62 protein-coding genes and 1 riboswitch (1 of these 63 running past the window's edge) are annotated in these 53717 nt (G+C 69.6%); of the genes, 21 read left to right on the forward strand and 41 right to left on the reverse strand.

Going from position 1 to position 53717, the window contains the following annotated elements; genetic code table 11:
- Positions 1-58, reverse strand: a riboswitch (glycine riboswitch); it reaches 94 nt to the left of the window's first position.
- 294 nt (positions 59-352) lie between these two features.
- The 6 genes from ASD69_RS01420 (at position 353) to ASD69_RS01445 (ending at position 6250) form a co-directional block, all read left to right on the forward strand.
- Entirely contained in the window at positions 353-1201 is an 849-nt protein-coding gene (locus ASD69_RS01420) for a hypothetical protein (RefSeq protein ID WP_056173015.1), read from the forward strand.
- 115 nt (positions 1202-1316) lie between these two features.
- Positions 1317-1754: a VOC family protein gene (locus ASD69_RS01425; protein ID WP_056173019.1), complete on the forward strand. Its 438-nt coding sequence runs from the start codon at positions 1317-1319 to the stop codon at positions 1752-1754.
- Positions 1754-3016 (forward strand): multidrug effflux MFS transporter, encoded by a 1263-nt coding sequence (locus ASD69_RS01430; RefSeq protein WP_056173023.1) that lies wholly within the window; start codon positions 1754-1756, stop codon positions 3014-3016. Before ASD69_RS01425 ends, ASD69_RS01430 begins: the two co-directional genes overlap by 1 nt.
- Positions 3017-3032: 16 nt before the next feature.
- The gene (locus ASD69_RS01435; RefSeq protein WP_056173026.1) at positions 3033-4235 is read left to right on the forward strand and encodes a DegT/DnrJ/EryC1/StrS family aminotransferase; all 1203 of its coding nucleotides are present in this window, start codon (positions 3033-3035) and stop codon (positions 4233-4235) included.
- Positions 4236-4410: 175 nt separating this feature from the next.
- Complete coding sequence (locus tag ASD69_RS01440) at positions 4411-5691, forward strand: M1 family metallopeptidase (protein ID WP_162250597.1); 1281 nt, start codon at positions 4411-4413, stop codon at positions 5689-5691.
- Between the two features lie 163 nt (positions 5692-5854).
- Complete coding sequence (locus tag ASD69_RS01445) at positions 5855-6250, forward strand: lysozyme inhibitor LprI family protein (RefSeq protein WP_200943924.1); 396 nt, start codon at positions 5855-5857, stop codon at positions 6248-6250.
- Between the two features lie 83 nt (positions 6251-6333).
- On the opposite strand, the gene ASD69_RS01450 is transcribed toward ASD69_RS01445, so the two are convergent.
- From ASD69_RS01450 to ASD69_RS01495, 10 genes are all read right to left on the reverse strand, one after another.
- Positions 6334-7620 (reverse strand): amino acid permease, encoded by a 1287-nt coding sequence (locus tag ASD69_RS01450; RefSeq protein ID WP_056173030.1) that lies wholly within the window; start codon positions 7618-7620, stop codon positions 6334-6336.
- A complete protein-coding gene (locus tag ASD69_RS01455) occupies positions 7617-8717 on the reverse strand; it encodes an aromatic ring-hydroxylating dioxygenase subunit alpha (RefSeq protein WP_056173032.1) in 1101 nt (366 codons plus the stop codon). The genes ASD69_RS01450 and ASD69_RS01455 overlap by 4 nt, the downstream gene beginning before the upstream one ends.
- Positions 8718-8829: 112 nt before the next feature.
- The gene (locus ASD69_RS01460) at positions 8830-9054 is read right to left on the reverse strand and encodes a hypothetical protein (RefSeq protein WP_056173035.1); all 225 of its coding nucleotides are present in this window, start codon (positions 9052-9054) and stop codon (positions 8830-8832) included.
- Between the two features lies 1 nt (position 9055).
- Positions 9056-9673: a TlpA disulfide reductase family protein gene (locus ASD69_RS01465; RefSeq protein ID WP_056173037.1), complete on the reverse strand. Its 618-nt coding sequence runs from the start codon at positions 9671-9673 to the stop codon at positions 9056-9058.
- A gap of 1063 nt (positions 9674-10736) precedes the next feature.
- Positions 10737-12728, reverse strand: a complete 1992-nt coding sequence (locus ASD69_RS01470) for a M2 family metallopeptidase (RefSeq protein WP_056173040.1) — start codon at positions 12726-12728, stop codon at positions 10737-10739.
- A 1084-nt stretch (positions 12729-13812) separates the two neighbouring features.
- Positions 13813-14298 carry a hypothetical protein gene (locus tag ASD69_RS01475; RefSeq protein ID WP_056173042.1) on the reverse strand — a complete coding sequence of 162 codons (486 nt, stop codon included), beginning with the start codon at positions 14296-14298 and terminating at the stop codon, positions 13813-13815.
- Between the two features lie 102 nt (positions 14299-14400).
- A complete protein-coding gene (minE, locus tag ASD69_RS01480) occupies positions 14401-14667 on the reverse strand; it encodes a cell division topological specificity factor MinE (protein ID WP_056173045.1) in 267 nt (88 codons plus the stop codon).
- A gap of 2 nt (positions 14668-14669) precedes the next feature.
- Positions 14670-15479 (reverse strand): septum site-determining protein MinD, encoded by an 810-nt coding sequence (minD, locus tag ASD69_RS01485; RefSeq protein ID WP_056173048.1) that lies wholly within the window; start codon positions 15477-15479, stop codon positions 14670-14672.
- A gap of 25 nt (positions 15480-15504) precedes the next feature.
- A complete protein-coding gene (gene minC, locus ASD69_RS01490) occupies positions 15505-16293 on the reverse strand; it encodes a septum site-determining protein MinC (protein WP_056173051.1) in 789 nt (262 codons plus the stop codon).
- Complete coding sequence (locus tag ASD69_RS01495) at positions 16290-16904, reverse strand: GNAT family N-acetyltransferase (RefSeq protein WP_056173054.1); 615 nt, start codon at positions 16902-16904, stop codon at positions 16290-16292. Before ASD69_RS01495 ends, minC begins: the two co-directional genes overlap by 4 nt.
- A gap of 193 nt (positions 16905-17097) precedes the next feature.
- Between ASD69_RS01495 and ASD69_RS01500 the strand changes: the two genes are divergently transcribed.
- The 5 genes from ASD69_RS01500 (at position 17098) to ASD69_RS01520 (ending at position 21717) form a co-directional block, all read left to right on the forward strand.
- Entirely contained in the window at positions 17098-18303 is a 1206-nt protein-coding gene (locus ASD69_RS01500) for a sensor histidine kinase (protein ID WP_056173061.1), read from the forward strand.
- Positions 18300-18977 carry a response regulator transcription factor gene (locus ASD69_RS01505; protein WP_056173064.1) on the forward strand — a complete coding sequence of 226 codons (678 nt, stop codon included), beginning with the start codon at positions 18300-18302 and terminating at the stop codon, positions 18975-18977. The genes ASD69_RS01500 and ASD69_RS01505 overlap by 4 nt, the downstream gene beginning before the upstream one ends.
- A 296-nt stretch (positions 18978-19273) precedes the next feature.
- Positions 19274-20350: an SRPBCC family protein gene (locus ASD69_RS01510; RefSeq protein WP_056173065.1), complete on the forward strand. Its 1077-nt coding sequence runs from the start codon at positions 19274-19276 to the stop codon at positions 20348-20350.
- A 321-nt stretch (positions 20351-20671) separates the two neighbouring features.
- Complete coding sequence (locus tag ASD69_RS01515; protein ID WP_056173067.1) at positions 20672-21040, forward strand: DUF423 domain-containing protein; 369 nt, start codon at positions 20672-20674, stop codon at positions 21038-21040.
- Positions 21041-21042: 2 nt separating this feature from the next.
- Complete coding sequence (locus ASD69_RS01520; protein WP_056173070.1) at positions 21043-21717, forward strand: DNA-3-methyladenine glycosylase; 675 nt, start codon at positions 21043-21045, stop codon at positions 21715-21717.
- Positions 21718-22160: 443 nt separating this feature from the next.
- Here ASD69_RS01520 and ASD69_RS01525 read toward each other — a convergent pair whose 3' ends face one another.
- The 13 genes from ASD69_RS01525 to ASD69_RS01580 form a co-directional block, all read right to left on the reverse strand.
- Positions 22161-22844: a methyltransferase domain-containing protein gene (locus ASD69_RS01525; protein ID WP_056173072.1), complete on the reverse strand. Its 684-nt coding sequence runs from the start codon at positions 22842-22844 to the stop codon at positions 22161-22163.
- Complete coding sequence (locus tag ASD69_RS01530; protein WP_056173075.1) at positions 22841-23932, reverse strand: acyltransferase; 1092 nt, start codon at positions 23930-23932, stop codon at positions 22841-22843. The genes ASD69_RS01525 and ASD69_RS01530 overlap by 4 nt, the downstream gene beginning before the upstream one ends.
- A 93-nt stretch (positions 23933-24025) precedes the next feature.
- A complete protein-coding gene (locus ASD69_RS01535; protein ID WP_056173077.1) occupies positions 24026-24511 on the reverse strand; it encodes a metal-dependent hydrolase in 486 nt (161 codons plus the stop codon).
- Between the two features lie 4 nt (positions 24512-24515).
- Positions 24516-24950 (reverse strand): GNAT family N-acetyltransferase, encoded by a 435-nt coding sequence (locus ASD69_RS01540; RefSeq protein WP_056173080.1) that lies wholly within the window; start codon positions 24948-24950, stop codon positions 24516-24518.
- 5 nt (positions 24951-24955) lie between these two features.
- Positions 24956-25261: an NIPSNAP family protein gene (locus ASD69_RS01545; protein WP_056176394.1), complete on the reverse strand. Its 306-nt coding sequence runs from the start codon at positions 25259-25261 to the stop codon at positions 24956-24958.
- A 70-nt stretch (positions 25262-25331) separates the two neighbouring features.
- The gene (locus ASD69_RS01550) at positions 25332-26132 is read right to left on the reverse strand and encodes a M15 family metallopeptidase (protein ID WP_056173083.1); all 801 of its coding nucleotides are present in this window, start codon (positions 26130-26132) and stop codon (positions 25332-25334) included.
- A gap of 9 nt (positions 26133-26141) precedes the next feature.
- The gene (locus ASD69_RS01555) at positions 26142-26687 is read right to left on the reverse strand and encodes a hypothetical protein (RefSeq protein WP_056173086.1); all 546 of its coding nucleotides are present in this window, start codon (positions 26685-26687) and stop codon (positions 26142-26144) included.
- 1 nt (position 26688) lies between these two features.
- Positions 26689-26835 carry a hypothetical protein gene (locus tag ASD69_RS21615; protein WP_157489212.1) on the reverse strand — a complete coding sequence of 49 codons (147 nt, stop codon included), beginning with the start codon at positions 26833-26835 and terminating at the stop codon, positions 26689-26691.
- A 44-nt stretch (positions 26836-26879) separates the two neighbouring features.
- Positions 26880-27062 carry a DUF4177 domain-containing protein gene (locus ASD69_RS01560; protein ID WP_056173089.1) on the reverse strand — a complete coding sequence of 61 codons (183 nt, stop codon included), beginning with the start codon at positions 27060-27062 and terminating at the stop codon, positions 26880-26882.
- Positions 27059-27247 carry a hypothetical protein gene (locus ASD69_RS01565; protein WP_056173091.1) on the reverse strand — a complete coding sequence of 63 codons (189 nt, stop codon included), beginning with the start codon at positions 27245-27247 and terminating at the stop codon, positions 27059-27061. Before ASD69_RS01565 ends, ASD69_RS01560 begins: the two co-directional genes overlap by 4 nt.
- Entirely contained in the window at positions 27244-27615 is a 372-nt protein-coding gene (locus ASD69_RS01570; RefSeq protein ID WP_056173093.1) for a hypothetical protein, read from the reverse strand. Before ASD69_RS01570 ends, ASD69_RS01565 begins: the two co-directional genes overlap by 4 nt.
- A 12-nt stretch (positions 27616-27627) precedes the next feature.
- Positions 27628-28491 carry an SPFH domain-containing protein gene (locus ASD69_RS01575; RefSeq protein WP_056173098.1) on the reverse strand — a complete coding sequence of 288 codons (864 nt, stop codon included), beginning with the start codon at positions 28489-28491 and terminating at the stop codon, positions 27628-27630.
- 272 nt (positions 28492-28763) lie between these two features.
- Positions 28764-29681 (reverse strand): hypothetical protein, encoded by a 918-nt coding sequence (locus ASD69_RS01580; protein WP_056173101.1) that lies wholly within the window; start codon positions 29679-29681, stop codon positions 28764-28766.
- Between the two features lie 105 nt (positions 29682-29786).
- Here ASD69_RS01580 and purT point away from each other — a divergent pair, with 105 nt between their 5' ends.
- Positions 29787-30986 carry a formate-dependent phosphoribosylglycinamide formyltransferase gene (gene purT, locus ASD69_RS01585; protein ID WP_056173104.1) on the forward strand — a complete coding sequence of 400 codons (1200 nt, stop codon included), beginning with the start codon at positions 29787-29789 and terminating at the stop codon, positions 30984-30986.
- Between the two features lie 49 nt (positions 30987-31035).
- Positions 31036-31434, forward strand: coding sequence for a hypothetical protein (locus ASD69_RS01590; protein ID WP_056173107.1), 399 nt, complete (start codon positions 31036-31038; stop codon positions 31432-31434).
- 1029 nt (positions 31435-32463) lie between these two features.
- On the opposite strand, the gene ASD69_RS01595 is transcribed toward ASD69_RS01590, so the two are convergent.
- The 4 genes from ASD69_RS01595 to ASD69_RS01610 all read right to left on the reverse strand — a co-directional run bounded on the left by ASD69_RS01595 (position 32464) and on the right by ASD69_RS01610 (position 35622).
- Positions 32464-33690, reverse strand: coding sequence for an endonuclease/exonuclease/phosphatase family protein (locus ASD69_RS01595; RefSeq protein ID WP_056176397.1), 1227 nt, complete (start codon positions 33688-33690; stop codon positions 32464-32466).
- 98 nt (positions 33691-33788) lie between these two features.
- Positions 33789-34232 carry a hypothetical protein gene (locus ASD69_RS01600; RefSeq protein ID WP_056173109.1) on the reverse strand — a complete coding sequence of 148 codons (444 nt, stop codon included), beginning with the start codon at positions 34230-34232 and terminating at the stop codon, positions 33789-33791.
- A 200-nt stretch (positions 34233-34432) separates the two neighbouring features.
- The gene (locus ASD69_RS01605; RefSeq protein ID WP_056173112.1) at positions 34433-34762 is read right to left on the reverse strand and encodes a hypothetical protein; all 330 of its coding nucleotides are present in this window, start codon (positions 34760-34762) and stop codon (positions 34433-34435) included.
- A 116-nt stretch (positions 34763-34878) separates the two neighbouring features.
- Positions 34879-35622 carry an arginyltransferase gene (locus ASD69_RS01610; RefSeq protein ID WP_056173115.1) on the reverse strand — a complete coding sequence of 248 codons (744 nt, stop codon included), beginning with the start codon at positions 35620-35622 and terminating at the stop codon, positions 34879-34881.
- Positions 35623-35764: 142 nt separating this feature from the next.
- Between ASD69_RS01610 and ASD69_RS01615 the strand changes: the two genes are divergently transcribed.
- Positions 35765-36406, forward strand: coding sequence for an EF-hand domain-containing protein (locus tag ASD69_RS01615; protein ID WP_056173118.1), 642 nt, complete (start codon positions 35765-35767; stop codon positions 36404-36406).
- A gap of 175 nt (positions 36407-36581) precedes the next feature.
- On the opposite strand, the gene ASD69_RS22955 is transcribed toward ASD69_RS01615, so the two are convergent.
- The 5 genes from ASD69_RS22955 to ASD69_RS01635 all read right to left on the reverse strand — a co-directional run bounded on the left by ASD69_RS22955 (position 36582) and on the right by ASD69_RS01635 (position 40497).
- Positions 36582-37712, reverse strand: coding sequence for a sigma-70 family RNA polymerase sigma factor (locus ASD69_RS22955; RefSeq protein ID WP_157499094.1), 1131 nt, complete (start codon positions 37710-37712; stop codon positions 36582-36584).
- A gap of 29 nt (positions 37713-37741) precedes the next feature.
- Complete coding sequence (locus ASD69_RS21620; protein WP_157498894.1) at positions 37742-37912, reverse strand: hypothetical protein; 171 nt, start codon at positions 37910-37912, stop codon at positions 37742-37744.
- 182 nt (positions 37913-38094) lie between these two features.
- The gene (locus ASD69_RS01625) at positions 38095-38931 is read right to left on the reverse strand and encodes a hypothetical protein (protein ID WP_056173124.1); all 837 of its coding nucleotides are present in this window, start codon (positions 38929-38931) and stop codon (positions 38095-38097) included.
- 1 nt (position 38932) lies between these two features.
- Positions 38933-39832, reverse strand: coding sequence for an acyl-CoA thioesterase II (gene tesB / locus ASD69_RS01630; protein WP_056173128.1), 900 nt, complete (start codon positions 39830-39832; stop codon positions 38933-38935).
- 92 nt (positions 39833-39924) lie between these two features.
- Complete coding sequence (locus ASD69_RS01635) at positions 39925-40497, reverse strand: N-acetylmuramoyl-L-alanine amidase (protein WP_056173132.1); 573 nt, start codon at positions 40495-40497, stop codon at positions 39925-39927.
- A 41-nt stretch (positions 40498-40538) separates the two neighbouring features.
- On the opposite strand from ASD69_RS01635, the gene ASD69_RS01640 reads away from it, so the two are divergent.
- The 5 genes from ASD69_RS01640 (at position 40539) to ASD69_RS01660 (ending at position 46312) form a co-directional block, all read left to right on the forward strand.
- On the forward strand, positions 40539-41039 hold the full coding sequence (locus ASD69_RS01640) for an MOSC domain-containing protein (RefSeq protein WP_056173135.1): 501 nt from the start codon (positions 40539-40541) through the stop codon (positions 41037-41039).
- Positions 41040-41102: 63 nt separating this feature from the next.
- On the forward strand, positions 41103-41633 hold the full coding sequence (locus ASD69_RS01645; protein ID WP_056173139.1) for an alpha/beta family hydrolase: 531 nt from the start codon (positions 41103-41105) through the stop codon (positions 41631-41633).
- A gap of 100 nt (positions 41634-41733) precedes the next feature.
- Positions 41734-43920, forward strand: a complete 2187-nt coding sequence (gene rlmKL, locus ASD69_RS01650; protein WP_056173142.1) for a bifunctional 23S rRNA (guanine(2069)-N(7))-methyltransferase RlmK/23S rRNA (guanine(2445)-N(2))-methyltransferase RlmL — start codon at positions 41734-41736, stop codon at positions 43918-43920.
- A gap of 11 nt (positions 43921-43931) precedes the next feature.
- On the forward strand, positions 43932-44519 hold the full coding sequence (locus ASD69_RS01655) for a methyltransferase domain-containing protein (protein WP_200943925.1): 588 nt from the start codon (positions 43932-43934) through the stop codon (positions 44517-44519).
- Positions 44520-45439: 920 nt separating this feature from the next.
- Positions 45440-46312: a pirin family protein gene (locus ASD69_RS01660; RefSeq protein WP_056173148.1), complete on the forward strand. Its 873-nt coding sequence runs from the start codon at positions 45440-45442 to the stop codon at positions 46310-46312.
- Positions 46313-46381: 69 nt separating this feature from the next.
- Here ASD69_RS01660 and ASD69_RS01665 read toward each other — a convergent pair whose 3' ends face one another.
- Complete coding sequence (locus ASD69_RS01665) at positions 46382-47278, reverse strand: NAD(P)/FAD-dependent oxidoreductase (protein WP_056173151.1); 897 nt, start codon at positions 47276-47278, stop codon at positions 46382-46384.
- Between the two features lie 183 nt (positions 47279-47461).
- Here ASD69_RS01665 and ASD69_RS01670 point away from each other — a divergent pair, with 183 nt between their 5' ends.
- Positions 47462-47917 carry an Rrf2 family transcriptional regulator gene (locus ASD69_RS01670; protein WP_056173153.1) on the forward strand — a complete coding sequence of 152 codons (456 nt, stop codon included), beginning with the start codon at positions 47462-47464 and terminating at the stop codon, positions 47915-47917.
- Between the two features lie 140 nt (positions 47918-48057).
- A complete protein-coding gene (locus ASD69_RS01675) occupies positions 48058-48315 on the forward strand; it encodes a hypothetical protein (protein WP_056173157.1) in 258 nt (85 codons plus the stop codon).
- A gap of 115 nt (positions 48316-48430) precedes the next feature.
- Here the strand turns inward: ASD69_RS01675 and aqpZ are convergent, their stop codons facing one another.
- The 8 genes from aqpZ to ASD69_RS01715 form a co-directional block, all read right to left on the reverse strand.
- Entirely contained in the window at positions 48431-49141 is a 711-nt protein-coding gene (aqpZ, locus tag ASD69_RS01680) for an aquaporin Z (RefSeq protein WP_056173160.1), read from the reverse strand.
- A gap of 161 nt (positions 49142-49302) precedes the next feature.
- Entirely contained in the window at positions 49303-49740 is a 438-nt protein-coding gene (locus ASD69_RS21630) for a hypothetical protein (RefSeq protein ID WP_157498898.1), read from the reverse strand.
- Between the two features lie 179 nt (positions 49741-49919).
- Entirely contained in the window at positions 49920-50780 is an 861-nt protein-coding gene (locus ASD69_RS01690; protein ID WP_056173168.1) for a pirin family protein, read from the reverse strand.
- 127 nt (positions 50781-50907) lie between these two features.
- Positions 50908-51288: a hypothetical protein gene (locus tag ASD69_RS01695; protein WP_056173170.1), complete on the reverse strand. Its 381-nt coding sequence runs from the start codon at positions 51286-51288 to the stop codon at positions 50908-50910.
- Between the two features lie 67 nt (positions 51289-51355).
- The gene (locus ASD69_RS01700) at positions 51356-51724 is read right to left on the reverse strand and encodes a hypothetical protein (RefSeq protein WP_056173173.1); all 369 of its coding nucleotides are present in this window, start codon (positions 51722-51724) and stop codon (positions 51356-51358) included.
- A 155-nt stretch (positions 51725-51879) separates the two neighbouring features.
- On the reverse strand, positions 51880-52554 hold the full coding sequence (gene nfi, locus ASD69_RS01705; RefSeq protein WP_056173176.1) for a deoxyribonuclease V: 675 nt from the start codon (positions 52552-52554) through the stop codon (positions 51880-51882).
- Positions 52554-53069, reverse strand: coding sequence for a phosphoglycerate mutase family protein (locus ASD69_RS01710; protein ID WP_056173180.1), 516 nt, complete (start codon positions 53067-53069; stop codon positions 52554-52556). The genes nfi and ASD69_RS01710 overlap by 1 nt, the downstream gene beginning before the upstream one ends.
- A gap of 11 nt (positions 53070-53080) precedes the next feature.
- Positions 53081-53497 carry a heme-binding protein gene (locus tag ASD69_RS01715; protein ID WP_056173183.1) on the reverse strand — a complete coding sequence of 139 codons (417 nt, stop codon included), beginning with the start codon at positions 53495-53497 and terminating at the stop codon, positions 53081-53083.
- Positions 53498-53717: the final 220 nt, after the last annotated feature.

Raw genomic sequence — 53717 nt, forward strand, 5'->3', positions numbered from 1 at the left:
CCTTCGGCGCCGGTTCCGTCCGATGATCCGGACGGTCGGTCTCTCCAGAGTTTTGTACACGCGGCGGTATAGGGCCTGAGCGATTACGGGCGTTGCGCCTTCGGCAGCGGTCGACGCCCTTGCGGGGCCGGCCGGCTTCTCCCACCGCGTGTTTCAAGCTCGGGATTATAGCCCGATGCCGGCGCCGGGTCAGGATGCGGCCGGTTCAGTTTGCGGCGATCCGCCGTACCATGGCGGCTTCGTCGTTCGCGGGCCGTCGATCGTCTATGCAGGCATGCCAGGGGGTAGGGATCCGGGGGGGCGCGACACGTCCACGCGCCTGCCGCGCGCCGGCGCGCCGGAGCCGGACGCCATGAGCGACGGTTCGGGCGGCCCCGGTTCGCCGCGGGCCAAGCGCAGGCGCCGTCGCGGCGGCCAGGGCGACGGCCAGGGCGCGCCCGCGATCGAGGCCTCGCCTCAGGCGGACCGGCGGCCGCTATCAGCCGAAGCCGCGCTGGCGCGCGAGGCCTGGGCGGTACTCGCCTGGCGCCGCATGCTGCGCGAGCCCAGCCTGGGCTTGAGCACCGGCTATGTGCTGGTGTCGATGATCGGGCTGTGGGCGAACTACTGGTTCTACCGCCAGTTCGGTCTGCCGATCCTGGAATACATGCAGGCCAGCGACTACCTGGTCGCCGGACTGCGCGATCCGGGCTACGCGCTGGTGCTGGCGCTGTCGGTGACGATCTCGTGGCTGGTCAGCTGGCCGGAGATGTACCGCAAGCAGCACCCGCGCCGGGTGCGCGAACTGCAACGGCGGTGGTGGGGGCGCTTCGTGTTTCCGCAGTCGGACTGGTTCCGCTGGACCCTGCTGAGATTGAAGCCGGAGACCGGCATCGCGATCGTGGTGTTCATGGGCATGGCCTTGAGCACTTGTTCCTACGTGATCGCCAAGGCCAATCGGATCCGCGACGAAGGCGCCGGCCACGCCGTGCGCGTGACCCTGGCCGGCGCGGCCGCGCCGTTGCCGGGGCAGGCGCGCCTGCTCGGCGCCAGCAGCGCCTACGTGTTCCTGTGGTGGCCCGACGCGCGCCGCGCCGAAGCGGTGCCGATCGAAGGCGTGGGCCGCCTGCAGGCGCTGCCGCGGTCGCGCAAGCGCGATGCCGCGCCCGCGAAGGCGCCGCAGCCCGCAACCGCGCCTGCCGCAACCGCGCCTGCGTCTTGAACGCGAAGGCGCGATCGCGACGGCCAAACGACCGATCCGGACAGTCGCGCGCGACGCCGACGCGACGACGCGGTTGTATGCTGTCGCGATCATCACGAGGCCGCGGATCCATCGCATGAGCGCACCCCCGTTCCAGTTGCTGCAACTCGATCACGTGGTGTTGCGGGTGCGCGATCCCGAGGCCATGGTCGCTTTCTACTGCGAGGTGCTGGGCTGTTCGCTGGAGCGCCGCCAGGACGAAATCGGCCTGATCCAATTGCGCGCCGGCCAGTCGCTGATCGACCTGGTCGGCATCGACGGCAAGCTCGGCCGCATGGGTGGCGCCGCGCCGGGCGTGGAGGGCCGCAACATGGATCATCTGTGCCTGCGCGCCGATCCTTTCGATCGCCAGGCCATCGTCGCCCACTTGAACGCGCACGCGGTGCGCATCGGCGACTTCGGTTCGCGCTACGGCGCCGAAGGCGAGGGCCCGTCGCAGTATCTGTTCGATCCGGAGGGCAACCTGGTCGAACTCAAGGGCCCGCCGGACACCGGCGCGGTGGCCGCGCCCTGATGTCCGAACCTGCGACATCGCGAGCGGGCGCCAAACCCGCGCGTTACCTCGCTCCGCTGTTGGCCGGCCTGGCGATGTTCGGGCCGTTCTCGATCGACACCATCTTCCCGGCGTTTCCGGCGATGGGCGCCGAGCTGGGCGCCGACAAGCTGGCGATGCAGCAGACCATCAGCGTCTACCTGATCGCCTACGCGCTGATGAGCATCGTGCACGGCCCGCTGTCCGATGCGATCGGACGCCGGCGCGTGATCATCGGCGGGCTGTTCGTGTTCACTCTGGCGTCGGTGGGCTGCGCGCTGTCGCGCGACCTCAGCACCTTGCTGATCTTCCGCGCGATCCAGGGCCTGTCGGCCGGCGTCGGCCTGATCGTCGGCCGCGCGGTGATCCGCGACGTGCTGCAGGGCGACGACGCCCAGCGCCTGATGAGCCACGTCTCGATGATCTTCGGCATCGCCCCGGCGATCGCGCCCATCATCGGCGGCTGGATCCTGGGCTGGAGCCATTGGCCGGCGATCTTCTGGTTCCTGGTCGCGTTCTCGGTGCTGCTGCTGATCGCGACCCTGCGCGTGCTGCCGGAAACCCACCCGCCGGCCTCGCGCCTGCCGCTGGTGCCGCGCCGGCTGCTGCGCGACTACGTGGCGATCTTCATCAACCCGCGCTTCCAGCGCCTGACCGCGGCCAGCGCCTTCAACTTCGGCGCGCTGTTCCTGTACATCTCCTCGGCGCCATCGTTCGTGCTGGACCTGCTGCAGCTCAACGAGCGCTCGTTCGCCTGGTTCTTCGTGCCGATGATCGGCGGCATGGTGATCGGCGCCTTCGTGTCGGGGCGCACCGCCGGCAAGGTCGGCGGCCAGCGCATGGTGCGGATCGGCTTCGCCTGCACCATCCTGGCGATGGCGTTGAACGTCGCCTACAACCTGTTCGACGCCACCCCGCGGGTGCCGTGGGCGGTGATTCCGATCTCGCTGTGCTCGTTCGGCGTCGCCCTGGTGTTCCCGATCGTGACCCTGGCGATCCTCGACATGTACCCGCGTCAGCGCGGGTCGGCTTCCTCGCTGCAGGCCTTCACCGGCCTGGTTCTCAACGCCCTGATCGCCGGCGTGCTGTCGCCGCTGGTCAGCGGCAGCGGCACCTCGCTGGCCCTGGCCGCGCTGGCCTTCGTGGTGGTGGGCTGGGCGTTCTGGCGTTGGGAGTCGGCGCGTTCGCGGCAGCTGCCGCCGACCCAGGACGCGCCCGCGATCGAACCGCCGGAAACGCTCTAGCGAGGGGGCGCCAGCGATGCTGCCGCGGCAACGCCCGGATATCGGCTGGCTCGATCTCGCCCACGCGCTGGCGTATGCGGTGCGCGGGGGCGACCCCGAGCGCGCCCAGGCCGCCGCCGAGGCCGGCGCCGATGCGCTGGCCGACGACGGCCGCCGCAGCCTGGTCAGCCTGTCGGTGCGCAGCGGCTTCGATCGTCTGCTGGCGACCCTGCAGCTGCCGCCGGGCAGCGAGGTGTTGGTCTCGGCGGTGACCATCCGCGACATGATCGCGGTGATCGAGCAGCACGGCCTGCGCGCGGTGCCGGTCGACGTGGACGCCGACACGCTGAGCCTGGACGAAACCGCGCTGGCCGCGGCCCTGACCCCGCGCAGCCGCATGCTGCTGGTCGCGCACCTGTTCGGCAGCCGCATGCCGCTGCAGGCGGCGCAGGGATTCGCGCGCCGCCACGGCCTGCTGCTGGTCGAGGACGGCGCCCAGGCCTACACCGGCGACGGCTGGTTCGGCGAGGCGGGCTGCGACGTCAGCCTGCTCAGCTTCGGCCCGATCAAGACCGCGACCGCCTTGGGCGGCGCCCTGCTGCGTTTCGCCGACCCGGACCTGCGCGAGCGCGTGGGCGCGGCGCAGGCGCGCCTGCCGCTGCAGAAAACCGCGGCATTCGCGCAGCGGGTCGGCAAGTACGCGCTGCTCAAGGCGTTGACCGTTCGCGCCGCCTACCGCCTGTTTTATCGCGCCTGCCGCGCGCTCGGCATCGATCACGATGCCCTGATCAATCGCTCGGTGCGCGGCTTCGCCGGCGGCGAGCTGTTCCAGCGCATCCGCCACCGGCCCTGCGCGGCGCAGTCCCGGCTGCTGTTGCGGCGCCTGCGCGACTACCCGCCGGCGCGGGTGGCGCAACGCGCGCAGCGCGGCGAGCGCCTGCTGTCGGCCTCGCCCTTGGCGCGGCCGGGCCGCGCCGCCGCCCAGGCCACCCATTGGGTGCTGCCGGTGCTCAGCGACGATCCGCCGCGACTGATCGCCGGCCTGCTCGCGCGCGGCTTCGACGCCACCTGCGGCGCCTCCAGTCTGTACGCGGTGCCCGGCGATGCCGCGCCGGGCGCCGATGACCTGCGACGCGTCATGGCCGCGGTCGTGTATCTGCCCGCCCCCGAAGGCGAGGACGACCTGCGCCGCCTGGCCGAGGCGGTACGTGCGAGCGTGGCGGGCCCGCCGTCCCTATGAACCGCGGCCGACGCATCGGTACGGACGCGTTCAAACGAGCCGCGTCCGGGGACGCTAGACTTCGCCCCGAAGACGGGCGGCATGACGGAACGGCATGGCAGTAGGCAAGGACAGAAACCCAGCGAGGACACGAGGCGGGGCGCGCGCCCTTCGGTGCGCCGGCCTGGCTTTGGCCTTGGCATGGACGGCCGCGGCGTCGGCGCGCGATATCGACATCCGCCATTACGTCGCCCGCATCGAACCCGATCTCAAGACCCGCAGCCTCAAGGGCGAGGTCGCGATCCGCTTCGTCGCCACCGTCGACGCCACCGACCTGATCGTGCTGGACCGCGACGGCCTGGACATCGACCGCGTGCGCGAAGGCGAGCGCTCGCTGTCGTTCGACCAGACCGGCCGCGTACTCAAGGTGCGGCTGTCGCGGCCGGCCCTGCGCGGCCAGCTGCGCGAGATCACCGTCGCCTACCACGGCAGCCCGCGCTTCGGCCTGCAGTTTCATCCCGAGCGCCGCCAGATCTACACCCTGTTCTCGACCGCGCAGTGGCTGGTCGGCATCGACGCGCCCGACGAGCGCGCCAGCCTGGACCTCAGCGTGGTCCTGCCGACCGGCTTGAAGGCGGTGGGCAACGGCTATCTGGTCGGCCGCCGCAGCCTGGGCAACGGCAGCGAACTGCACCGCTGGCGCCAGACCGTGCCGATGCCGGCCTACACCTACGGTTTCGCCGCCGGCCCCTTCGAGGAGGCCAGCGACCGCGGCAGCAAGGTGCGCCTGCGCTACCTGGGCGCCGGCTACAGCCAGAACGAACTGCGCCGGATCTTCGCCGACAGCGGCGACATGCTGCGTTATTTCGAGCGCCGCGCCGGCGTGCCGTATCCGGGCGGCGTCTACACCCAGGCCCTGGTCGCGCGCACCATCGGCCAGGAGCATGCGGGCTTCTCGCTGCTGTCCGAGGAGTACGGCCGCGGCGTGCTCGGCGACCGCCGCGACGAATCGCTGATCGCGCACGAGGCCGCGCACCAATGGTGGGGCAACCTGGTCACCTGCCGCGATTGGGGCCATTTCTGGCTCAACGAGGGCTTCGCCAACTTCCTCGCCGCCAGCTACATGGAACAACGCTTCGGCCGCGAGGAATACCTCAAGCAGGTCGACGGCTGGCGCCGCCGCTACGAGAAGCTCAAGGAAACCGGCAAGGACAAGCCGCTGGTGTTCCCGGACTGGGACAAGCCCAGCGGCGACGATCGCGCGGTGGTCTATCAGAAGGGCGCCTACGTGCTGCACCTGCTGCGCGAGGAACTCGGCGAGGCGGCGTTCTGGAACGGCCTGCGCGAATACACGCGCGCCCACCGCGGCACCGCCGTGACCAGCCAGGACTTCGAGCGCTCGATGGAGCAGGCCAGCGGCCGCGATCTCAGCGCGTTCTTCGCGACCTGGGTCTATCCGTCCGCGCCTGCGCGATGAGGCGCAAGCGCGCGCGGCGTGGACGCGGTGCGAGCGCTTAGGTGACGGATTCGCGCCTGGGCTGATGCACAATGGTGTCGGGCATACCATCACGTTCAACTCGCCGCGCGTACCGGCTCGATTCGTCGATCGGCCAGCGCGCGTGGCGTGGGAGTCGCAGGCGATGAAGACGATCCTGGTTGTTCTCGCGGCGCTGCCGATGCTGCTGCCGTGTCGGGCGAACGCGCAGACTGCGCCGAACTACGACGCCCTCTACAGCGCCTGCGTCGACGAACACGGTCCGATCAACAACGCGGTGGTCGAGGTGTGTTCCAACCGAGTCTCCGAGCGGGCGAAGCTCGAGATCACGCGCCACTACCAGGCCATTCACGCGCGTCTGAGCGCTGACCATCCCGAGGACGCAGCCAAGTTCGAGGAGTCGCAAAAGGCCTGGTTGAAGTACCGCAACACCCATTGCGGCTTGGCCGGCGCGTACGTGGGCTCGCCGATGTACGGCTACTGCCCGATGAAGCTCAATGCCGATCGAGCGGCCGAGCTGCGCGAACTGAACGGCGAATAGGTCCGGCGATTCGTTACGGCGCAAGCCGCCGCGCGATCGGATCGAATGGCGGGCGGGCGGCCGGGCGACGGACAGGTTTGCGGCTACGGGGGCGCGGCTGCCGCGCGTCGACGCCACCACCAATGCAGCGGCAGGCCCGCGCCGACCAGCGCCGCGCCCCACAGCAGGGCCTGCGCGCCGATTCCGAACAAGGCATACAGGCTGTAGAGCAAGGCCGCGACCGCGATCGCGCGACTGGCGCGGCCTCGTCCGCGTAAGGCCCAGGCCGCGCTGCCGGCCACGTAGGGCAGCAAGGTGGCCGCGGTCGACAGCAGGATCGAGAAGGTGAACAGCTGCACCAGCGAACGGCTGTAGTTCGACAGCACCAGGGCCGACGCCAGCGCGCTGCCGATCAGCACGCCCGCCACCGGCGTGCCGCGCGCGTCCACGCGCGCGAACACTTGCGGGAACAGGCCGTCGCGCGCCGCCGCCAACGGCAGCTGCGCCGACAGCAGCACCCAGCCGTTGAGCGCGCCGAAGCAGGACACCGCCGCCACCAGCGCCAGCGCGATGCCGGCCGGCGCGCCCCACAAGGCGCGCGCGGCGTCGGCCATCGGTGCTTGCGAGGCCTGCAGCGTCGCGGCCGGTAGCACGCCCAGCACCGCGGTGCAGGCCAGGATGGTCGCCGCGCCCGCGATCAAGGTGCCGAACACGGTCGCGCGCGGCACCGTGCGCTCGGCGTCGCGCACCGCGCCGGCCGGCACGGTCGCCGCCTCCAGGCCCAGGAAGGCCCACAAGCTCAGCGCCGCGGTCGCGTGCGCGACCTGCGGCAAGGACTCGCCGCTGGGATTGAACGGCATGCGCGCATGGGTGTCGGCGAACCACAGCGCGACGCCGCCGAACAGCAGCAGCGGCAGCAGCTTCAAGGCGGTGGTCAGCAGCTGCATGCGGCCGGCCTCGCGGATGCCGGCCAGGTTGACCGCGCTGCACAGCCACAGCGCCGCCAGCGCGCAGGCGGCCGCGCGCGCCGGCGTCGCGGTCGCGGCCGGGAACACGGCGCCCAGGCTGCCGGCGAACGCCACCGCGATCGCGGCGTTGGCGCACCAGATCGAGATCCAGTAGCTCCACGCGATCACGAAGCCGGGCGTGTCGCCGAAGGCCTGACGCGCGTACACATAGGGCCCGCCGCTGTGCGGCCACCGCGCCGACAGGCGGGCGAAGGTCAGCGCCAGCAGCAGCGCGCCGCACAGGGTGATCGCCCAGCCGATCAGGGTCGCGCCGCCGTAGGGCGCCAGCGCGGACGGCAGCAGGAACACGCCGCTGCCGATCATGCTGCCCACCACCAGCGCGGTGGCCGACCACACGCCCAGCGGTCGGCCGACGGCGCTCACGCCCCGTCCGGCGCCCCGGCGTCGCGGTAGGTCGCGCGCAGCAGTTCCTGGAAATGGTGGACCGCGTTCTCGCGCAGCGGATTCAAGCGGCCAGCGACGTAGGAGCCCGAGGCCAGGCCGCGCTGCACGTCCTCGCAGATGGTCAGGTCTTCCAACTGCACTTCGTCGCTGAAGGCGAGATCGGCGTCGCGACGCGCGCGCGCCTCGCCGGAATCGTCGCGGCGGTAATAGAAATCGAACACCACCCGGCAGCGGTCCACGCCGACCGGCACCACCCGGTTGGTCTGCAGGCGCCCGGGCAGGATGTTGAGCATGGTGTTCGGCCACAGCCAGTAGTACAGCGCGTCGCCGTCGCCGTAGAGGCCGTCGCCGCTTTCCAGCGGGCTCCACTGGTAGGAGTACCAGCGCGCCGTCTCGGTGACGTAGCTGCGATAGTCGAGCAGGCGGTTGAGGCCGGGGTGGATGTGCGGGACGTGGTAGCCCTCGAGGTAATTGTCGACGTAGACCTTCCAGTTGCAGGCCACGTCGTAGCTCACCCTGTGGTGGTGGCCGTAGTCGGCCAGCCCGCGTTCGCCGCCGATGCGTTCGTCGATGCCTTGCACCAGTTCGTCGAAACTCATCGAGGGCTCGCCCACGCAGGCGAACACCATGCCCTGCCAGATCCGCACGCGCAGTTGCGGCAGGCGCACGTCGGCGACCGCGAAGTCCGGCGTCTGGCCCATTTCCGGGGCCGAGCGCAGCACTCCGTCCAGGCCGTAGGTCCAGCCGTGGTAGCGGCAGCGCAGCGAACGCGCGGCCAGGCCGTCGCAGCTGGCGATCGGCCCGGCGCGATGGCGGCAGACGTTGTGCAGCACGCGGATCTCGCCGTCCTCGCCGTGCACCGCGATCGTCGGCAAGCCGGCCAGGTCGGCCACGACGTGATCGCCGGGCTGCCGCAGCTGGCACAGGTGGGCGATCAACTGCCAGCCCGGATCGAAGATCAGGCGCCGGTCCAGCGCGGCCATTGAGGCCTCGGTGTAGTAGCGCGCGGGCAGGGCGGTGGCGTGTTGCAGCGGCTGCGGCGCGAGTTCGGCGACGAGGGTGGGGCGCGGGCTCATGGCCGCAGTATTGCGCCGCGCGCGTGCCGTCCGCAAAGGGGTTTGCCAACGCGACCGGCCGGCGGATCGCTCCGCCGGCCGGTCGGGAACTGCGATGGTGCCGGAGCGGGGCTCAGCCGCAGCAATAGCACTGCAAGGGCTGGCCCGGACCGCCGGGACCGAGGTCGCCGCCGAACCCCTGGCATTCCTGGCGACAGGCCCAGGCGCTGCAGGCTTCGTTTTCGGCTTGCACGCCGCTACCGTCGCCGGCGACGACCTGGAATGCGCCGAAGCTCATCGCGGTGGAGAACAGCAAGGCAGCAAGGGCGATGCGCACACTGCGTGTCCGATGCTTCATCTCAACTCTCCTTGGTGGTGGGGCCCGCTGCCGACGCCTCCTTGCGCCGCACCGCGGTCAGTACGCCGTTGACGCCTTCCTTGGTATTGATCGCGCCCACGCGCGCATAGCGCACGCGGCCGTCGCGGCCGATCACCAGCAGCAGGGGTACGTTGCGCGCGCGGAACAGCATCGCGCTGCGTCGGTCCTGGGTGGCGATCACCGGAAACGCGAAACCGTGCTCGCGCGCGTACGCGCCCGCGGCGGCGGCCGGGTCCAGGGCCACGCCCAGCATTTCGGCGCGTCCTTCGGATGCGGCGTCGAGCTGCGCGGCGATGGCCTTCACCAACGGCGCCGAGGCGCGGCAGTGCGGACAGCCGGTGGTGAAGAAATACAGCACCTGGTAGTCGCGCTCGGGCTGGCCCAGCGTGCGGCTGGCGCCGTCCAGCGAGGTCATCGCGATGCGCGGCACGTACATGCCGATGTAGGGCTGGGTCGCGCGCTGCGCCAACCAACGCTGGTTCTCGCGCGCCTGGTGCAACTGCCAGCCCAGCGCGACCACCAGTGCGCTGGCCAGCGCGAGCGCGGCGATCAGCAGGGGCAGGGTCCGGCGCGAGACCACCCGGCTATCCGTAGGCATGGGGTTGGACATGTCGGCGACCGTAGCAGCGCATGCTCGGGCATAACTTGACGAGGCTCACAACGAAGCGATGCGGGGCGAGATGCGTGCGTGCACTGCGCGATGCGCTGCATCCGTTTCGGCGCCGCCTTGTTCCCTCCTCCTTTGAGAAAGGGGGCTAAGGGGATTTGCTTTGGTTTCCCACGAGCAACGGCAAATCCCCCGGCGCCGCGAGTAAACAATCGACACCGATTGGTACGGGGCGCCCGCCCCCTTTTTCAAAGGGGGCGATGAATGGCGGCTCCTTTTTGTGAGGCGGCGCGAGATGCGCTGTTTCGAAGTCGCCTCGTTCCCCCCTTTGAAAAAGGGGGGGGCTAGGGGGGATTTGCTTTGGCTTCGCGCGAGCAACAGCAAATCCCCCGGCACCGCGAGTAAACAATCGGCACCGATTGGTACGGGGCGCCCGCCCCCTTTTTCAAAGGGGGCGATGAATGGCGGCTCCTTTTTTGTGAGGCGGCGTGAGATGCGCTGTTTCGAAGTCGCCTCGTTCCCCCCTTTTGAAAAAGGGGGCTAGGGGGGATTTGCTTTGGCTTCGCGCCAGCAACAGCAAATCCCCCGGCGCCGCGAGTAAACAATCGACACCGATTCGTACGGGGCGCCCGCCCCCTTTTTCAAAGGGGGCGATGAATGGCGGTTCCTCTTTGGGAAAGGCGCGTGGGATGAATGGCGGTTCCTCTTTGCGAGGTGGGGCGAGATGCGTGCTCGCACTGCGCGATGCGCTGCATCCCTTTTCGGCGCCGCCTCGTCCCCCCCTTTGAAAAAGGGGGGCTAGGGGGGATTTGCTTTGGCTTCACGCCAGCGACAGCAAATCCCCCGGCGCCGCGAGTAGACAATCGACACCGATTCGCACGGGGCGCCCGGCCCCTTTTTCAAAGGGGGCGATGAATGGCGGTGCTTCTTTGGAAAGGTGCGTGGGATGAATGGCGGTTCCGCTCCTGGGAAAGGGGCGGGGTTCGTCGCGACGCCCGCAGAAAAACGAAGGCCGGCGAATGCCGGCCTTCGTTAGGAACATGGCGCGTGGCGATCAGCCCTTGCCGGCCGCGGGCTTGGTCGCCACGGCGACCTTGCCGTCGGGCTGCCAGCCGCAGGTCTTGCCTTCGTTCTGCTGCTTCAGCCAGGTCTGCAGCGGGGCGAAGTACTCCAGCACCGCGGAGGCGTCCATCTTCTCGCCGCCGGTGAGTTCCTTCAGGGTCTTCTGCCAGGGCTGGCTCTGGCCCTTGCTCAGCATGGCCTGGAACTTGGCGCCGGCTTCCTTGTTGCCGTAGAAGCTGCACTCGTACAGCGGACCCTTGTAGCCCGATGCGTCGCACAGCGCCTTGTAGAACTGGAACTGCAGCACGTGCGAGAGGAAGTAGCGCGTGTACGGGGTGTTGCCCGGCACGTGGTACTTGGCGCCGGCGTCGAAGAACTCCTCGCCGCGCGCGGTGGCCGGGGCCACGCCCTGGTACTTGGCCTTCAGATCCCACCAGGCCTTGTTGTAATCGCCCGGCTTGATCGAGCCGTCGAACACGCCCCAGCGCCAGCGGTCGATCATCAAACCGAACGGCAGGAACGAGACCTTGGCCAGGGCCATGCGCATCTGCGCGTTGATCAGCGCCTCGTTGCTCTGCTGCTGATCGCCGACCAGGCCGATCGACTGCAGGTACTTGGGCGTCATCGCCAGCACGATGGTGTCGCCGATGGCCTCGTGGAAGCCGTCGTGCGCGCCGCCCTGGAACAGCGGCGGCTGCTTGTTGTAGGCCATGTAGTAATAGACGTGGCCGAGCTCGTGGTAGATGGTGGTGAAGTCTTCCTCGTTCGGCTTGATGCACATCTTGGTGCGCACGTCGCCGGCCATGTTCATGTCCCAGGCGCTGGCGTGGCAGACCACGTCGCGGTCGCGCGGCTTGACGAACTGGGTCTTGCTCCAATAGGTCTCGGGCAGTTTCGGCATGCCCAGCGAGACGTAGAAGTCCTGCGCGCGCTCGGTCATCTGGCGCGCGGTGGCGAGTTGGGCGTCGACCTCCAGCTGGGCCTGCTGCTCGGGCTCGCGCGAGTCCGGATTCTTGGCCATCTGGGCGTCGAACTGCTGCTGGTACTGCGCGGCCAGCGCGCCGTTGATGTCCAGGCTGCCGGCGTTCTTGTACGGCGCCAGGACATCCCAGAGGTTGCCCCAGTCCTGCTGCCACATGTTGCCCATCAGGTGCGCGGGCAGCATGTTGCCGGCGACGTGGCCCTTGTCGGCGCCGTAGGTCGCTTCCAGCTTGGTGCGGGTGTAGCAGTGCAACTGCTCGTACAGCGGCTTGACCTGGCCCCACAGGCGGTCGGTCTCGGCCGCGATCTCGGCCGGGCTCATGTCGTAGCCCGAGCGCCACATCTCGCCGGTGTCGGCGTAGCCCATGTCGCGCGCGCCTTCGTTGACCAGTTCGACGAAGCGCGTGTAGTCCTTGCGCATCGGCTGGGCGATGGTGTGCCAGCCCTGCCAGGCGTCGAGCTGGGCATCGTAGTCGCGGCTGCCGCGCAGCACGTCCTCGAGGTCGCCGAGCTGGCGGCAGTTCTTGGCGTCGCCTTCGCCAGTGCAGTACTTGCCGGAGCCGTACATGCCGTCCATCTTGGTCGCGATCTTGGTCAGCTCGGCGAGCTTGGCCGGATCCTTCGGCGCCGGCATCGAGGTCAGCAGCTTGAGCAACTGGATCGAACGCGCGGTGTCGGGCGACATCGGCTGGCCTTCGAAACGCTTGGACTGCTCGATCCAGCTGTTGAGCTGGGTCAGCCAACGCTCGTTGCTCTTGGCCGCGATCATCGCGCTGTCGTCGTTGATGTAGGTGTTCGACAGCCACTGCGCCGAACTCATCTCCGGGTACATCGCCTTGTATTCGGCGTTGACGCGGGCGATGAACTGATCGGCGGTCTCGCCCTGGGGCGCGGTGGTCGGCGCGGTGCCGGTGGTGGGCGCGGTCGGTTCTTTCTTGCAACCGGCCAGACCGATCACGGCGGCGGTAATGCTGAGCGCGAGCAGGGCGCGTAAGGGCTTCATAGGGTGTTCTCTCCGGGACGAATGCACCGCGCCGGGCGCGGGGTGCCCCGAGGCTAGAGGGCCGTCCGGTGCGGCGCAAGGCCGAAAAGACGGAACCCGGGGGCCCGCATGCGGCTGCGGCGCGGGCCGCGAAGGCCGGCTTGCCTGCGCTGGCCGCGACCTGTGCGCGGGCAGCCGGGCGGCTTGCCTGGTTCCGGCGAACCGGCGCGCGCGCCGGCGCTTTTCGCGCAAACGGCGCCCGACCCGGACGGGCGGTAACGGAATCGGTGACGCGGAGCGGCAACCGGCTGGCTAATTACGTACAGCTGGCGTTCATATTTGCGTGAAGAACGGGTGAAGGCGATGCCCGTTATGTTGGTAAATGGTCGGCTTCATGCACTCTAAAGGCGCCAACTGCGCGCAATTTCGGATTGAGCTCCGTGCGTCAGCCGGGCTTGTTGCGGCCCGGATCATCGACTAAAACCGACAGCAGTCATAAAAGAATCATTTGATTTGTGACGAAGAAGCGGGAAAGGTGACGCTCCAGGGCAGTGCTGCATGGCCATGGGGATGGTTGCCCGGTACGCCATGGAAGGTCTGAACTCGCGCAGGCGCGCCACGCGCCGCGCAGGACCGACCATCAAGACACCGGGGAGGGCGTCGGGAGTGCGGGGCGGCGGTGTTGCCCGATCGTGAAAGGGGTTTCAGGGAGCGGTAGCGAATGCTCGACGGCGTCGGCCTGGATGGCCGTGCCGAGCCATGGATGCTCGTCCGGCGCTCTGCGGAGCGGCGGGCGCGAGGTAGGAGATGGACCGGTCGTCGGCGGCTAGGGAAGCCGTCGGGACGTCAGCGGCGATGGCGGTGGGTGTGGAGTTACAGGCTTGGCGGCAACCTCCGGAGGACGGCGGCCGCGGCGAAGGATCGCCCGTAGCGGGTACCCATTGGATCGACCGTGCCAGGGACGGTATCGGATGCGGGGCTGTAGCGAGCCCCAATGCGTGCGCCCGGAGGGCGTGCGCGACGGCCGCGGTGGCCGTCGCCGGGCAGCGCCTGCGGGCGCGCTGCGCGGCGGCGCCGCGGTAGTCGAGGGATCGGGCGGTCGGCGTCAGGACGCCGTCGGCAGCAGCAGGGTCCGCTGAGTCGCGTCGGCCAGGCCGCGCTCGTGCAGCCAGCGCCAAGCCGTGTCGGCATCGTGCTCGACATAGGCCTGCGCCGAACCCAGGCGGAAGGTGTAGCCCCAGGCATCCATGTCAGCGAGCACGCGCTCGCGGCCCACGCCGGGCAGGGCCTCGCCGAGCAGGCTCTGCAGCACGCACACGGCGTCCTCTTCCTCGACCGAGTCGGTGGCGTCGGTATGCACCGCGGCGCGGCGCTGCGGCGGCAGCACGATCAGATGCGCGGCTTCGTGCAGCAGCGAATGCACCGGCGTGTCGCCGCGCGCGTACACGCGGCTGCCGATCAGCCCGGCCTCGCACTCGCCCCAATAGCTGCCCGGAATGGGCTCGCCGTCGGCCACCCGCACCAGGCTCAGTCCGTAGCGCGCGAGCAGGGTGGCGACGGCGGCGGGGTCGATGTCGGAGAGGGTGAGCATGGAGCTAGCAACGAGTGGCCAGTAACGAGCGACTAGTAAGTGCGCAGCGCTTTTGCTGCTACTCGTTACCAGTCACTCATAGCTAGTTGCTCGCTCCTCGCTTCACGCCTGCGCGGGATTGGTCCGATCGGGCAGGGCCACGGAGATATCGAGCACGTCGTGCTCGCCCTCCTTGACCAGGTCCACCTTGACCGACTCCACGTCGACGTTGACGTACTTGCGGATCACCTCGAGCAGCTCGCGCTGCAGCATCGGCAGGTACTCCGGGCCGCCGCGACCGGCGCGCTCGTGGGCGACGATGATGCGCAGGCGGTCCTTGGCGACCGAGGCAGTCTGCTTCTTGGCCAGCAGGAAGTCGAACAGTCCCATGTTCAGCCTCCGAAGATCTTGCTGAAGAAGCCTTTCTTTTCCACTTGCACGAAACGCATCGGACGGGTGTCGCCGAGCAGGCGCGCGACCGCGTCGTCGTAGGCCTGGGCTGCGTCGGACTCGGTTTCCAGAATCACCGGCTCGCCCTTGTTGGAGGCGTTGAGCACGTCGCCGGATTCCGGGATCACGCCGATGGTCTTGAGGCCGAGGATTTCCTCGACGTCGCCGATGCTGAGCATCTCGCCGGTTTCCACGCGCTTGGGGCTGTAGCGGGTCAGCAGCAGGTGTTCCTTGACGCGCTCGCCGTTCTCGGCGCGGCGGGTCTTGGACGCGAGCAGGCCGAGGATGCGGTCGGAGTCGCGCACCGAGGACACTTCCGGGTTCACCACCACCACCGCCGAGTCGGCGAAGTACATGGCCAGGAACGCGCCCTTCTCGATGCCGGCCGGGGAGTCGCAGACGATGTAGTCGAAGCCGTCGGCGATCAGATCGTCGAGCACCTTCTGCACGCCTTCCTTGGTCAGTGCGTCCTTGTCGCGGGTCTGCGAGGCGGCCAGCACGAACAGGTTGTCGAAGCGCTTGTCCTTGATCAGCGACTGCTTGAGCGTCGCTTCGCCGTTGACGACGTTGACGAAGTCGTACACCACACGGCGTTCGCAGCCCATGATCAGGTCGAGGTTGCGCAAACCGACGTCGAAGTCGATCACGGCGACCTTGTGGCCGCGGCGCGCGAGCCCGCAAGCGACGCTGGCGCTGGTCGTGGTCTTGCCGACGCCGCCCTTGCCCGAGGTGACTACGATGATTTCGGCCAAGTTGTATTCCTCCTAAAGTGCGGCCTCAATCCAGCGCCGCGATCATGATTTGTTCGTCTTCGAGCCAGACCTGCACGGGCTTGCCGCGCAGGGTCTTGGGAATGTCTTCCAGCACTTTGTAGTGGCCGGCGATCGCCACGAGTTCGGCATGGAACTCGCGGCAGAAGATGCGCGCCTGCGGATTGCCCTGCGCGCCAGCCAGGGCGCGCCCGCGCAGCGGGCCATAGATATGCACCGAGCCGTCGGCGATCACCTCGGCGCCGGCGCCGACCGCGGTCAGCACGGTCAAGTCGCGGTTTTCGGCATAGATCTGCTGGCCCGAGCGCACCGGCGCGGACTGGATCAGTCCGGGCGCGGCCGCGGGCGCGGCAGGCTTGGCCGGCGCGGCGGCGGCAGCGGCTTCGCGGCGCGCCGGGGCGGGCGCGGCAGCCGGTGCGGCGGGTGCCGGCGTCGGCGCGGGTTCGTCGTCGCCGCGCTCGTACTGGGCGCGGAACTTGGCCAGCAGCGGCAGGCCCAGGGCCTCTGACAGGCGCTCGGTCTCGCTGGTGCCGTAGGCCAGAGCGACCGGCAGCACGCCCGCGGCGCGCAGGCCGTCCAGCAGCGCCTGCGCGGTGGCCGCGTCCGGGGTGTGGCTGAGGCCGCCGAAATCGATCACCACCGCGGCGCGCCCGAACAACTTGGGCGCGCGCTGCACGCGGCCGCGCATTTCCTCGATCAGGCGCGCGACGTCGAGGGTGCGCACGCGCAGGTTGGCGATGCCGACCTGGCCGATCTTGAGTTCGCCCGCTTGCTCGTAATCCACCGCCACGCTCATGGGCAGGTGCCCGTCGGGCGCTGCGCCAGGGAGTCGTCGTGGGCGAGTGCGATGCGCGGACGGGTCAGCCAGGGCTGATCGGGCAATTGGTCGCCGTAGGTGTCGCGCACCCAGGCGTAGCTGCACAAGGGCTTCATCAGCATCGCCGCGCGCACGTCGGCCTCGGCCATCACGTGCTGGCCGACCTCGCGGAAGCCGAAGCTGCCGTGGAACAGCAGGGCCGGGTCGTTGCCGCCTTCCAGGAACACCTCGCAGGCCAGCTGCGGATAGCGCAACTCGGCATAGCTCTGGGCGTCGGCATAGAACGCGCGACCGACGCCGCCGCCGCGACGGCGGCTGGCGACCACGATGCGGTCGATATAGAAAAAGTCCGGATAGCGCTCGCGGAACCAGCGGAAATTGCTGCTGTCGTGCTCGCAATGACTGCCCATGCCGATCAGGAAACCGGCCATGGTTCCGTCGCGTTCGGCGACCCGGAAGTATTCGGCGCGGTCGAAGAAGTGGCGCAGTCTGGCTGCATCCAGCGGCAGGATCGCGGGTCCGGCGGCGTTGTTCAGTGCAAGGACGGAATCCAGCTCGTGCTCACGCACGTCGCGGACGACGATCGACATTCCGGGCTCCAGTATTCGAAGCCGGCCACGAAATAGGTGGCCGGCGGGCCGATTATCGCATGGCGGACCCCTCCGGGCGACCGCCGCGCTCGACGGCCGGCGAGATGCCGAATCGGGCCGCTGGGCGGTGCCCTCAGGCGTTCCATTACTTTCGGACGGCTCCGGGGCGGGCCGCAGCCGTTAGCATGCGTTCATGCTGGCACGCCTCACCCATACCCGATTGCTGCGCTATGCGGGCCTGTTCACGTGGGTCCTGCTGGGCTGCTGGCTGCTTTCGATTTGGCTGGACCCGGGCTATTTCCAGCTCGAGCCGGGCCAGTCGCTGATACCGGTCTACCTGCAGGTGCTGCGCTGGGTCGCGGTCTACCTGACCTTCGGCGTCGTCTACTGGTGGATCACCCGTTCGCTTGGCGAGCGCGAGACCGGCATCGTCGACCACCTGTTGCTGCTGGTGCTGACCGGCTGCGCGATCGGGGTCAGCTACTACTCCAATACCGGCCTGGGCAGCGTGCTGTTCATGGTCATCGCCGGCCTGCTGCCGTGGATGCTGCCGCTGCGCGTGGGCATCGTCTGGCTGCTGGTGGGCAACCTGGCGATCACCCCGGTGTTCGTGCAGGCGCTGGACATCCCGCCGCTGGTGGCGGTGCTGCAGTCGCTGCTGTACATGGGGTTCTCCAGCTTCGTGTTCGTGACCGCGATGGTCGCGTTGCAGCAGACCCAGGCGCGCGAAGAGCAGCGCCGCCTCAACGCCGAGCTGCGCGCCACCCGCGCCCTGCTGGCCGAAAGCGCGCGCATCAACGAGCGCACCCGCATCTCGCGCGAGCTGCACGACCTGCTGGGCCATCACCTGACCGCGCTGAGCCTGAACCTGGAGGTCGCCGGCCATCTGTCCGACGGCCGCGTCAAGGAACACGTGCAGCAGGCGCATACTCTGGCCAGGTTGCTGCTGACCGACGTGCGCGAAGCGGTCAGCCAACTGCGCGAGAACGGCGCGATCGACCTGGCCGTGGCCCTGCGGCCGCTGGCCGAGAACGTACCCGCGCTCGATATCCGCATGGATATCGAGTCCCCGCTGACCCTGGACGATCCCGAGCGCGCCCACGTGCTGATGCGCTGCACCCAGGAAATCATCACCAACGCCGTGCGCCACGCCGGCGCGCGTCATCTCGACATCCAGGTGCGTCGGCACCAGGACTGCATCGTGATGGACGCGCGCGACGACGGCCACGGCGCCGACAATCCCGTCTCCGGCAACGGCCTGCGCGGCATGCGCGAGCGCCTGGTCCAGTACGGCGGCGATTTGCGTATCGAAACCCGGCCGGAGGCGGGCTTTTGCCTGCACCTCACGTTGCCGGCCTCGGCGGCCGCGGCCGCCGCTTGTGAAGGAGTCACCGCATGACCCCCAGCTCCGACAATGCCCGTCCCGCCCGCACCATCCGCGTCCTGCTCGTCGACGACCAGACCTTGGTCCGCCAAGGCGTGCGCTCGCTGCTGGCGCTGGCCGAGGGCATCGAAGTGGTCGCCGAGGCCGGCGACGGCCGCCAGGCGGTCGAGATCGTCCCGCAGGTGCGTCCGGACGTGGTCCTGATGGACATGCGCATGCCGGTGATGTCCGGCCTGGAGGCCCTGCAGGCCCTGGCCCGGGCCGGCAACCTGCCGCCGACCATCATCCTGACCACCTTCGACGACGACCAATTGGTGCTCGCCGGGCTCAAGGCCGGTGCCAAGGGCTACCTGCTCAAGGACGTGTCGCTGGAGCAACTGGTCGGCGCGATCCAGGCCGTGGCCGACGGCGGTTCGCTGGTGCAACCGGCGGTGACCCAGCGCCTGCTGTCGGGCCTGGAGCACATGCGCAACGATTTCGTCAGCCTGGACCGCCCGGACCCGCTGACCGAGCGCGAGACCGAGATCCTGCGCCTGATGGCCGGCGGCTTCTCCAATAAGGAGATCGCCAACTCCCTGGGCGTGGCCGAGGGCACGATCAAGAATCACGTGTCCAATATCCTGTCGAAGCTCGGCGTGCGCGACCGCACCCGGGCCGTGCTCAAGGCCTTCGAGCTGCAGTTGGTCTGAGCCCAGCGCTCCATGGGCCCGGCGCGCCGCGTCGGGCCCGGCGGCGGGGGCGTTGCGCACCCGTTGCGCCCACTTTCAGCCCCGATCGATACGGCTCGCGGCGCGTTCGCCGCGCACGCCAGCAGCGTGCCTTGCCGTAGCTTGCGATTTCGCCGGGCCGGCCCCCGGGGCGCCCCGGCCCCGGCTTGCCCGCATCGGCCGGTTGCGACGGATGACTGCCCCGATTGCAGCTTCCTTGATACGATTGTGGGTCTGCGCCCCGGCCCGATCCGGGTCCCGGCCTTGGAGAAACCTGAATGACCCGTCTGATCGAGTTTTTGATTTCCCTGGCGATCGTCGCCGTGCTGTTCCTGGTCGTCGGCGTCGTGCTGCCGTCCAGCCGCCACCTGTCGCACTCGGTTGAGACCAACCGCAAGATGACGATCGTGTTCGACACCTTGAACAGCCTGCACCGGTTCAAGGATTGGAACCCGCTGGTCATGAAAGACCCGAACATGCAGCTGAAGCTGGCTGGCCCGGACGCCGGCGTGGGCGCGCGCCTCGAGTACTCCTCCAAGGAAAAGAACCTGGGCGACGGCAGCTGGGAAATCACCGCTTCCGAGCCGGGTAAGCGCGTCGCCTACAAGATCGACGACATCCTGCGCGGCAACAACAAGCGCACCGAGTTCACCCTGCGTCCGACCGGCCGCAACAACCGCAACGTCGAGATCACCCAGACCTACGACGTCGAGTACGGTTGGAACATGCTGGGCCGCTATTCCGGTCTGTACGTCAGCAGCAGCGTCGGCGAAGACATCAAGCTCGGCCTCTCGCGCCTGAGCAACATGCTGGCCGCGGTGCCCAACCTGGACTACGCCGACCTGAGCAAGGACAACCCGGCCAACAAGCCGAAGTTCGTCCAGCGCGAATCCGAGAACCTGCTGATCGTCACCGCCGCCGTGGACCGCGACAACGCCAAGGTCCAGGCGCAGATGAACAGCAACATCGAGTGGATCAAGAAGGTGATGGCCGCCAATGGCCTGGAAGCCGCCGGTCCGGTGCGCATCATCACCAACGAGTTCGGCACCGAGACCTATTCGTTCGACGTCGCCCAGCCGGTGCGCAAGGTCGGCGCGACCGGTCCGGCCACCGAACTGCAGGTCAACCTCGAGGGCCCGGTCAAGTCGGTGTTCCTGGGCCCGGCCAAGGTCGCCACCGTCCCGTTCAAGGGCCACATGGCCAACCTGGCCAAGGTCCGCGATGCGCTGCGCGCCTGGGCCATGACCCAGGGCGACGAGACCATCGACCGTCCGTACGAGACCTGGAAGGCCGGCGTCGAGAAGAGCTTCACCGAGGAAGGCGACTACGACGTGTACTGGACCGTCAAGGAATAAGTCTTCCGGTTCTGCGTTACACCGAACGCGCCGCGGATTCCGCGGCGCGTTTTTTTGTGGGGTCGTTCGGCGGATGGATCGGCTCCAGCACCGGAGTGGCGATCGCGGCTTACGCCGCTCCCACAGAAAGCCGAAGCCGCGTCGCCGCTTTCTGTGGGAGCGGCGTAAGCCGCGATTCGTTACCGGGTGGAACTCGACCGGCCACGCACCCGCCGAACACGCCCAAACCCGAACTCACCGTCACACCGAATCGCAAGCTGCGCCGCTTGCCACGCGCACCCCGCCTGCTATCGTGCCGACACGCACGAGCGGACCCTTCGCATGACGTCGCCCACTTCTTCGCTCCCTTCCACGCGCGCGCTGGCCGTCGCCGGCGCGCTGCTCGCCGCGTTGTCGGTGGCGCTGTCGGCCTATGCCGCGCACGTCGCCGATCCGACCGCGCAGTCGCGCCTGCAGATGGCGGCGCTGTTCGCCTTCGGCCACGGCATCGCCCTGGCCGCGCTCGCGCCCGCGGCGGCGCGCCGGCTGGCGCGGATCGCGCTGGCCGCGTTGCTGATCGGCGTGCTGCTGTTCGCCGGCGGCCTGGCCTCGGCGTATTTCTTCGGCACCAGCACCCGCCTGCTGCCGTTCGGCGGCAGCCTGATGATCCTGGCCTGGCTGCTGTACGCGACCGACGCGGCGAGGCGCTGAGCGTGCCGCGCCATAGTCGCGGCTTCGACACCGACGCCGCCTACGCTCATCTGGCCAAGCGCGACCGCAAGCTGGGCGCGTGGATGAAACGGGTCGGCACGATCGCGCCCGATCCGCGCTGGCGCAAAAGTTTCGATCCGGTCGACGCGCTGGCGCGCGCGATCCTCTACCAGCAGCTCAGCGGCAAGGCCGCCGCGACCATCGTGGGACGGGTGGAGACGGCCATCGCCAGCGACCGCTTCCATTGCGACACGCTGGCGCGTTGCGACGACGCGACCATCCGCGCTTGCGGCGTGTCGGGCAACAAGCTGCTCGCGCTGCGCGACCTGGCGTTGCGCGAATCGCGCGGCGAGATTCCGGACCTGCGCCGCATGAGCGTGATGGACAACGACGCCATCGTCGAGGCGCTGGTGCCGATCCGCGGCATCGGGCGCTGGACGGTGGAGATGATGCTGATGTTCCGGCTAGGCCGCCCCGACGTGCTGCCGGTGGACGATCTGGGCATCCGCAAGGGCGCGCAGGCGGTGGACAAGGCCGCGCTCATGCCTACGCCCAAGGAATTGATCGAGATCGGCGAGCGCTGGGGCCCGTACCGCACCTACGCCAGCCTGTATCTGTGGCGCATCGCCGACCTGGCCGCGCCGAGCAAGACCGAGACCAAGCGCTCGCAGGATTGATCCGCTGCCGTATGTAGGATGCGATGAGCGTAGCGAACCGCATCGTCGCGCCACACGCACCTTCGCAAGCCGCGCCGCGTAGCGCGATGCGGTTCGCTGCGCTCACCACATCCTACGAGGGGTTGAAGCTGGGCCCGATCCGTAGGGGGCTTGGCGATCAGGATCGATGCGGCAGATTTGCCGGCCTCCGGATGCGGATTCGTAGGATGCGGTTCGCTGCGCTCACCACATCCTACGAGGGGTCGAAGCTGGGCCCGATCCGTAGGGGTAGGCTTGGCGATCAGGATCGATGCGGCAGATTTGCCGGCCTCCGGATGCGGATTCGTAGGATGCGGTGCGCGCAGCGAGCCGCATCATCGCGCCATACGCACCTACGCAAGCCACGTCGCGTAGCGCGATGCGGTTCGCTGCGCGCACCGCATCCTACGACGAGATCCGGCGGGCTAAGTGCGGATAGGCTCGGCGATCAGGATCAAGGAGGCCGGCTTGCCCGTGCGCGGATGCAGCGGCTCTTCGATCGCGAGCGTGCGCAGGCCGCAGCGCGTGAGCAGGGCCAGCCAACCGCCCAGGGTGCGGAAGTACCAGGGCGCGGGATCGGCGAAGTCGCCGTCGCAGCCGGCCCAGGAGCCCGCGCGCCAGCCTTCCGCATAGGGCAGATCGCCGCAGCCGGCGATCGGGTGCAGGGTCTGCACGATCGCGCGGCCGTCGGCGTGCAGCAGGCCGGGCAACGCGCCCAGCAAGGTCTCGACCTCGGCCTCGCCGATCAGGGAGAAGTTGCACACCGCCAGGTCGTAGCGCGCGTCCAGCGCGCCTTGCGCGATCTGCGCGTACGACAAGGCGAGATAGCGTTCGCCGCCGCCGGCCGCGCGCGCCGCGTCGACCAGTTCCGCCACCGCATCCACGCCGGTCACGGCCAGGCCGCGTTCGCTCAACGCGCGCGCCAGCCAGCCCTCGCCGCAGCCCAGGTCCAGTACGGTGCGCGGCGCCTGCCGCAGCACCGCGTCGACGATCGCGCGGTCGGTGACCAGGCGCCGGCTCTCGATGCCGCCCGCGCGCACGCTCTGGGTCCAGGGCGCGGCGTTGCGGCGCCAGGCCGCGAGCACCGCCTCGTCGTCGGAGGCGCTCATTCGCGCTGCGCCGTGGCCGGCGCGACGGCCGCGTCCTCGACCGCCGCCGGTGCGTGCGGATCGCTGCGGCCGCCGAAGCGCGATTTCAGGCGCAAGGCCGGACGTTCGACCACATGCCAGGACAGCGCCGCGAGCGTGCCCGCGATCAGGGTCGCCCACAGGGTGTTCATCAGCGGCCCGGTGCTGGGCGCGTAGTACTGCACCAGTTGTTGCGCGGGCCAGCCGTACAGGTAGAGCCCGTAGGACAGATCGGTGCGGCGGATCTGCGGCAGCTTGGGCACGAAGGCCAGGAACAGCGTGGTGTAGCTGAGCGCGACGAAATAGCCCAGGTAGTAATAGCTGCTGTCGCGCAACAGCGCGGCCAGCGCCAGCACCGCGACCAGCAACCACCCGCGCAACGGCACGCGGTCGCGGTTGACCCAGGCCAGGCTGCCGGTGAGGAAGTAGGCCGTGCAGTACAGCCAGTTGATCTTCTCCGGCGACAGGCTCTGGCCGCCGTATTTGGCGTAGCCGAACACCAGCAGGCCCAGGCACAGCAGGTTGAAGCGCAGGCGCGGCAGCAGGCGCAGCAGGCCGATCAGGGCCAGCCACAGATACAGACGCACCTCGATCGGCAGCGACCACAGCGAGCCGTTGATGGCGTGGCTGGGCAGGGTCTCGAACACGCCGGGCAGGAAGTATTGGGTGTCGCGACTGAGCAGGGCGTTGGCGCTCAGGTATTTCCAGGTGATCGGCGAGCGCCAGTAGTCGGCCGCGGTGCTCAGCAGCGGGCCCAGCACCAGCACCGACAGGGCCACGCACACGATCAGGGCCGGGAAGATGCGCAGCACGCGCGCGGCCAGATACCCGGGCAGGCGGTTGCGCTCCAGACTGGCCGCGATCAGAAAGCCGCTGATGACGAAGAACATGTCCACCGCGATGCCGCCGGCGAACTTGATCCGCACCAGCTGCAGCAGCAGGTCCTGGCCGCCGCTGGCGGTGACCGCGTAGCTGTGCCCGTAGATCACCAGCCAGGCCGCGACCAGGCGGATCAGGTTGAAGTTGTTGCGGGGCTGGGCGTGGCCCTCGGCCAGGGTGCGCGGCGTCATGAGTCGTGAGCGGATGGGATTCGGTCGCCGAACACAGCGGGTCCGGCGCATTGTGCCCGAAGCGGGCCGGCCGACGCTGCGGGCGCGGCCCGCCTATTCCAGGCTGTTCCAGGCCGCGCGCACGATCATCCAGCCGACGCCGAACAGGCCCAGGCCCACGCAGAGCAGATGCAGCTGGTCCACCGAGATCCAGCGCAGCAGCGGGTTGGCCAGCGACAGCGGCCAGGCCGGCTGCATGTCGTAGTGCATGATCGCGTCCAGCAGCACGTGCGAGTAGGTGCCGAGCAGGCCGCCCGCGAACGCGGCGCGCCAGGTGAACGGCGCATGCGGGATGCGCAGCCAGCGCAGGCAGACGGCGCTGATCGGCCGCCCGATCGCGCCCGCGAGCAGGCCGATCAACAGGGCGCCGAGCAGGCTGTGGGTACGGCCGTGCAGCACCGGCCAACCGCGCAGGATGCCGATCAGCGGCTCGATGTCCATCAGCACCTGCGCGCCGCCGAACACCATGAAGCTGAAATGGCGGCCGCCGATCGCCTTGAGCGCCAAGCCGGGGCCGAGGTGGATGGGCGTGAAGGGCATGCGCTCAGCCGGCGCCGTGCAGCGGCAGGGCCACCACCACCATCGCCGCTTCCTGCCCGCCCACCGAGGCGTACAGGCCGCGTGCGGCGGCGTTGTCGAGCTCGGTGCCGACCCAGGCTTCGCTGCAGCCCAGCTCACGCGCATGCGCGATCAAGGCCTGGATCAAACGCCGGCCGATGCCGCGGCGCTGCTGCGCCGCACTCACGCCGACTTCGTTGACCCACAGCGCCGGCGCCTTGTCCGGATGCACGTAATGCAGGGCCGAGGCCATGCCGATTACCACGCCATCGAGCACGGCGACCGCGAGATGGTGGCGCGGGTCGGCGAAGAACTCGCCGGCCCAGCGCGGGTCGACGGCGTGGTCGAACACGTCGGCGGCGACGCGGTCCAGCACCGCGATCTCGTCGCGGCCGAGCAGGCGCACCTCGACCTCGCTCATCGCGCTCACTCGAAGACCGGGCGGTAGAAGCTGCGTTCGTAGCTGAGAAAGCAGCGCGTGTCTTCGTAGTAGCGCATCGCGGCCTGGCAGTCCGGATCGTCGGCGGCGCGGCTGCGGTAGGTCTCGTATTCGGCCAGGCTGGGGAAGGAGAACAGCGCCAGTGCGATGTTGCTGGGGCCTTCGCCGGGCAGGAAATAGCCGTGATGGGTGCCGCCGAAACGCGCGACCAGCGGAATCCACATGCGCGCATAGGTTTCGAATTCGGCCAGCTTGGCCGGATCCAGCACGTAGCGCAGATAGCAGGTGATCAAGGCGGCACTCCCGGAGGCGGCGCGCGCGGCGCGGGCCTGCATCCTAGCCCGGGGCTGCGATGGCGACGAGTCAGGGCGGCGCGAAACGCCAGTGCCAGGGCTCGTAGACGATGCCGTGCGGATTGTCGCGCGGGTAGCTCATGACGAAGCCGTAGCCGCCGGCCTGGGCGTGCAGCCAGGCGAAGGCGGCGGTGGTTTCGAAGGACTCCTCCGCCGGCGGCTGGTCGGGCGCGCCGATGTCCAGGGCCAGGCCGGAGTGGTGTTCGCTGTAGCCGGGCGCGGCGTTGACGGTGAGGATCTGTTCGACGCTCTGGCCGCGCGCGAGCTTGCGTTCGAAGATGCCCAGTTGATAGTCGTGGCTGCGATAGCCGGAGATCGCTTCCAGCACCACGCCGTCGTCCAGGGCGGCCGCGTGCAGGTGGGCCCAGGCGCGCGCCGCCGACGGGTGCAGCCACAGCGGGCGGCGGTAGCGGTCGTGGCCGGCGAAACCCAGCCGATCGGGTTCGGGCACCAGCGCCAGGCCGGTGCGCTCGCCGTAGCCATCGTCCAGGCCCAGCGCGTGCAGGCGTTCTTCCAGGCGATCCAGCGGCAGCTCGCGTACGCGCTCCAGACCGGCGCGGCGGCTTTGGCTGTGGTGCTCCAGCGCGTCCAGCGCGGCGTCCAGGCCGGGCTCGTGGCCCAGGCGCGGGATCAGCGGCAGCAGGCCTTCGGGCAGGTCGGCGGCGAGGTACTGGCCGTCGCGCTTGCGCCGCAGCACGTGGCGCGCGCGCGCCAGTGCGCGCGCGTCGTGGTTGCTGCGCGCACGCAGCAGACCGCCGGGCCAGAGCTCGATCTCGGGCGTATTGATCAGGACCGGAACTATGCCGCGCATGCGCGCAGGTTAACGGCTGCGCGCGCGCCTTGCCACGTCTTGCAGCGCCTCCAGCAGGGCCTGCGGTTGCTCCAGCGACAACAGCAGCGAGGGGCCGTCGTTGCGCTCGGGCAGCCACAGCACGCGCCGGCGCTGGGTCAGCAGGTAAAACGCCTTGCGCCAGCGATCGCGCATCCGGAACCAGCCGGCCTGATAGCCGGGCAGGGCGGAGCCTAAGGTCTTGATCGAAGGACGCAGGCCGACGTGCTCGTCCAGGTCGACGATGCGCGCGCGATCCAGGTCCAGCCTCGCCACCGCGACCCGCACGGTATGCGGCCCGGCCTTGACCGTGAGCAGGCCGGATTCGAGTTCCACCGATCGCCGCCGCGCGCCCAGCCAGATCAGGCCGCCGACCAACGCCAGCACCGGCACGGCGATCCATAGCAACTGCAGGATCTTGGGGTCCTGCGGTGCGCGCAGCACCGCGAAGACGATGCCGATCAGCACCAGCAGCAGCGAGACCGTGGGCACCAGGGCGGCGCCCGGCCCCGGCGCGGAGATGGCGTAGCGGCTCATCTCAGCGCAGCTGCAACAGCATGCCGGCCATCAACGCGGCCGCCGATAGCGCCAGCAGCGCCACCGTGGCCAGCCGCGCCAGCGGCGCCGGGCGGGCCGGGTCGTGGCGCGGATAGCGGCGTTCGATCAGTTTGACGATATGCAGCATGACGGGCTCCCAGGTAGTGCGCGGCGATGGTTCGCCGCAAGCGATCAGGCCGGTTTCTTGAAGTACAGCCAGGTGCTGGAGTTGTTGGAATTGTGAGCGACCGTGACCAGCTCCCAACCCAGGGCGCCGCGCTTGTCGAGCTCCTCGCGGATGCGGTCGAAGGCGGAAGCGCCGAACAGTTGCAGGCCGATCTCGCTGACGTGGTATTTCCATTGGGTGTGGTTCATGCGTCGTCCGTTCCTTCAGGGTTTGCGGGTTTGGGGTGGGGCAGCCTTCCGGCCTTGCGCAGCGCGTCGCGCAGCAGGTATTCGATCTGGGCGTTGAGCGAGCGCAGTTCGTCGTCGGCCCAGCGCTGCGCCGCGGCCAGCACGTCGGCGTTGATGCGCAGCGGGTAGGCTTTCTTCTCGCTCACCGGCGGCCGGCCCGTTCGTCGTCGCGCGGCTGGCGGTAGTCGCGCTTGGCCCGGGCCAGCGCCAGCATTAAGGCCACGGCCAAGCCGTTGACCGCGACCAGCAGCGCCACGGTGACCCACAGCATGCGGCCGTCGTTGCCATGCGCCCAGTAGTAGCCCAGCGCGGACACGAAGATCGCGATCGCCATCAGCGCCAGCAATCGTGCGAAGCGCGCCGCGGCCGCGGCCGGATCGCGCAGGCGCGAGGCATCCAGGCCGTTGAGCAGGTGCAGGTTGCCGCGCGCGACCAGCACCGCGGCGATCAGGATCGGCAGCCCGCTGATCACGATGATCGCGGGCAGCAGCAGCGCTTGGGTGGACTGATCCATGCGTGCCTCGCCTCAATACAGGGTGCCGGCGTTGACGATGGGCTGGGTGCTGCGGTCGCCGCACAGCACCACCAGCAGGTTGCTGACCATCTGCGCCTTGCGTTCTTCGTCGAGCTGGACCACGCCGTTCTTCTGCAGCTCGGCCAGCGCCATTTCGACCATGCCGACGGCGCCGGCGACGATGCGGGTGCGCGCGGCGATCACCGCGTTGGCCTGTTGGCGCTGCAGCATGGCGTGGGCGATCTCGGGCGCGTAGGCCAGGTGGCTGATGCGCGCGTCGTTCACCTGTACGCCGGCGTCGGCCAGGCGTTCGGCCAACTCGTCCTTGAGGTGCTGGGAGATTTCGGCGGCGTGGCTGCGCAGGGCGAACTGGCCGTCCTCGTGCTGGTCGTAGGGATAGCTGGTGGCCATCGCGCGCAGCGCCGATTCGGACTGGATGTGGACGAAGCTTTCGTAGTCGTCGACGTTGTAGACCGCCTCGGCCGAATCGACCACCTGCCAGACGATCACCGCGGCGATCTCGATCGGGCTGCCGTCGAGTTCGTTGACCTTGAGCTTGCCGCTTTCGAAGTTGCGCACGCGCTGGCTGATCTTCTTCTTGGCGTAGAAGGGGTTGTTCCAGCGCAGGCCGTTGTCCTTGACCGTGCCGACGTACTTGCCGAACAGGCTGAGTACCGCGGCCTGGTTGGGTTCGACCTTGTACAGGCCGGTCAGGGCCAGGAACACCAGGATGCCGACGACGATGGCGGCGCCGATCTGCAGGTCGGCCTTGGCCGCGACCCCGCCGATGAACAGCCAGAAGCCGAAGGCGCCGACCAGCAGCAGGAACAGCAGGGTCGGGATCCCGGGCAGGGAGTGGGTCGGGTTCTCTTTCATGGCGCGTGCTCGCGTCGTCGATGGGTTCGATATGTGATATCAAAATGATATCTATCCTTGCAAGGGGTTTCGGACGAGCGGTAGGCTGCCTAATCCGGGTCCTGAGGGTAGGAGCGGCGCAAGCCGCGACCCCGACCCCGCACGGTCGCGGCGCTGGATGGCGGGCAGAGGGGCGATGGGAGACGGGAGGTCGAACGGCCCTACCGCACCGAGGCGCCGCCCGTCCCACTTGCGCGGTCGCGGCTTGCGCCGCTCCTACAGGGAGGCGGGGGCTAGGGCGTGATGCGGTACAGCGGTGCGGGCACGAATTCGCCGGTCGCGTACAGGCTGCGGCCGTCGGCGGCCCAGCCCAGGGCTTCGGCCTGCGGCAGCCAGGGCAGGGTCAGCTGCTTCGGCGGCGCGGCCACGGCCGCGCTCCAACTCTGGCCGCCGCGGCGCGGGTACAGCAGCAGGTAGCGGTAGGTCATCACCGCCAGGGTGCGCCCGTCGGGCGAGACGTCGGCGGCGGTGACCTGGCTTTGCAGGCGCGCGCTGCGCGGGTTGCGCTTGAGGACCTCGGCGCTGGGCTGCGGCACCCCGGCCAGGGCGCCGCTGCGTTGCGCGGTGAGCAGGCCGGTGCCGGCCGGGCGCAGCGGCAGGGTGAACAGTTCCGGCGGCTGGCGCTTCTTGGAGATCAGCAGGATGCGGCCGTTGCCGGCGTCCACCGCCACCGCCTCGCAGTCGCGCGCGCCGTCGGGCCAGCGGAATGCGATCGACCAGGCCGGGCGCAGGCGCGCGTTCTCCAGCTTGGCCGGCTCCTCGACGATGTGCAGCTGCAGGCTGCGGCGCAGGCCGCCGTTGTCGCCGGTGTCGGCGATCAGCAGATAGTTGCGGCCGTTCAAGCGGAACGAGGAAATGTCTTCCCAGTCTGTCTTGGTCACGCCTTCGATGCGGAAGGTGGCCAGGCGCTCGCCGTCGTCGGCGACCGCGAACAGGCGTTCGGGATTGCCGCCGTCGTCGATCATCCACAGCACGCCGGGGTGGCGGCGCGAGGCGGCCAGGCCGCTGATCTCGTCGAGTTGGCCGTCGACCAGGATGCCGCTGAGCTCGCTGCCGGATTCGCCGGGCTCGTGACGCGCGCAGGCGCTCGCCACGGCCAGGGCTGCGGCAAGTACGACGGCGCGCAGCGGTAGCGACACGGAACGCGGCATGCCCACAGCATCGCATGCGGCCCCCGCGCCGATACAGATCCGGACCCGGTCGGGCGCGCGGAAAGTTAGACTAGCGTCAGCCTACGGCCCCTCTCAGGAACGCGCATGATCACCCTCGGTACGCCTTTGTCCCCGCACGCTTACCGCGTGCTGCTGCTCGGTTCGGGCGAACTCGGCAAAGAGGTGGCGATCGAACTGCAGCGTTACGGTGTGGAGGTGATCGCGGCCGATCGCTACGCCGACGCGCCGGCGATGCAGGTCGCGCACCGCAGCCACGTGCTGGACATGCTGGACGGGCAGGCCGTGCGCGCGCTGATCGCGGCCGAGCGGCCGCATTTGATCGTGCCCGAGATCGAGGCCATCCACACCCAGACCCTGGTCGAGCTGGAACAGGAATTCGCCGAGCGCGGCACCCACACCCGGGTGATCCCGACCGCGCGCGCCGCGCGCCTGACCATGGACCGCGAAGGCATCCGCCGCCTGGCCGCGGAAACCCTGGGCCTGCCGACTTCGCCCTACCGCTTCGTCGACACCCTGGACGATTACCGCGCCGCGGTCGCGCAGATCGGCGTGCCCTGCGTGGTCAAGCCGGTGATGTCGTCCTCGGGCAAGGGCCAGAGCCTGGTGCGCAGCGCCGACGACATCGACAAGGCCTGGGACTACGCCCAGACCGGCGGCCGCGCCGGCGCCGGCCGGGTCATCGTCGAGGGCTTCATCGATTTCGATTACGAGATCACCCTGCTGACCGTGCGTCACGTCGGCGGTACCACCTTCTGCGCGCCGATCGGCCACCTCCAGCGCGACGGCGACTACCGCGAGAGCTGGCAGCCGCAGCCGATGTCGACGCGCGCGCTGGCGCGCGCGCAGGGCATCGCGCGCGGCATCACCGACGACCTCGGCGGTTGGGGCGTGTTCGGCGTGGAGCTATTCGTGAAGGGCGACGAGGTCTGGTTCAGCGAGGTCTCGCCGCGTCCGCACGACACCGGCCTGGTCACCCTGGTCTCGCAGGACCTGAGCGAGTTCGCGCTGCACGCGCGCGCGATCCTCGGCCTGCCGATTCCGCTGATCCGCGAGCACGGGCCGTCGGCTTCGTGCGCGGTGCTGGCGCAGGGGCACGGCGTGCCGGTGTTCAACGGCGTCGACGCCGCGCTGAGCCAGGTCGACACCCAGCTGCGCCTGTTCGGCAAGCCGCGGGTGGAAGGCCAGCGCCGGGTCGCGGTGACGCTGGCCGTGGCCGAGGACATCGACGGCGCGCGCGAACACGCGCGGCGCGCGGCCGCGGCACTGGACATCGAGCTGCGCTAAGCGCATCCATCCATCATTCGAACCACGATCCTGACAGGGGGATCCGCCCATGGAAGAGTCCCGAGGCTACGCCGTATTCCTTTTTCCGCAGGCCATGGAGGCGCTGGGCGAAGCGATCAAGCCGTATCTGCTAGACGGGCCGGCCGGGCCGCACGTGCTGTGCCGCGAGATCGACACCGCCGGCGCGCTGATCGAGATGACGCTGGAGATGCAGACCAGCGAGGGGCGGCCGATCTCGCTGGAGCTGATGGTGCCGACCAGCATGGTGCGCATGATCGTGTCGGCACGCAGCGACGAGGCCTTCGGTTTCGGCCCGCGTCGCGCGCTCGCGCCGCAGGCGGCTACGGTGGTGGCGACGCCGACTCCGGCTCCGGCTCCCGCTCCCGCTCCTGAGGCAACTCCTGCGGTTGATCCTGTGCCGGCGGCTGCGAACAAGCCCGGGGCTTGAGCTGATCCTGGGGTCTGAGGTTGTCCTTGCCTCTGGCTCGTTGCTTTCCGCTCTTCGAATCCGCTTGGCTTTGGCTGTTGCTCGTCATCGCCGCGAAGGCGGGCTCGGCTTTACTTCGGCGGAGCCGGATGTCCAGTGCCTTTGGCGTCTTCTTGCCCCCCAGGTTGCGTCTTTGCTTCTGGCTCCCTCCTTTGTAGAAGGGTGAAGCCGTGCGGCTTACGAACCGCAGGTTCGTGCACGGCTGAACGCCGGCAGGCTGTGCCTGCTGGCCGGGCGGGTTGGGGAGGATTTGCTGTTGCTTTGCTTTCGTCTTTCCAGACCGAAAGTCAAAGGCTTCCGCCTGCTGCGCATGCGGGTCACTTTCTCTGGCTTTTGGCTCCCTCCTTTATCAAAGGAGGGTTGGGGAGGATTTGCTTTGGCTTTGCTTTCGTCTCTTCGTCACGAAAGTCAACGGCTTCCGCCTGCTGCGCATGCGGGTCACTTTCTCTTGCTAGCCCAAGAGAAAGTAACCAAAGAGAAGGGCTAGCGGGACCAACCCTCCCCTGCGAGTTCGAGGCTTTCGCCGGGATTTTTCGAATGGACATCCTTGTCCATTCGAAAAACGGCGCGCGTCCTGCGCTCCGCCCTTCGGGTCCACGAGTGGCCGTGTGAGTGCGGTGCTTTTGGATTCCAATGNAAAGTAACCAAAGAGAAGGGCTAGCGGGACCAACCCTCCCCTGCGAGTTCGAGGCTTTCGCCGGGATTTTTCGAATGGACATCCTTGTCCATTCGAAAAACGACGCGCGTCCTGCGCGCCGCCCTTCGGGTCCACGAGTGGCCGTGTGAGTGCGGTGCTTTTGGATTCCAATGCCGCGGCAACGGCAACGGCAACGGCAACAGCAACGGCAACGGCAACAGCAACAGCAACAGCAACGGCAACAGCAGCCGCAGTGATAGCGTCCCCTCTCCCGCTTGCGGGAGAGGGTTAGGGTGAGGGGAGTGCAGCGCCGAAGGCGCGAATGCCTTCGCGCTATGCCGGATACGAGGCGGTTACGGCTTGCCCAGGTCGATCCAGACCAGGTGATGGTCGCTGCCGTCGGCGATCGCCGCGTCGGCGCTTTCGCGCGCGGGCCAGAACACGCCCGTGTCGCGTACGTTCAAACCGCGCGAAGGCAGCACGTAGTCCAAACGCAGGGTGCCGGACTTGGGGCCGAAGTCGCCGGTGTGGGTGGCGGTGTCGCCCTTGCGCGGGAAGCCGTAATCGGCCGCGCGTTGCGGCGCGCCGGCGCTGCGCGGCACGTGGCCGGCGTCGACGCGCGGGTGTTCGAGCAACTGCGCGATCGCGCCGCGCGCGCCGTCGCCGTCGACGGGGTCGGCGTTCATGTCGCCCAGGATCACGAACGCGGCGTCGGCGGCCAGGCCGCCGCACTGACCGCGGTCGTCGCACAGCCAGGGCTTCTCGCCGGCCGACAGGTACTCGGCCCACAGCCGCAGCTCGTCGTGGTTGCGCGCGCCGTTGCGGTCCTCGGGGCCATCGAACACCGGCGGCGTCGGGTGCGAGGCGAGAATGTGGATCGTGCCCTGCGGCGTGCGTACCGGAACGTCCCAATGCGACTTCGAGGACAGGCGCAGCTGCGACCAGATCGCGGGCGCATACCAGGGCGCGCCGCTGGCGGGATCGCGCGGCTGGCGCGCGCCGGGCAGGGCGCTCCACTTCAGCCGCTGGAAGCTGCGCACCTGCGCGCTGTCGATCGGATAACGCGACAGCAGCAGCATGCCGTACTGGCCCGGGTGCAGGCCGTAGCCCCAGGCATCGTTGCCGCGCGCGCGGCCGTCGCCGCCTACGTGGCCGTCGTGGTCCAGGTCCAGGCCGCTGGGCACGCCGGTGTTGACCGGCGCGAAATAGCGATAGGCGTAACGCAGCGGTTCGCCGCCGTGCTGGGCGACCTCGAGATAGCGCTGCTGGAACGCATCGGCGGCGCGGCCGTCGGCGTCGTAGTCGAATTCGTTGAGTAGGACCACGTCCGGGCGCACGCGCTGCAGCACGGCCGCGATCTTGCGCGCGCCGGCATCGTCGCCTTCCAGGCGGCGCAGCAGGCCGCCGTCGGCGTCGTCGTACAGCGAGGTGTTGTAGGTGGCGATGCGCAATCGCGCGGTCTGGCTCATGGGGCCGGCCTGCGCCGCTTTGGGGTCGCCGTGGACCTGGACGCGCACGCAGCCGGCGGCGAGGGCGGCGAGCAGGGCGAAGGGAATCAGCAGGAGGAATCGGTTGCGCATGGCGCGCATGATCGCATGCGTGCGTGCGCGATCGATGACAGGCGCCAACGAAAACGCCCCGGCGGACCGGGGCGTCGTTCGAAGCGTCGTGTCGGGTATTACAGCGCGCAGCCGTAGGCGCCGAGCGCGGTCTTCATCTGGTCCAGCGCGGTCTTGCAGGTGCTGGCCAGCGCGGCCTTGGAGGCCGGATTGGCGGCGGCCTGCTTCCACGCGGTGCGGCTGCTCTCCAGACCGGTCTGGAACATCGCGCGCTGGTCGGCCGGCACCTTGTCGGCCAAGCAGGTGTTGACCTTGCTCAGGTAGTCGTCGCACTCGGGGATGCCGACGCTGTCGGCGGCGGCGACCGCGGCCGGCGCGGTTTCAGCCGGAACCGAGGTGGCGGTGGGCGCGGCCATGTCGGTCGGCGCGGTTTCGGCCGGCGTCGAGGTGGCGGTGGCGGCGGCCGGATCGGTCGCGGCGTCGGCCGGCTTATCGGCCGGCTTGGTGCAGGCGGCCAGCGCCAGGGTGCAGGCGGCGGCCAGGATTAGAGCGGTGTGCTTCATCGAATATCCCCGTAATGAATGGTAGGCGGCGGCTCCATGCCGAACACAGTGCCGACTCGGTCGTGCGTAGACGACGGGCCACTAGGTACACGAGTCGGCGACGTTCTGTGTTAGCGCCTCGTAAAACCGGGTCGCGCCGGGCCGCCCGTTTGGCGCCGCGGAGGGCGCGGATCCGGGCGCGTGCGACGTCGGCGCGGCCCTCACATCGCGCAGCCGTAGCGTGCGTATTCGTCCTTGGCCTGCTCTTCGGCGATGGTGCAGGCCTGCGGCAGCGCGGCGCGGTGGACCGGGTTGGCCAGGGCCTCTTTCCAGGTGGCGTACTCCTGGGACACGCTCGCGCGCAGCGGCATGCGCTGCGCTTCGGGCACTTTCTGGTTGATGCAGGCGGCGACCTTGGCCAGGTATTCGTCGCATTGCACGATGCCGATGGCGTTGTCGATCTTGCCGCCGCTGCCGCTCGCGGGCGAGCAGGCGGCGAGGGACAGGCAGGCGGCCGCGAGTGCGGCCAGGGACCAGGCGGGAGAGTTCATGACGATGGCTTCGCAGGGGTTCGTGGGGCGCGGGATCCGTCGCCGCGTCGCGCATCCGGTCGGCGTCGCGGTGCGCGCGCCGAATCCGAAATCCCTGCCTATGTAAAGGAACGCGATTACAGCTTGATGAAGTCGCGTATGTGCAGATCGCGCCACTCGTGGCCGTCGAAGCCTTCCAGCGGATGGAAGCGGCGCTTGTAGTCCATCTTCGGATGGCCGGCGATCCAGTAGCCCAGATACAGATGTTCGCGGCGTTCGCGCTTGGCCCATTCGAGCTGACGCAGGATCGCCAGCGTGCCCAGGCCGCGCTCGGCTAGGTCGGGATCGTAGAAGGTGTAGACCGCCGACAGCGCGGTATCGACCACGTCGGTCACCGCCACCGCGATCAGGCGGCGTTGCTCGCGCAGTTCCAGGAAACGGCCTTCGCTCCAGCTGCCGATCAGGAACTGGTCGAACTCGGCCGCGCCGTGGCTGTCCATGCCGCCGCCGGCATGGCGGGTGGACAAGTAGCGACGGTACAGCTCCAGGTGTTCCTCGCTGCGTTCGGCGGGGCGCACGCGCATCTCGACTTCGGCGTTGCGCGCCAGGCAGCGGCGCTGACTGCGATCGGGGCTGAAGCGATCGACCGGGATACGCACCGCGACGCAGGCGCGGCAGCCGGCGCAGTGCGGGCGATAGACGATATCGCCGGAGCGGCGGAAGCCCCAGCCCAACGCATGCGGGTACCAGGCGCGCAGGCGCGGATCGCGCGGGTCCAGCACCAGGTCGCGGGCGACGCGCTCCGGCCAATAGCCGCAGGCGTGCTCGCCGGTGTGGAACAGGCGCAGGTCCTCGCTGTCCGGCTGCGGTTGGGTGCCCATGGGGGCAGCATAGCGCCGTCCCAGCGCCGTGGCGCTAGCGCTGCGTTCACGTTTTCCGGCACGGGCGTGTCAACCGACCGCCGGCCTGGGCGTTGACCACTGCATCGGCGCCGCCCCGGGCGCCCTTGCAGGAGCCACCGCAATGAAACATTCCACCTTGCTGGTCGCCGCGCTGGCCGCGGCCGTCGCCGGTGCGGCCCTGGCCGCGCCGCAGGGCGAGGGCCCGGACCGCCCGCAGCGCCCCTCCCTGGACCGCAACAACGACGGTGCGATCGATCGCAGCGAGGCCGCGGCGATGCCGCGCCTGGCCGAGAAGTTCGACGCCCTCGACAAGAACGGCGACGGCCGCCTCAGCGCCGACGAGCGCCCCTCCCACCGCGGTCGCGGCGGCAAGGGCGGCCACGGCGGCCATGGCCGTCACGGCGGCATGGGCGGGCTGATCGGCGCCGACGCCGACGGCGACGGCCGCATCAGCCAGGCCGAGGCGGCCAAGCTGCCGAAGCTGGGCGAGAAGTTCGCCCAGATCGACGCCAACCGCGACGGCTACGTGGTGCGCAGCGAGCTGCGCAGCTACCACGAGCGCGAGCGCCCGCAGCGCGAGGCCGAGCGCGCCCAGCGTTTCGACCAGCACTTCGCGCAAGCCGACCTCAACCACGACGGCAAGCTCAGCAAGATCGAAGTCGGCGAGAAGATGCCGCGCCTGGCCAAGGCCTTCGCCTTCATGGACGAAGACCGCGACGGCTATCTGACCCGCGAGGATCTGCGGCCCAAGCCGCGTCGCTGATCGCTGGCCGGAGCCGCAAGCGTTTCACGTTGCACCCAGCAGTAGTAGCGAATGGAAGGATTGCCCCTCCAGATTCCCGTGCCGCGTCCCGCGGCACGGGTTTTTTTTTGGTTTTTCGCCTAGCTAGGGCGAAGCGCCTTCCGGCGCGGCCGGGTCCAGGATCCGACCGGGCGCCTTACAGCCGCCCGGATTGGATCAGGCCCACGATCAGGCCGCCCACGCCGCAACCCACGCCGATCACCACCCCGATCCAGGATTGGATGCGCTCGCAGCGGCGACGCCGCGCGGCCGCGATCGGATCGCGCGCGGCTTCCAGGGCGTGACGGCGGCGCAGGATGCGCGGCTGCGCCACCGCGGTCTGCCACAGGATCGCGACGATGAAGCCCAGCGTGGTCAGGCTGGGCAGCCACCAGCTGCCGAGGCCGCTATGCGCGATCAGCAGCAGCGCGACCACGAACGCGATCGAGACCAGGCCGCAGATCACCGCGCTGCGCACCAGCGCGTAGCGCTCGGCGTCGTCGATCGCGCCCTTGAGCTGCTTGCGCAGACCCAGGTAGATGCCCGCGAACGCCGCCACCACCGCGATGCCGATGCTGCCGGCCGCGCCCAGCACGATCTGGCCGAAGGTCTTGGCGCCGGCCGCGGCGCCGGCGCCGAGCAGGCCGGCCGCGGCGGCCGGCGGGCTGGCGATGGTGAGCGCGGTGGCGACCATGCTGGTGAAGGCCAGCGACGGCGCGCTGTCGACCGCGAAGCGGCCGAAACGCGCCAGCATCTCCTCGCGCACGCTGGCGCGCGCACGCGACAGGCGTTTGCGCACGGCGGAGTCGCTGAGGCCCAGCAGGGACGCGACCTGCTGCGAACTCTGGCCTTCGCGGTAATACAGCAGCAGCACTTCGCGGCTGTCGTCGGGCAGGGCCGAGATCAGTTCGGCGGCCATGGTCTGGCGTTCGTCGTCCAGCAAGCGCTCGCAGGGGTTGGGCTGCGGGTCGGCCGCGGCCTCGATCGCCGCCTCGACGTCGTCGACCCCGCGCGGCGCGCGCCGCTGGCTGCGCAGGTGGTCGCGGGCGAGGTTGCGGGTGATCTGGCGCAGCCAGGGCAGGAAGCTGGACGGGCTCTGCAGCCGGCGCAGGTTCTGCCAGGCGCTGAGGAAGGCTTCCTGGGCGATGTCCTCGCTGGCCGGCACGTCGCGCACGATCGCCAGCGCGATCGCGGTGACTGAGTTCTGGCAGGCGGCGACGATGCGCGAATACGCGGCGCGATCGCCGGCCGCGGCGGCGGGCAGGTCGGCATCGATGGCATCGATCAGACCGTCGGCGGCGGGGCTCGGGTGGGCGCTCAACGCAGGCAGCTCAGGCAGGTGGGCAGGGCGGCGACGGTCGGGTGGCCGTCGAGCGCGCCCAGGATAGCCAGTAGCGCGGCGATCGCGGCGGCGAGCAGCGGGCCCAGGACGTCGAGCAGTGCGGCGAGGACGAGGCAGGCGATGGAAACAGGGGACGAGGTCGTCATGGCGGGTCCGGGCGGGGATACCTGGACCGAGACGCGGGCGGGCGGGGAATGTGACCGGCGCAAAAGCAAATCCCCCTCGGTCCCCCTTTTTCAAAGGGGGAAGACCAGCGGGACATGCGCCTGAGTCGTTTGCTGTCCCCCCTTTGAAAAAGGGGGCTAGGGGGGATTTGCTTCCAACCGCCCTACATCGCCACGTGCTTGAGCGTCCGCACCACCTGCCACTGCCCGTCCACCGACTTCACTTCCAGCGTCTTGTACGAGGCCGACATGCGGTGGTGGTAGGCCTCGTACTCGATCTTGCCGGACTCGCGGGTCTGTGGCCGGAACGCCTTGACGTCGACCAGCAGCGCCGGGTGTCCGGACGCGCGATGCACGCTGCCTTGCTCCTCGTCGGGGATGCGCACGCACTCCGACAGCGGCGCCACGCGGCGGCCGCGCAGTTGCGCCTGCATGGCGTCGATCATGGCCTTGGACACGTCCTTGCCGTCGATCGACAGGCACAGGGTGTCGATCGGTGCGGCCTTGCTCAGCTCTTTCACGAACACCGCCGCTGCCAGCGGCTGCGGGATCGCCGCCACCGAACCGTCCAGCGGGTGCTGGGCCAGCGCCGATTCGGCCGGGTCTTCGCGCAGCGAATGCACGATCGCCAGCACCAGTACCAGCACGATGCCGCCGATCAGAGCCAGCTTGATCCGGAACGCGCGTTGCTGCGCCGGGTTGCGCGCGGGCGCGATCTGCTCCGGCGCGCGGAAGCTGATCGCCGAGTAGCCTTCGCCGCCACGGGTGGAATCGATCAGGCCGGCCGCGCGCAGGATTTCGCGCGCGCGCACCTGATCCTCGGACTTCACCACCCACACCGCCGGCTTGGGCGAGTCGTTGTCGCTGTAGCTGAAGCCGCTGCGGCGGTTGCCCTTGTAGGAGCGGTTGTTGGTGACCCGCACTTCGATGTCGGCGTCGCGCAGCATCTGCGCCACCGACTCGACGTTTTCCAAACGCGCGCTCGAAAAGACCTGCCTCATGTCATTCCTTCGAGGGCACGTGCGCGGCCGCTGCGGCGTCCTGCACGACCCGGATCAGGCCTTCCTGCGCGGTGCTCGCGACCAGGCGGCCGTGGCGGTCGTAGATCTGCCCGCGCGCCAGCCCGCGCCCGCCCTGGGCGCTGGGGCTGTCGATCGAGTACAGCAGCCAGTCGTCGGCGCGGAACGGGCGGTGGAACCACAGCGCGTGATCCAGCGAAGCCATCTGCACATTGGGCTGGTAGTAGCTGATCCCGTGCGGGAAGGTGGCGGTGCCGAGCAGGTGGAAATCCGAAGCGTAGGCCAGCAGCGCGCGGTGCAGCTCGGGCGCGTCGCCGACCGGCTCGCTGAGACGGAACCAGACCTGCTGGTAAGGCGGGCGCTTGGGCGGATTGAGCTCGTCGCGCGGATAGACGTGGCGGAACTCGAACGGGCCCTGGCGCGACAGCCAGCGCTGGATCTTGGTGGGCAGCGTGGCCATCACCTCCGGCGGTACCGCCGACGCCGGCGCGATGTCCTCGGGCTTGGGCACCTCCGGCATCGACAGCTGGTGTTCGCCGCCGTCCTCGTCCTTCTGGAACGAGGCGGCCAGGAAGAAGATCGGCTGGCCGTGCTGGATCGCGGTCACCCGCCGCACCGAGAAGCTGCCGCCATCGCGGGTGCGGTCGGCCTGGTAAACGATCGGGGCCTCGATGTCGCCGGCCTTGAGGAAGTAGGCGTGCAGCGAGTGCGCGCTGCGCGGCGCCTCCAGGGTCGCTTGCGCGGCCGACAGGGCTTGGCCCAGGACCTGGCCGCCGAACACGTACTTGGTGCCGATGTCGCGGCTCTGGCCGCGGAACAGGTTGTCTTCCAGCCGCTCCAGCGACAGCAGTTCGATCAGTTCGGAGACGGGCGATGAAGTCATGGGGCGTGCGCGGCCGGGTCGGTACGGTCCGGAAGTATACGGCGCGTCCCGCTGGGCTCCGCGAGCGCCGGCGCGGGCGTTAGGGCCGCGGCTCAGGCTTCGGGACGCAGCCGCTGCAAGCCGCAGGCGTCCAGCACCCGCGCCCACGGAAAGCGCGGGCCCGGGTCCAGCTTGCGCTGCACCTGCACGCTGGGATCGTCGCTGGCCTCGACCCGGGTGGTGTCCAGGTCCTCGTGGCCGGCGATCCAGCGCAGCGCGGGCAACTGCGCGCGCAATTGCGCCAGCAGTGCGATCAGGGCCTCGATCTGGGCCTCGGTGTAGGGCTCGTCCATGGCCTGGTGGCGCGAGTCCAGCCAGTGCGGATAGCGGCCGGTGTTGACCAGCTCGATCCCGACCGAGCGCGGGTTGTAGCCGCGGGTGTGGTGGGCGACCCGCAGGGGCTCGACGTAGCGGTGCAGGCTGCCGTCGCGATCGACGTAGTAATGGCCGCTGTTGCCGGTGCCCGAGGCCGGGTAGAGCACGCGCTCGCCGTACTCGCGCGCGGTCGCCAGGTCGGGCAACTCGGTGCAATGGATCACCACCAGGTCCACCGCCGCGGCCGCGCGCGCGTCCAGCAGGGCCTCGTAGGGCAGGGGTTCCACGCGCAGGGGCGGAAGGGGCGGCATGGGGGCGGATGCTAACATTCGCCTTCGCACCGGAGCCCGCCATGTCCCTGCCGCCCGCCGACTCCGCCCTAGGACGTCTGATGGCCCACCTGCCGCGCCCCGGCCGGGTGGAGTGGATCGGTTTGCGTCCCAAGCGCGATGTGCCGATGGAGCCGGTCGAAGCCGTGCTGGCCCAAGCCGGCCTGGGCCTGGTCGGCGACCGCTATGCCGGCGGCAGCGGCAAGCGCGGGGTGACCCTGATCCAGGCCGAGCACCTGCCGGCGATCGCCGCCTTGTCCGGCCGCGACGCGGTCGAGCCGTCCCTGCTGCGCCGTAACGTGGTGGTATCCGGGCTGCCGCTGGTGGCGCTCAAGGGCCGCCGCTTCCGCCTCGGCGAAGCGCTGCTGGAAGGCACCGAGGACTGCGACCCCTGCTCGCGCATGGAAGACGCGCTCGGCCCCGGCGGCTACAACGCGATGCGCGGCCACGGCGGCCTGTGCGCGCGCATCCTCGAAGGCGGACACATCCGGCGCGGCGACGCGTTGATCGTGCTTGCCGACTGAACTCCGCAGCGCCGTGCGACCGCCACCGTCCCGGCCCCTCACCGATACGCCACCCCGACACGCATGAGCACGCGCGGACACTGCATCCTTTCCCATGGCTTCGAGAGCGGCCCCGACGCGACCAAGGTCACCGCCCTGGCCGAGGCCGCGCAGCGCCTGGGCTGGAGCCACGAGCGCCCGGACTACACCGACCTGGACGCGCGCCGCGAGATCAGCGAACTCGGCGACGTGCCGCAGCGGTTGCAGCGCCTGCTCGCGCTGGCCCAGGCCGCCGCCCAGCGCGGCCCGCTGGTGCTGGCCGGCTCCAGCCTCGGCGCCTACATCTCGGGCCTGGTCTCGCTGCAGGTGCCGGTGGTCGGCCTGTTCCTGATGGCGCCGCCGGTGCGGATGGGGCCGGCGCCGCGCCTGCAAGCCGCGCGCGTGCCGACCACGATCGTGCACGGCTGGGACGACGAACTGATCCCCGCGCAGGAAGTGGTGGAGTGGGCCTGGTCGCGGCGCGCGCGCCTGCTGCTGGTCGACGACAGCCATCGCCTGGCCGCGCACGTCGACACCAGCGCCGACGCTTTCGCGCAATTGCTGCAACGCCTGTGACGGCCGCGCCGCCGCCACACGCGCCCTTGACCGTCGATGCGGATACTCCGTGCTCGTCGATGCTCACTCCGCTGTTCGCCATGCACACCAGGAAGTCTTCGTGAAGTTTTACGTCAGTTGCGGCAAGGGTCTGGAATATCTGTTGGCCGACGAGCTGGTCGCGCTGGGCTGCGCGCGCGCGACCGCCGCCCTGGCCGGCGCCAACGCCGAAGGCGAACTGCGCGACGCCCAGCGCGCGGTGCTGTGGTCGCGCCTGGCCAGCCGCGTGCTGTGGCCGATCGCCGAGTTCGACTGCCCCGACGAGCACGCGCTGTACGCCGGCGTGGCCGCGATCGATTGGCCGCAGCATCTGGACGCGACCAACACGCTGGCCGTCGACGCGCACGTCTCGGGCACCGCGATCACCCACGCGCGCTACGCCGCGCAACGGGTCAAGGACGCAGTGGTGGACGTGATGCGCGCGCGCACCGGCGCGCGCCCCGACGTGGACGTGGACGCGCCCGACCTGCGCCTCAACTTGGTGATCCGCAAGAACCGCGCGATCGTCTCGATCGATCTGGGCGGCGGCTCGCTGCACCGCCGCGGCTGGCGCCTCAAGCAGGGCGAAGCGCCCTTGAAGGAAAACCTCGCCGCCGCGGTGCTGATGCGCGGCGGTTGGCCGCGCGTGTACGCCGAGGGCGGCGCCCTGATCGACCCGATGTGCGGCAGCGGCACCTTGCTGATCGAAGGCGCGCTGATGGCCGCCGACGTCGCGCCGGGCCTGCTGCGCCACGATGGTTTGGCGCCCACGCGCTGGCGCGGTTTCGACCGCGCGGCCTGGCAGGAACTGTGCGATCAGGCGCGCGTGCGCGAAGACGCCGGCCGCGCCGCGCTGCGGCCGGTGTTCCAGGGCAGCGACCTCGACCCGCATGCGATCCGCGCCGCGCGCGACAACGAAGTCATGGCCGGCCTGGCCGGGGTGATCCGCTGGCAGGTCGCCGCGGTCGAGCAACTGCAGGAGCTGCCCGCGCCGACGGCCATCGAAGCGGCCGAGGGCGAGCCCGTCGCCGCGACCGGCCTGGCGGTCTGCAACCCGCCCTACGACGCACGTCTGGCCGCCGATCCCGCCCTGTACCGCGCGCTGGGCAATACCCTCAAGCGCCTGGCGCCGCAGTGGCGCGCCAGCCTGCTGTGCGGCGACGCCGAGCTGGCCCAGGCCACCGGCCTGCGCGCCAGCAAGAAGTACCAGCTGTTCAACGGCGCGATCGAATGCACCCTGATCGTGTGCGACCCGATCGCGCCGCGTGCGCGCGCGGACAGCGCGCCGGACGCACCGCCGCCGGTCTTGTCCGAAGGCGCGCAGATGGTCGCCAACCGCCTGCGCAAAAACCTGCACAAGCTCAAGCGCTGGCGCGAGCGCGAAGGGGTCAGCTGCTACCGCGCCTACGACGCCGACCTGCCCGAGTACGCGGCCGCGATCGACGTCTACGCCAGCGACGAGCCCGAACCGCAGCTGCACCTGCACGTGCAGGAATACGCCGCACCGGCCACGATCCCCGAAGCCGACCAGCGCCGCCGCCTCAACGAACTGATGGCGGCCGCGCGCGAGGCTTTCGCGGTACCGCGCGAGCGCATCGCCCTCAAGACCCGCGCGCGCGGCAAGGGCGGCAGCAAGTACGGCCGCTTCGACCAGCGCGGCGAAGTCCTGGTGGTGCGCGAGGGCGCGGCCAAGCTGCGAGTGAACCTGCACGACTACCTCGACACCGGCCTGTTCCTCGATCACCGGCCGATGCGCCTGCGCATCGCCGAGGAGGCGCGCGGCCGGCGCTTCCTCAACCTGTTCGGCTACACCGGCGCGGCGAGCGTGCACGCGGCGGTCGGCGGTGCGGTGCAGACCACCACCGTCGATCTGTCGGCCACCTACCTGCAATGGTGCGCCGACAACCTGCGCGAGAACGGCATCGGCGGCGCCGACCATCGCCTGGTCCAGGCCGACGCAGTAGCCTGGCTGGAGGCCGACCGTGGCCGCTACGACCTGATCTTCTGCGACCCGCCGACCTTCTCCAATTCCGCGCGCGCCGACGACTTCGATCTCCAGCGCGAGCACGTCCGCCTGCTGCGCGCTGCGGTCGCGCGCCTGGCCGACAACGGCGTGCTGTACTTCTCCAACAACTTCCGTCGCTTCCGCCTCGACCAGGAGGCGATCGCCGAATTCGCCGACTGCCGCGAGATCAGCGCCGAGACCATCCCGCCCGACTTCGCCCGCGACGCGCGTATCCATCGCTGCTGGCGGCTGCAGCCGCTGTGAAGGACGAAGCCTTGAAAACGCGCAAGCCCGGTACCTGGACCTTCTTCCGCCAGTGGTTGAAGAACCCGCTGCGCACCGCCGCGGTCGCGCCCTCCAGCCCCGAGCTGGCCGCGGCGATGATCGCCGAGCTGCCCGACGACGCGCGCCGGGTGATCGAGCTGGGCGGCGGCACCGGCGCGATCACGCGCGCGCTGCTGGCGGCCGGCATCGCCGACCGCGATCTGTTGGTGCTGGAGCTCAATGAGGAGTTGCACGCGCATCTGCATCTGCGCTTTCCGCAGGTGCAGGTATTGCTGGGCGACGCGCGATCGCTGCCGGAGCTAGCGCACGCGAACGGCTATCTGGACCAGGGCCCTGCGGATGCGATCGTGTCCGGGCTGGGGCTGCTGACGATGCCGCCGCAGTTGCAGCGCAGTCTGTTGGCGGCGGCGTTCGAGTGTCTGCGGGCAGACGGCACCTTCGTGCAGTTCACCTACGGGCCGGCGGCGCCGGTGGCCGATGCGGTGATGCGCGAGTTGGGGCTGCAGGTGCGGCGCGGCGAGTTTGTGTTGCGCAATGTGCCGCCGGCGACGGTGTATGTGTATACGCGCAAGGCGTAGGGACGTGGTGTTTCGCTGCCGCGCTTGAGGGGCTGCGCTGTCTTTCGATTCGGTGGGCGACAGGTCGTTCGCGGCTATTGGGTAGGAGCGGCGCGAGCCGCGACCGTGAGCTCCGGCTATTGCGCTGGCCGGTGTCCTTGTTGAGATTCGGATCGCTTTCTTGCTCCTTGCTCCTAGCTCCTAGCTCCTAGCTCCTAGCTCTTTGGCTCTTAGCTCCCTCCTTTGGAAAAGGAGGGTTGGGGAGGATTTGCTGTTGCTCTGCTTTCGTTTTTTCTGACCTAAGGTCAACGGCTTCCGCGTGCTGCGCATGCGGGTCACTTTCTCTTGCTAACCCAAGAGAAAGTAACCAAAGAGAAGGGTTAGCGTGACCAACCCTCCCTTGCGAGCGCGTTGCGTGCGCCGGGATTTTTCGAATGGACATCCCTGTCCATTCGAAAAACGGCACGCGTCCTGCGCGCCGCCCTTCGGGTCTACGGTTGGTCGTGTGAGTGCGGTGCTTTTGGACTTCAATGCCACGACCACGACCACGACCACGGCCACGGCCACGGCCACGGCCACGGCCACGGCCACGGCCACGGCCACGGCCACCGCAACCGCAACCGCAACCGCAACCGCAACCGCAACCGCAACCGCAACCGCAACCGCAACCACATCCGCTGCGACTGCAGGCGCGATGCGTGACTGGTGAAACGTGAGTGCGAATAACAATTGCAAATGGTGACTATGGCCATGGCGGTTTGAACGCTGGTGCCGCTGCCGTGTCATAGCCGGGTGTGCGGCCCCTGCGCCAATCTCGCTACATCAGGCTGATTGTTCCAAATTTGTAATAGATACTCCTGCGCTTAAGTGCTTCGTTCTGTTTTTGCAGTGCCATCCTATGCTCCAACGCCAATACGGCGAGCGAGACAGGAGAGAGGAGCATGTCCACCACCACCACCCACGACCTGGCCCCGCGCTATGCGCGCGTCGGGCGCAAGATGCGTGGTCAGCCGACTTCGGATGGCGCCGGTGTGCGCCTGACCCGGGTGATCGGCGGGGCCGAGTTGCCGGATCTGGATCCGTTCCTGCTGCTGGACGAGTTCGGCACCGATCGCGCCGAGGACTACATCGCCGGTTTTCCGGAGCATCCGCACCGCGGCTTCGAGACGGTGACCTACATGCTCGACGGGCGCATGCGTCATAAGGACAACCACGGCAACGAGGGCGTGCTGGTGCCTGGCAGCGTGCAGTGGATGACCGCCGGCCGTGGCCTGGTGCATTCGGAGATGCCCGAGCAGCAGGAGGGCCGCATGCGCGGTTTCCAGCTGTGGGTGAACCTGCCGGCGCGCGAGAAGATGACCGAGCCCAAGTATCAGGAGTTCGCGCCTGAGCGCATCGTCGCGCTGCAACCGGCCGATGGCGTGCAGCTGAAGCTGATCGCCGGCGCGATCGGCGATCTGCGCGGTCCGATCGCGCAGCCGGCGACCGATCCGGTCTATATCGACGTCGCCCTCGCGGCTGGCGCCAGCTGGGAGTACGACCTGCCCGAAGGCCACAACGTGTTCGTCTACGTGTACGAGGGCGGGGTGGAGATCGGCGACGGTGAGGACGCGCGCGCGGTCGATGCGCAGGAGTTGGCGGTGCTGTCCGGCGGCCAGCGCCTCAAGTTGCGCGACCTCGGCCGCGACAGCCGCCTGATCCTGGTCGGCGGGCGCCCGCTGCGCGAGCCGGTCGCGCGCTACGGCCCGTTCGTGATGAACACCAAGCAGGAAGTGATGCAGGCCTTCGTCGATTTCCAGGAAGGCAAGTTCTAAACCCGGGTATCGAAGCCGACGCCCACGACGGGGCCGCGCAGTGCGCGGCCCCGTTCGTTTTGGCGCCGATCAGGACCCGAGCAAGGACTGATGCGCGCCGACGCCGGCCAGGGTGCCGGCCGCGACCGCCAGGCTGACGCTGGCCATCGCGCTGGCGGCGTCGCCGGCCGCGTACACGCCGGCCACCGTGGTGCGCTTGAACTCGTCCACGCGCAGCAGCGGCCCCCACGGGCCTTCCTCGTACTCGCAGCCCAGTTGCTCGGCCAGGGTGTCGACCGGGCGGGTGCTCGGCGCCACGAACAGGCCGGCCAGCGCCAGTTCGCGGCCGTCTTCCAGGCGCACGCCGCTGAGTCCGTCGTCCGGTCCCAATACCTCGACCACGCGGCTGCGTTCGATCGCGACGCCGCGCGCGGCCAGGCGCTGCGTTTGTTCGGCATCGGGCTCGAACGCGCCCTGGCTGAAGTAGGTGGTGGGGCCCCAGTCGGGCACCAGCAGGGCCTGATGCAGCGAGGTGGCCTGGGTCGCGAGCACACCCAGCGGCGCGCGTTCGAACTCGTAGCCGTGGCAGTAGGGGCAATGCACCACGCTGCGGCCCCAGCGTTCGCGCAGGCCGGGGATCGCCGGCAGTTCGTCGGCGACGCCGGTGGCCAGGATCAATCGGCGCGCGCTCACGCTGCGTCCATCGGACAGGCCGAGCACGAAGTCCTCGCCGTGCGCGCGCGCCTGTTGCGCGTGTCCCTGCAGCAATTCGACGCTGGGATAGGTCGCGAGCTGATGGCTGGCCTCCTCCAGCATCTCCGACGGGGCCCAGCCGTCCATGCCGAAGAAGCCGTGCGAATGCGCGGCATAGCGGTTGCGCGGGCGGCCGGCGTCGATCACCAGCACGCGTCGGCGCGCGCGTGCCAGCGGCATCGCGGCGGCCAGGCCGGCATAGCTGCCGCCTACGACGATGACTTCGTACTGCATGGTCCTGCTCCTGAGCTGGGCGACCGCGCCCGTCGACGCAGGAGGCGTCGCGAGCCTGACGGTCAATACGTATCAATTGAAGTTGCGTTTTAACACCCGCGCCGACCATGATGCAACTTCATGTGTTACATGATGTCCGCGACTGTTAAGCTGGGCCCGGACGACCACCCGCGAGCGCGCCGGATGAGAAACGACAACCGCCTGTCGCGCATGCTGCATGTGCTGATCCACATGGCCCAGCATCCGGCGCCGATCGCTTCCGAGCTGATCGCCGGCATCCTCAACACCAACGCGGTGGTGGTGCGCCGGACCATGGCCGGGCTGCGCGAGGGCGGCTACGTGCGATCGGTGAAGGGGCACGGCGGCGGCTGGACCCTGGCCCAGCCGCTGGAGCGGATCAGCCTGCTCGACGTTTATCGCGCGATCGGCGAACCGCCGGTGTTCGCGCTGGGCCTGTCCGACGATCACCCGCGCTGCCTGGTCGAGCAGGGCGTGAACGCGGCCTTGCGCGGTGCCCTGGACGAAGCGCGCGAGCAACTGCTGGCGCGTTTCGCCGCGACCACGCTGGACACGATCGCGAGCGAGTACGAAGCGCGCATGCAGGGCCGCAAGACGCCGCGACCGTGGTGGGAGCGCTGATCGACGCGCGCGCTTGGCCGGCGCGCGCGGCCAGCCGCGTTAGCTAGCTACGGCGCGTTTCATCGGACGAATCCGCCGATGGGCATCACGCGCCGGCGCGGCCGTCCGGTCGCGCCGTATCCGTGCGAAGGAGTGCAGTCATGCCCGGGATCGATCCCAACAAGTTCGTCATCGTCGCCAGTTTCGTATCGCCCGGCGTGAGCCAGGGCGCGGGCGGCTTCGCCATCGTCGGCGGCAAGATCGTCAAGATTCCGCCGCGCGGCATCAAGCTGCTGCAGGCCAGCTACCAGATGCTCGACGCCGCCGAGAGCGCCGGCAACCGCAAGCTGGCCGCGACCTTGCAGCAGGCCGCGCTGGACGCGGCCGAGGAAGCGGTGAAGCAGAAGGCGACGCGCTGAGGCGCGCGACGCGGCGCCATGACGAAAAGGCCGCGCCCCACGCTCGACGGGGGCGTGGGACGCGGCCTCTCGTGGCTCGCGAAACGGGTTGCGGCGATGCGCCGCGCGCGTGGGCTCAGTCCTTGTCGAACCAGCGGTAGATCACGCCGCCGAGCAGGCCGCCCAGGATCGGCGCCAGCCAGAACAGCCACAACTGCGAGATCGCCTGCGAGCCCGCGAACAGGCCCACGCCGGTCGAACGCGCCGGATTCACCGAGGTGTTGGTGACCGGGATGCTGATCAGGTGGATCAGGGTCAGGGCCAGGCCGATCGCGATCGGCGCGAAGCCTGCCGGCGCGCGCTTGTGGGTGGCGCCCAGGATCACGATCAGGAACATCGCGGTCATCACCACTTCGCACAGGAACGCCGCCGCGACCGAATAGCCGCCCGGCGAATGCGAGCCGTAGCCGTTGCTGGCGAAGGCGCCGGCGGCGTTGGGATCGACCGAGAACTCGGGATTGCCGGCCGCGATCTGCCACAGCACGAAACCGGCGAGCAGGCCGCCCAGCACCTGGGCGACGATGTAGGGCAGCAGGTCCTTGCCGGCGAAGCGTCCGCCCGCCCACAGCCCGAAGCTCACCGCCGGATTGAAGTGGCCGCCGGAGATATGCCCCAGCGCGTAGGCGCCGGTCAGCACGGTCAGGCCGAAGGCCAGGGCCACGCCCAGGAAGCCGATGCCGAGCGGATTGCCGACCCCGCCGAAGTTGGCCGCGAGCACCGCGCTGCCGCAACCGCCGAGTACCAGCCAGAACGTACCGATGAATTCGGCGCCGAGTCGTTTGATCATGATCTTCCTCCTGGAATGACGGATCGGGAGCTTCGGGATGGTCGTGTCACGCACCGGCGCGCACGCGCCTGCGCACACGGTACGCCGCGCGCGCTCGCGAGCAAAGGGGAACGGAGCGAGGACGGCGAGGGCGGATCGAGACCGCCATCGCCGTCATCGGATCACTTGCTGCTCAGTCGGGCCGAAGGAAATCGCAGCCCCTGGGTCAGGCCCAGCACCTCGCCGAGCTTGTCGGGCGATGCGGCCTGCAGCCAGATATGGGCGACCCGGCCGTCGCCGAGATCGAGCAGGGTTTCGCGCACCTGCACGTCGGGCTTGCCGGCGAGTTCGCCGCGGTACCAATACATGGGTTTGCCGTCGATGTTGCCGGCCTCGGCGCGATCGCCGCGCTTAGGCGTGAACGGCGATTTGTTCGAGATGTACATGCCGAACGCTTGGCTGCCGTCTGCGCGTAAGGCGAGGCAGACATCCGAGCCGGCGCTAGGTTTGTGGTCCCAGATCAGTTGCGTGGAAGGCGGCAACTGCGGGCATCCATCCTGTTGTTGAGCCTGTGCGCTTCCTGCGTACAGGAGCCCGACGAGCACGGGCAGGATCGACATGCGGCATGCCGGCATTTTCACGACTGGTTCCCCCTTGAGGTCTGGACGATAAAACGTGACCTGCGTCAGAACATAAGGCAGTTCTGGGGGATTGACAAATCCTGTGGTTTCGGCTGCAGCTGAATAGGCGGGTGTGCGCCTCCGCCGCGCCTGCACGGGGCCAAGTCGGCCGGCCGGACTCAGCGCTCGGGCAGGGGGATGAACTCGTCGTCGCCCGGGACCTGGCCGAAACGGCCCTCCAGCCAGTCCTGCTTGGCCTGCTCGATGCGCTCGCGCGAGCTGGACACGAAGTTCCACCACAGGTGGCGCGGGCCGTCGAGGGGCTCGCCGCCCAGCAGCATGGCCTTGAGCGGGGTCTTGGCGCGCAGCAGCGGGCGCGTGCCCGGGTCCAGCACCACCAGGTGCTTTTCGGGGATATCGGCGCCATCCAGCTGGGCCTCGCCTTCGAGCAGGTAGAGCGCGCGTTCGGCGTGGCTGTCCTCGATCGCCAGTTCGGCGTCGGGGTCCAGGTCGATGGCGACGTACAGGGTGTCGCTGAACACCTTGACCGGCGACTCCTCGCCGTAGCCGCGGCCGGCGACCACGCGCAGCCAGGCGCCGTCGCGGCGCAACTGCGGCAGCGTCGCCGCGCCATGGTGGTGGAAGGCCGGCGCGGTCTCCTCGAACGAACGCGGCAGCGCCACCCAGGTCTGCATGCCGTGCAGCGGATGCTCGCCCGCGCGCAGCGCCTGCGGGGTACGTTCGGAGTGGGCGATGCCGCGGCCGGCGGTCATCCAGTTCACGTCGCCGGGATTGATGTCCTGCACGCTGCCCAGGGTGTCGCGGTGGCCGATGCTGCCCGACCACAGGAAGGTGACCGTGGCCAGGCCGATGTGCGGATGCGGACGCACGTCGATGCCGTGACCGGGTTCGAACACGGCCGGGCCCATGTGATCGACGAACACGAACGGCCCGACCGAACGGGCCTGGATCGAAGGCACGGCGCGGCGGACCTGGAAACCGCCGAGGTCGTGGACGCGGGGGGCGACGATCGTGCTCATGGCGTGGCTCTCTGGCTGCGCGAATTCGAGGTCGCTAGCTTGTCACGGCGGTCGCGGCGCGAGCGTGCCCTGCGCGCAACGGCGTGTTGCGGCGTCGGGCCTTGGGCGCCGCGCCGCCCGCGCGGACTCAGGGCGTGGCGGCGATCTTGAGCGTGGCCGCCGGCGCGTCGCCGGGCGCCAGCGAGGTCAGCTCGATGGTCCAGGCGCCGGCGGTCAGCACGGTCGCGCGCTCGGTGTTGAAGTTCAGCGCCTGCGTGGCGCCCGACGCGGGCGCGAATTCGAAGTTCACGTCGGCGTCGCCGGCGCGGATGCATTGCACGTTCGGCGGGCAGCGCGAGTCGTTGCTCACGCCGATATAGCGCAGCTGCGAGCGATCGGCCAGGGCGATGCGCTCGCCCGGCTTGAGGGTGGCGCTGCGCTCGCCGCCATCGGAGGGGCCGGTGCCAGGGCCGCTGGCGCAGGCGGACAGGGCGGTCAGCGACAGCAGGGCGGCGAACAGACGGCTCATGGCGACGGCCTCGATGCGGGAGCCCCGGATCGTAACCGACGCCGGCGCGCGCGCCGCGACGCGGCGTTCACCGCGCCGCGGCGGGACGCTCGCGCAGCTGCCGTGCCTGCGCGCGGTGGGCGCGCTTGGAGCGCCAGCCCAGGATCAATGCGCCCAGCGCGATCACCGGCGCCGGTGCGACCGACAGGGCCAGCACGCGTTGCGCGTAGCGGGCGTGCGCGACCGGCTCGGGCATCGCCGCCAACTGCGAATCGACGAAGGTGACCTGGGCCCAGAACACGAAGGCCAGGGTCGCCAAGGCTAGCGCGGTCAGGCCGATCAAGCGCGGCAGGAAGGCCTCGGGCCCGGCGCCGAGCAGGCCGCGCGCGAAATGGACGCTGAGGGTGTAGGTGCCGGCGTAGGCCAGCAATGCGGTCACGAACAGCACGCCTTGCATCGTGGGGACTCCTTGTCCCGTTGAGCGTCAGGTACCGAGCTTAGGCGAGCGCGTGCGCGCGCGGCCATGAGACGCGGGCCGCAGCGCCGAAGCGTGGCGCGGCTGCGCCCAGCCGGTGTCCGGTTCGGCGCCGCCGCTGCGTTGCGCCTTGTCCTTCAGCCGCGGTCGCGGCGCGAGGCCAGGCGGTCGGCCAGACGCGTCGGTTCGGGCAGGCGATAGCCGCGCAGGCAGTGCAGGGTCAGGGCCAGCGCGCTGGCCATCGACACCCGATGGCCGGGCGAGACGATCAGCGGCCGGCAGCGCGGCTTGCTGCGCAGGACCTGGCCGATGGTGCGGCCGCGATACAGCAGTGGCGCGCAGTCGCCGCGCTGCGGTCCGGGCTCGTCGTGGCGGCCGGCCAGCACCTTCTTGGCCACGCCGATGCTGGGCAGGCCGGTGGCGACGCCGAAGTGCGCGGCGATGCCCAGCCCGCGCGGGTGGGCGATGCCGTGGCCGTCGACGAAGGCCAGGTCCGGCGCCTCGCCCAAAGCCTCCAGCGCGGCCAGCAAGGCCGGCAATTCGCGAAAGCTCAGCAGGCCGGGCACATAGGGCATGCGGGTCGGAATGCGCGCGACTTCCTGCCGCAGCGGCTGCAGGCTGTCGGCGTCCAGCAACACGACCGCCGCGCGCGTGATCGCGCCTTCCTCCTCGAAGCCGACGTCGAAACCGGCGATGCGTCGCAAGGGCGTGGGGAAGTCGTCTTCCAGCACCAGCTCGCGCGCCAGGGTTTCCTGCAGGGCGCGCGCGGCCGCGACGTCGCCGTCCCAGGCCGGCAGCGCGGCCTGCGCCATCAGTAGCGGGTCTCGCTCAGGCTGGCGCGGCCCTGGGCGTCGAATACGATCGCGATGCGGCGGTCGAACTCGTTCTCTGCCATCGGCGCGACCGTGCAGCCGCACAACGCCGCGGCGATCTCCGGCACGGTGTTGCTGTGGCCGACCACCAGCACCGTGCCCAGCGGATGCCGAGCGCGCAGTTGCGCGGCGAACTCGGCGGCCGGCTGCTTGGCGTCGTAGACGGTCACCGCCATCGCATGCGCGCTGGCGGTCGGCGCGGCGGTGTTGCGGGTGCGTTTGTAGTCGGTGGCGTAGACGGCGAACACGTCCTTGCCGCTCAGGCTGTCGGCCAGGCGCTGCGCGCGCGCCTGGCCGTCCGGGCTGAGGTTGGGATCGCGCGGATCGTCGGCGGCCTTCTCGGCGTGGCGCACCAGCACGAATTCGAGCGCGGTGGCGGTGCGCGGCGGCGCGCTTGCGCAGCCGGCCAACACGCATAGCGCCAGCAGCATCGACATCGCTTTCGAGAAAGGCATGCGCGGGGTCCTCAAGCGTCCAAGCGTTGCGCGCCGGCGCGCGCGATCTCGCCGTCCTGGGCCGAGGGCGCGCCGGATACGCCGATCGCGCCCAGGATCTGGCCCTGGTGTTGCAGGCGCACGCCGCCTTCCAGCGGCAACGCCTGCGGCAGGCCGAGTACGACGGTGTGGCCCTGGGCCAGCAGTTCCTGGTGGAACACGGTGTCGCGGCGGTAGTTGACCGCGTGCTCGGCCTTGCGGATCGCGACCTCGACGCTGGCGTTGGGGGTGCCGTCCATGCGCCGGAACAGCAGCAGGCGGCCGGCGTCGTCGACGATCGCGATGCTCACCGCATGCCCGCCCGCGCGCGCCTGTGTTTGCGCGGCCTGGGCGATGCCTTCGGCGGCGGCCAGGGTGAGCGTGGTGCGGGTGGACAGCAGCTCTTTCATCGGCGGTGCGTGGCGAGTGCGGAAGGGCATCGCATCGTACGCCGGAATGGCGGTGGCTAGGGGCCGCGCTTGCGTTGCGAGTGTCGTGGCGCGCGGTGAGGCGATGGTGGGGTTCGCCTTTGGCTCACCGCAGCCTACGGGGGGCGTGGGGTGCGGTGGCAATCGCACCGGCGTTGAGTGCGGTGCATGGCGATGGTGCGGTTCGCCTTTGGCTCACCAC

It is taken from the genome of Lysobacter sp. Root604 (assembly GCF_001427505.1).
Taxonomy (GTDB): Bacteria; Pseudomonadota; Gammaproteobacteria; order Xanthomonadales; family Xanthomonadaceae; genus Lysobacter.

Coding starts and splice junctions, on each gene's coding strand:
- ASD69_RS01605 (WP_056173112.1), bottom strand. CDS start 34,762: ATGAACTCTCCCGCCTGGTCCCTGGCCGCACTCGCGGCCGCCTGCCTG.
- minC (WP_056173051.1), bottom strand. CDS start 16,293: ATGAGCGTGGCGGTGGATTACGAGCAAGCGGGCGAACTCAAGATCGGC.
- ASD69_RS01530 (WP_056173075.1), bottom strand. CDS start 23,932: ATGACGCCGCGCACCCTGGCCGAGGGCCACGCCCAGCCCCGCAACAAC.
- ASD69_RS01715 (WP_056173183.1), bottom strand. CDS start 53,497: ATGAAAGAGCTGCTGTCCACCCGCACCACGCTCACCCTGGCCGCCGCC.
- ASD69_RS01575 (WP_056173098.1), bottom strand. CDS start 28,491: ATGAAAGAGAACCCGACCCACTCCCTGCCCGGGATCCCGACCCTGCTG.
- ASD69_RS01595 (WP_056176397.1), bottom strand. CDS start 33,690: ATGCGCAACCGATTCCTCCTGCTGATTCCCTTCGCCCTGCTCGCCGCC.
- minE (WP_056173045.1), bottom strand. CDS start 14,667: ATGGGACTGTTCGACTTCCTGCTGGCCAAGAAGCAGACTGCCTCGGTC.
- ASD69_RS01445 (WP_200943924.1), top strand. CDS start 5,855: ATGAAGACGATCCTGGTTGTTCTCGCGGCGCTGCCGATGCTGCTGCCG.
- ASD69_RS01465 (WP_056173037.1), bottom strand. CDS start 9,673: ATGCCTACGGATAGCCGGGTGGTCTCGCGCCGGACCCTGCCCCTGCTG.
- ASD69_RS01675 (WP_056173157.1), top strand. CDS start 48,058: ATGCCCGGGATCGATCCCAACAAGTTCGTCATCGTCGCCAGTTTCGTA.
- ASD69_RS01590 (WP_056173107.1), top strand. CDS start 31,036: ATGGAAGAGTCCCGAGGCTACGCCGTATTCCTTTTTCCGCAGGCCATG.
- ASD69_RS01525 (WP_056173072.1), bottom strand. CDS start 22,844: ATGAGCGCCTCCGACGACGAGGCGGTGCTCGCGGCCTGGCGCCGCAAC.
- ASD69_RS01510 (WP_056173065.1), top strand. CDS start 19,274: ATGACCCGTCTGATCGAGTTTTTGATTTCCCTGGCGATCGTCGCCGTG.
- ASD69_RS01580 (WP_056173101.1), bottom strand. CDS start 29,681: ATGCCGCGTTCCGTGTCGCTACCGCTGCGCGCCGTCGTACTTGCCGCA.
- ASD69_RS01615 (WP_056173118.1), top strand. CDS start 35,765: ATGAAACATTCCACCTTGCTGGTCGCCGCGCTGGCCGCGGCCGTCGCC.
- ASD69_RS01560 (WP_056173089.1), bottom strand. CDS start 27,062: ATGAACCACACCCAATGGAAATACCACGTCAGCGAGATCGGCCTGCAA.
- ASD69_RS01515 (WP_056173067.1), top strand. CDS start 20,672: ATGACGTCGCCCACTTCTTCGCTCCCTTCCACGCGCGCGCTGGCCGTC.
- tesB (WP_056173128.1), bottom strand. CDS start 39,832: ATGACTTCATCGCCCGTCTCCGAACTGATCGAACTGCTGTCGCTGGAG.
- ASD69_RS01505 (WP_056173064.1), top strand. CDS start 18,300: ATGACCCCCAGCTCCGACAATGCCCGTCCCGCCCGCACCATCCGCGTC.
- ASD69_RS01635 (WP_056173132.1), bottom strand. CDS start 40,497: ATGCCGCCCCTTCCGCCCCTGCGCGTGGAACCCCTGCCCTACGAGGCC.
- ASD69_RS01645 (WP_056173139.1), top strand. CDS start 41,103: ATGAGCACGCGCGGACACTGCATCCTTTCCCATGGCTTCGAGAGCGGC.
- ASD69_RS01700 (WP_056173173.1), bottom strand. CDS start 51,724: ATGCAAGGCGTGCTGTTCGTGACCGCATTGCTGGCCTACGCCGGCACC.
- ASD69_RS01495 (WP_056173054.1), bottom strand. CDS start 16,904: ATGTCGATCGTCGTCCGCGACGTGCGTGAGCACGAGCTGGATTCCGTC.
- ASD69_RS01550 (WP_056173083.1), bottom strand. CDS start 26,132: ATGCGCGGCATAGTTCCGGTCCTGATCAATACGCCCGAGATCGAGCTC.
- purT (WP_056173104.1), top strand. CDS start 29,787: ATGATCACCCTCGGTACGCCTTTGTCCCCGCACGCTTACCGCGTGCTG.
- ASD69_RS01500 (WP_056173061.1), top strand. CDS start 17,098: ATGCTGGCACGCCTCACCCATACCCGATTGCTGCGCTATGCGGGCCTG.
- ASD69_RS01670 (WP_056173153.1), top strand. CDS start 47,462: ATGAGAAACGACAACCGCCTGTCGCGCATGCTGCATGTGCTGATCCAC.
- ASD69_RS01425 (WP_056173019.1), top strand. CDS start 1,317: ATGAGCGCACCCCCGTTCCAGTTGCTGCAACTCGATCACGTGGTGTTG.
- ASD69_RS01695 (WP_056173170.1), bottom strand. CDS start 51,288: ATGAGCCGTCTGTTCGCCGCCCTGCTGTCGCTGACCGCCCTGTCCGCC.
- nfi (WP_056173176.1), bottom strand. CDS start 52,554: ATGGCGCAGGCCGCGCTGCCGGCCTGGGACGGCGACGTCGCGGCCGCG.
- ASD69_RS01710 (WP_056173180.1), bottom strand. CDS start 53,069: ATGCCTTTCTCGAAAGCGATGTCGATGCTGCTGGCGCTATGCGTGTTG.
- ASD69_RS01570 (WP_056173093.1), bottom strand. CDS start 27,615: ATGGATCAGTCCACCCAAGCGCTGCTGCTGCCCGCGATCATCGTGATC.
- ASD69_RS21615 (WP_157489212.1), bottom strand. CDS start 26,835: ATGCTGCATATCGTCAAACTGATCGAACGCCGCTATCCGCGCCACGAC.
- ASD69_RS01625 (WP_056173124.1), bottom strand. CDS start 38,931: ATGAGGCAGGTCTTTTCGAGCGCGCGTTTGGAAAACGTCGAGTCGGTG.
- ASD69_RS21620 (WP_157498894.1), bottom strand. CDS start 37,912: ATGACGACCTCGTCCCCTGTTTCCATCGCCTGCCTCGTCCTCGCCGCA.
- ASD69_RS01470 (WP_056173040.1), bottom strand. CDS start 12,728: ATGAAGCCCTTACGCGCCCTGCTCGCGCTCAGCATTACCGCCGCCGTG.
- ASD69_RS01475 (WP_056173042.1), bottom strand. CDS start 14,298: ATGCTCACCCTCTCCGACATCGACCCCGCCGCCGTCGCCACCCTGCTC.
- aqpZ (WP_056173160.1), bottom strand. CDS start 49,141: ATGATCAAACGACTCGGCGCCGAATTCATCGGTACGTTCTGGCTGGTA.
- ASD69_RS01690 (WP_056173168.1), bottom strand. CDS start 50,780: ATGAGCACGATCGTCGCCCCCCGCGTCCACGACCTCGGCGGTTTCCAG.
- ASD69_RS01455 (WP_056173032.1), bottom strand. CDS start 8,717: ATGAGCCCGCGCCCCACCCTCGTCGCCGAACTCGCGCCGCAGCCGCTG.
- ASD69_RS01600 (WP_056173109.1), bottom strand. CDS start 34,232: ATGAAGCACACCGCTCTAATCCTGGCCGCCGCCTGCACCCTGGCGCTG.
- ASD69_RS01665 (WP_056173151.1), bottom strand. CDS start 47,278: ATGCAGTACGAAGTCATCGTCGTAGGCGGCAGCTATGCCGGCCTGGCC.
- ASD69_RS01540 (WP_056173080.1), bottom strand. CDS start 24,950: ATGAGCGAGGTCGAGGTGCGCCTGCTCGGCCGCGACGAGATCGCGGTG.
- ASD69_RS01460 (WP_056173035.1), bottom strand. CDS start 9,054: ATGAAGCATCGGACACGCAGTGTGCGCATCGCCCTTGCTGCCTTGCTG.
- ASD69_RS21630 (WP_157498898.1), bottom strand. CDS start 49,740: ATGTCGATCCTGCCCGTGCTCGTCGGGCTCCTGTACGCAGGAAGCGCA.
- ASD69_RS01555 (WP_056173086.1), bottom strand. CDS start 26,687: ATGAGCCGCTACGCCATCTCCGCGCCGGGGCCGGGCGCCGCCCTGGTG.
- ASD69_RS01535 (WP_056173077.1), bottom strand. CDS start 24,511: ATGCCCTTCACGCCCATCCACCTCGGCCCCGGCTTGGCGCTCAAGGCG.
- ASD69_RS01435 (WP_056173026.1), top strand. CDS start 3,033: ATGCTGCCGCGGCAACGCCCGGATATCGGCTGGCTCGATCTCGCCCAC.
- ASD69_RS01640 (WP_056173135.1), top strand. CDS start 40,539: ATGTCCCTGCCGCCCGCCGACTCCGCCCTAGGACGTCTGATGGCCCAC.
- ASD69_RS01430 (WP_056173023.1), top strand. CDS start 1,754: ATGTCCGAACCTGCGACATCGCGAGCGGGCGCCAAACCCGCGCGTTAC.
- ASD69_RS01420 (WP_056173015.1), top strand. CDS start 353: ATGAGCGACGGTTCGGGCGGCCCCGGTTCGCCGCGGGCCAAGCGCAGG.
- ASD69_RS01660 (WP_056173148.1), top strand. CDS start 45,440: ATGTCCACCACCACCACCCACGACCTGGCCCCGCGCTATGCGCGCGTC.
- ASD69_RS01610 (WP_056173115.1), bottom strand. CDS start 35,622: ATGGGCACCCAACCGCAGCCGGACAGCGAGGACCTGCGCCTGTTCCAC.